Below are 40,512 nucleotides of genomic sequence, written 5' to 3'. Positions count from 1 at the left end.
CGCACCCGCCCCGGGCGGCGAGGAGAACAAGAAGGTCATCCTCTGGAACAACCCCCAGTGAGGCAGCGGTGGCCCGCCCCCCCAGGCCGCGGCTCCCCCCGGCAAAAGGAGGTTGCAATGAGCCGTTACACCATCACCGTCACTGGCACCGTCACCGTCACCGGACAGGTCCGCTCGGATCCAGACGCTGTCATCGGCTACGACCCACCGCTTCGCACCTACTTCCTGCACGCGTTCCCGCACGAAGAAACCGACGAGCCCGCGCTCTGGCTTGGCACCCGCGATCGCGCGTTCGAAGCGCTTGAGGATCTTCGCCATGCAGCCATCTCACAAGGCTACGACTTCATGGAGCTGTCGGCCGATGTCGCGGCGAAACTCATCGCAGACAAGGCGGCTATGGCTGATCGGGCGCCGCCTCAATGAGCCCGACTGGGCGAACGGGTCCCAAAGGCCCGGCGACGGATCGCTCCGGCGCCGGGCTTTTCTTATGCAGAGTGGCTGGAGACCAATGTCTATCAGCCAGTGCGGCCGGTCGACGGCGAAACGGAAGGGAGTGCCTGGCCGAGATTTCCAGGATTGCGGAATTGAGAACCGCCAAGCCCGCTATAATCGATAGGCGGCGGACCTGATTTCCGCCAGACTGGCGCCGATCCAGTGTCAGCTGGGCGCGTCGTCGTTCTGGCCTATGGCGCGGCAGCGCAGCGCGCAGGAGCGATTTCAATGCCTCCAGGAGAGCGACTGGACTCGGCTCCTGCTCCTCGACGAAACCTTGTCCACGGCGTATTGGCTGTGCTCCTTTCTGGGTCTCGTCATGGCCTTTACAACCCCTGGTGCAGCAATTCGCCGCTATCGATCATGCGCAGGTTCATATCGCCAGGCGTCTTGATGAGCAGTTGGGCGTAAAGGGCTCGCAGGTCACGCGGCTCGGTGCAGGCCAGCCAGGCGCGAAGCTTGTAGAGACCGGGCTGAAGGTCGGCGCCGAAGATGAAGGAGACGCTTTTTTGCTCCCGGGCAGGCATTTGGATTTCGCCGTGCTGGGAGCCGATCGAGCGATCTTCAAGCCAGAGCGAGGCAATGCAGCCGGCATTGGCAAAGACGTTGGATCCGGTGGTGGCGCGGTACTCCACGGCGAGCTGCGTGCGGCCGGGCTCTGCAATCTTCAGCCAGCCCTGTAGTTCGACTGAGGTGAGGCCGGTGTAGAGCACACCGTTGCGTGACTGTTCACTGAGGGGAATGGCGCCGCCGATATAGATAAAGCTGCCGACGCTGTCGGCTGGGATCTCTGGAAGATTGTCTTTTTTGGCTGGCGCGACGCGGGCGATGGCGAGCGCGCCCCGCTGGTAAGCTTGGCTCGCACCATCTTCGGAGGAAGCCTGCTTCGCGCCATCGTTGCCAGTGGCGGGCAGGCTGTCGTTGCTCTTTGCCGACGCGCCCCCCTGTCCGGTGATGCCGAGATGCTCGATCAGCGAATCGAGTTTCCGCTCGATGCGGTCCAACTGCTTCTGGGTTTCTGGCTGCCGGTCTTGCGCCAGGGCGAAGCCGGGGCCCTCACCGAAAATCAATGCTGCGATCGCAATGCCGAGCGCCAGCCCGCCCACACTTTTTCTTTGCATCATGGTGATGATCCTTCCATCGGCACGGTTCCAAAATTGTCGTGCGGCGCTGGTGCCAGTTTTATCCCTTGCAGCGGCCGGCCTGGAGCGACAGCGGGCGTTTCCTCGGGCGCCGGCTCCAAGGTTCCAAGGGGGTGGGGCGGCTCCGTCGTCTGCGCGGCCGAAGACGCATTGCCCTGTTCGAAATTATCACGACCCATCGGCGGGGTGCTGGCGTTCTTTCCAGCGTCGGTGGGGCGATCGTCGCGCTGGCCGCCGACATCCTGACCGATACTGACAGCCAGAAAGATCAAAGCCAGGACAGCGGCGATCGTGGCATAGCGGAACAGCGGATCGCGCCGGAACAGGGCGGGAACAAGTTTGAGCCAGCGTAGAAGCGTGGCTCGCACAGATGAGAAGAGCGTCTCATCCGTCATGTGGTTGACCCCTGCCGCTCGTATGTCGCCATCGCCGTCTCAATGTCTTCGGGTCCTATGGTCATGATGGCGTCGCGGCCGGCATTTCCGACACCCTTTGTCGCGAGGCGCATGGCCTGCGCCTCGCGCGTGCCTTCCCAAAGCGTGCGGATCGCGCGCGCATTGCCAAAATGGTCTCCACCTTCCGCCTCCATGCAGTCGCAGGCAAGGTTGACCCGGTCCTCGGCGGCGTCGTCGAGCACAAAGCCTTCGCGGTCGGCGAGGTTGCGAAAAATCCCCGCCAGCTCTTCAGCCGAATAGTCCTCGAACATGATTGTCCTGGTGAATCGGGAGCGCAGGCCGGGATTTGAATCCAGGAAGCGGCGCATTTCGCCAGTGTAGCCGGCGGCGATGACACACAATCGATCTCGATGGTCCTCCATCAGCTTCAGCAGCGTGTCGATCGCCTCGCGACCAAAATCGTTAGCGCCCTCAGCAGGTGCAAGGCTGTAGGCTTCGTCAATGAACAGGACGCCATCAAATGCTGCCTCGATCACGTCGCGTGTTTTGATCGCCGTCTGACCCACGTAACCGGCAACGAGCTGGCTGCGGTCGACCTCAACGACATGGCCGGATCTGAGCAGGCCGAGGGCTGCAAGAATCTCGCCCATGAGACGCGCCGCCGTGGTTTTCCCGGTCCCGGGATTGCCGAGGAAGATCAGATGCAGGCTTGGGGGGGCGGCGTTGATGCCGTGGCGCCGACGTTCCTGCTCGGCCTGCAACACGGCTATCAGTTTCCTGACCTCCGCCTTGACGGAGCGCCATCCGGTAACGGCGTCGAGTTCGGCCAGCACCTCATCGAGCGGCCGATGTTTTGACGTCCGGATGGGAAGAGCGGATTTGGTTTCAACGTCTCGCCGATCGTTCCCCTGCAAAAATTTCCGCGATGCCGGCAGGCCATATTTGTCGGCATGCGCCAGCCGCCAGCCCATGACGGTCATCGCGACGAGGAGGATGACGCAGGAATAGGCTTCCAGCAGCGCAAGCACGACGATCAGAACGGCAAGGCCAAGGATGATCGGGACCAGAACGCGCTGCATCTCTTGCTCAACCTGACTGGCTTTGGGGCGCGAAACGGTTGCTCTCGACGCGTGCGACCATTTCGGACCGGCGGAAATAAATCGCGCGGCCGCAGCGCAGTGGTTGTCTGCCCTGGACGAAAACAAACTGCTCGTCGGCCCGGGCGTCGGCAAGGATTTCGGAGACGGTCGCCAATCGCCGGCCGCGTTCGGATCTCTGTTCCGAAGCGCCGGTCGAGGCGGTGCCGATCTCGAGCGGTCGTGCGCTTTTTCCCCGGTTTTTTGTCTCGGAGCTCAGCACGACGCCATGTTCGCCGAGCGTTTCGGAGACGGCGCGAGCCTGTTCAGAGTGAGCCGATCGCCGCGTAGGATCGCCAGGAAGCGCTTTCGAACCAGGCGCTCTTGCCGCCGTCGCCCCACTGCTCCCTGAGCTGCCCTTCGGACTGATAGAGCATGACCAGCGTGATGCCGTATTTGCGGCCGGCATCGCGGGCGCGGGCCAGGGATGTCATGTAGCCAAGACGTGCGACCTCATCGAGCAGGAAGACGACGCGTCCGCCGGGCAACACACCATCGGCCTCATAGACGGCATTGAGCAATGATCCGACAACAACACGGGCGAACGCCGGCGTCGATTCCAGCACCTTCATCGGGATGTTGATAAAAAGGTCGAGATTGCCGGCAACCAGATCAGCAGTGCGAAAGCTGTTGCCCGACAGCAGTTTTGCATAGGCGGGGTTGGCGAGCCATTCGGTCTGCTCGCTCATGTTGCCGTAGACGCCGGAGAAGGTCTCGGCGACCAGTCCCATCAACTGGCCGGCGAGATGGCGGGCGCGATGCGAGGAGGAGTGTTCAAATATGCGCGCCAGCTCGTCCCGCATTTTTTGCTCCGGCAAGGCGAGCCGTTGCGCCAGTGTGACAAGATTGCGTTTGTCGTCGGACAGATTTTTATCGAAAACGATGTCGGAAAGCAGGGTCTCGACGATGGCCTTGCCACGGCCCTCGAAAAAGGCCTTGCCGGAGACGCCGTGCGGCGCATCACGGGTGGCGGTGTGTTTCTCGCCGCAGATCCAGTCGACGACCGAGCGGATGTCACCGTCGATGAGGGGCGAAGCTTTTGCCAGCCAGTCGAGCGCATTGAAGGCTCCGGTTCCCTTCATCGGATCGATTGATATGGCGCGCCGGCCCATGGCCGTGCGCGCGCCGGTCAGCATCGGCGCCAACTCGGAGGAGGGATCGAGGGTGACGATCGGGCCGCGCCAGGTGAGCAGCGTCGGCACGCAGACGGACACAGTTTTGTAGGCGCCAGAGCCGGCGAAGACGAGACCATGGGTGCCGCCCCAAGAGAGGTCGAAGGTGAGCAGAGGTGCCTTGCCACCCTTGCCCCAGGTTTTTCGATCGCGCGAATCGAACTTTTGTCTGCGCCGCGCCGGCGCATCCTGGTCAACGCGGTAGGCTTCGCCGATGACGATGCCGCCGAGATCTTTTGTGCCCGGCGACCTGTTGGCACCACCAAACAGATTTTGCGCTTCACGAATGTCCATCCAGTCGGCGTGGCCAAAGATGTCGGAAGCGGCGCGTTCGATCGGCGCAACGGAGTGTGGGCGCAACGACCCGCCCATCAGGATTTTTGTTCCGGCAACGCTGGCGAGAAACCCGACGGCACCGGCATAGAAGACGCTCATGTCCGCCGCGTTCAAAATGGCGGACCAGGGATAGGCCGGCCGCAGGTCGAGCAGCCGTGTCGCTTGCGGCCAGACAGTGAAAACCGTTGCGGCGGCCATGCCCAACACGCCGGCGATGGCAGTGAGGGGCAGCACAATGCCGGATCGGCGCAGCAGGAGAGCCGCCGCCATTGTGATGGCCGGACCGAGCAGGGCGATCGATGGCCATGCCGCATAACCAAGTCTGTAGATCACTGATGCCGGCGACAGACCAGTCCGATACCAGTCGAGCAAGGCGTCGCCCCACAGGGCATGCGCGTAGCGCCAGGCGGGATACCAGATGACGAGCGGCAGGATGGCGATGAGCGCTTTGAACGCAGTCTTGACGAGATCGTAGGAGAGCCGTCCAATCACTTTTTGGCCCCTCCGCGTCGGCGCTATGAGCGTTCAGACTTTTTGCCGCGATCCGGCTCCCGATCGGACTCCGCCGTGGAATGAACGCGCCGCACGCTGCCGTGTTGCTCGGCGGCAAGTGTCGCGACAGCATCGTGATCCGCCAGCCCCTCCCAGTGCTGCAGAACCTTGTTCCAGCGCAGGCCGGCGCCGCGCAGGCGGGTCGCGAATGGGGGCGGCAGCGGAGCAGGGAAGGTGAGGGTCAACGGTTCGTTTGTTGCGCCATTGCCGATCGTTTCCCCAGCGAGCGCGGTTTTACCAGCCTTGATCCACTCGGTAACTTTTGCCTTGTCGCCCGCGACAACGGCAAGCGACAACAGCCCGCCATAAAGCGCGGCTTCCTCCAGGTCCAATAATCCGGCGCGTTCGACGAGGGTTCCGGCTTCGATGAGGCGGCGGGTGCGCTGCTTGCGTTCGTCCGCCTTGAGTTTTGCTTCCTGCTCGGCGAGTTTTGCGCGCTGCTGCTCCAGGCGGTTCATGCGTTCGGCAAGCGAGGTGCGGGCCATGGCGAGAATCTCCGCTTTTTCTCCCTCCGCCAAGCCCAAGCGGACTTTGCCAGCCGAGGCGCGTCTCTTCAACCCCCTTTTGTATATGCCGGCGAATGCAACCAAGGCCCCCGGCGTTTTCTGCCGGCTGCGGATTCTGCCACATCGCCTAAGGTCTGTCGACGGACGATTGCAGACGCAATATGCATTCTTCGAATGCTTGCTTGCGCCAGATCATCGGTGATGGCATCCTGTGGCAATGGCTATCGCTTTCGCCCGTGCCCGCTACATCTCCCGCTCGGACGGCGGCAGTGCGGTGCGCTCGGCCGCCTATAACGGCCGCGAGGCGATCAAGGGGCAACGCACCGGCGAGGTGTTTTACTTCAAGCACCGCGAGGCGCCGGAGCATCACGAGGTGCTGTTGCCGGAAGGCGCACCGTCAGAGCTGGGGTCGAGCGATGCGCTGTGGAACGCGGCCGAGGCCATGGAAAAACGCAAGGACGCGCAGCTGGCGCGCGAGCTCGTGCTGGCCCTGCCGGCCAATGAAGAGCTTGGCCATGACGACCGGGTGGAGCTGGCAAGGTCGTTTGCGCAGGAACATTTTGTCTCGAAGGGGCTGGCGGTGCAGCTCGATGTCCATGCGCCGCATGGGGCGGAGAGCGAGGGCGAGCGGGCCAATTACCATGCGCATTTGTTGATCACGACGCGGCGTCTTGGGGAGGAGGGGTTTGCCGCAAAAAAAGCGCGCGATCTCGATCCCGTCATCAAGCGGGGCGGGGGGCGGGCCATTGTCGCTGAGGGTGAGGCCTGGGGACAATTGTGGCGCGATCATCAGAACCGCTATTTTGCCGAACAGGGGCTTTCGATCCGCGTCGATGCGACGAGCGCGGTGCCGCAGGAGCATATCGGCCCGATCCGCATGCGCACGCCGGGTGCGGAGGCCAATGTGCGGGCCGAGCATATCAGGCGAGCCAATGAAGAAGCCGCGCGCGATCCGGACCATGTGCTCGCTGTTCTGACGCGCAACCAGGCGAGCTTTTCCGAGTACGATCTCGACCGGCATCTGAAAAGGCACATTCGCGATGAGGGCGAACGGGCGGATGTGAAGGGCAAGGTGCTCGGGCGTGACGATGTGCTGGCGCTGCATGACCGGGAGACAGGCGAGAGTGCAGGACGCTGGACAACGCGGGCGGTGCGCGACCAGGAGATTTTGGCGCTTGCCGATGGTCGGCGCGTGGCCGGAGGGTCACATCGCGATGTCGGGGCAAGGGCGCGCGAGCGGCTCGTATCCGTGCAGGAACTGCGCGCGGATCAGTTGGCCGCGTTCGATCATGCGACGGAGTCCGGCGGGCTAAAGATAATCGAAGGCCGGGCCGGGACCGGAAAGAGTTTTGCCCTTGGCTCCATTCGCGAGGCGCATGAGGCGGCGGGTTATCGGGTTGTCGGACTGGCGCCGACAAACGCCGTGGCGCAGACGATGAAGGAGGACGGTTTTGCGCGCTCGTCGACCGTTCATGCCGAACTGTTCCGGCTGAAGAATGGCCGTGTGCAGTGGGACCATCGCACGCTGGTTGTTGTCGACGAGGCGGCGATGACGGACGCCAAGGTGACCGGCGAGGTGTTACGCGAAGCGCGGCTGTCGGGCGCCAAGGTTGTGCTGGCAGGCGACGACCGGCAACTCGGCTCGATCGAGCGCGGCGGGCTGTTCACGGAACTGAAGAAAGAACACGGCTCGGCCGAGATCACGCAGGTGACACGCCAGAAGGTGGATTGGCAAAAAGAGGCGGCGCGCGATCTGTCGGGCGGGCGCTTCGAGCAAGCCTTGCGGGCCTTCGCGCGAAACAAATCGGTGGTGTGGACGTCGAAGCAGGACGAATTGCGAGAAAAACTGGTCGAACGGTGGGCCAAGGCTGCTGCCTCCAATCCGACGGCATCGCGGTTCGTGTTCGCCTATACCAACAAGGATGTCGACGCGCTGAACAAGGATCTGCGCGCGGTTCGTCGCGAGCGTGGTGAGCTCGGTGAGGACTTTGTGTTTACCACCAAGCACGGGGAGGCCGCGTTCGCGGTCGGCGACCGGGTGCAGTTCACGGATACGCTGAAGGGCGCCGGCATCTACAACGGCAATGCCGGCGTGATCACCAGCATTGACCGCAACTTTGGCCGCATAGGTGTCGTGCTCGATGCGGCGGCAGGCCGGGAAGGGCGGAAGGTCGAATGGTATGCATCGGAGTTTTCTGGATTCCGGCACGGCTATGCCGGCACGATCTACAAAGGCCAGGGCAAGACGATCGACCATACCTATCTCATGCACACGCATCACTGGCGTGCCGCCTCGAGCTATGTTGCGCTGACGAGGCAGCGTGAGAGCGCGACAATCTTCGTGGCGACCCAGACTGCGCGGGATTTGCGGCAGCTCGCCCGCCAGATCGGCCGCAACGAGATCAAGGCGGCGTCAGTGGCTTATGCAACACGCGACGAGCTCAGCGCGGAACAACGGGCGAAGTTGGACGAGGGACGGGCGACGGAGAACGCTCGGACAGTGTTGCATGTTGGGCAAGCTCAGGATGACCGGGAACCAGAGGAGCAGCGGATGGCTTCAGTTGTCGAAGAGGCACGCGCGGGCATGCGTCAGGCAGATCCGCGCACACCGGAAATGCAGTCCGGCGCGATTGCCAAGGACGCGGAGAGCCAGCGTCGGCCTGAGCATCGAGGCGCGACGCCTGAGCCCGTCGTGGCGCAGAAGTCAAAAAAGGCAGGAGGCAGCTATCGCCGCGGGCCAGCTGATGATCGGGTCGTGGCGAGCAAAACCGAAAATCGGCAGGCCGTTCCAGGTGCCAGAAATGAAGAGGGGTCGCCCAGCACCACCCCCGACCGGCCAGCGGACCTCAGGGTGCTGATAGCTGCATTCCAGGATGTGGCTGCTGGTGGCGTGCGCCGCGACAGCTTTGGGCGATCGATCGACGAAGAAAGCATCGCCGCTGCTGTCAGTCGCGATGCGGATGTACAGCGCGAGCGCGAGGCTCGCTCAATCTATCTGCAGACCGCCTACCGTGATCCGAAATCCGCGGCGCGGCGTCTCGACGAAATCATTGCGCGAGACGGCCCGACAAGTGCTGCACAACGGATATCGGTTGATGCAGCACTGCTTGGCGAACTGCGGGGCAGGGAAGGGTTCTTCGCCGGCGCTAAGGCTCGTGAGGAGCGGGAAGCAGCTCTTAGAGCAACCGCAGCGATCGGTCCGAACATTGTCCGGACTGCCGAGTTCGAGAACCGGGCCGAGCAATACTATCGCACCGAGGTCGAAAAGCAGCTCAAGGCTGACGCGGTGGAGGTAAGGGATGTTTCGGATCGGGCGAAAGCCGCGCTCGGAAAAATTGCAATGGCCAAGGATGATCGCGAGCGAGCCGAAGCCTTCAAGGCGGTGTCAGCCGATCAGGAGGTCAGTCGGGAGATCGCCACATTCAGGAAATCGATTGAAGCCCGTTTCGGTGAAGACGGCGCTCGCGAAATCGCTCGTGCGACAGCATCGGGCAAACCGTTTGAACATCCGTCCGCACCGAAATCCGAGCAGGGCAGGTTGGGTGAGGCCGCGGCTCTCTATTCTGCAGTCCGATCTGGTGAAGTCGCGTCCAGGCGACAGGCCGAAACTGAGCGTCTTTCAGCGCGAGAATCCAAGTCGACACGGCTGAAGCAGTAGGGAAAAGGGCTGCTATGAAAGCGGCGCGGGGGCCGGCTGTCGTTTTCATTCAGCGCGGAGCCTTGATGCCCCCCATCTGCGGACGCTGCAATCGGCCCGCTAGCCATTGCGAAGCGTGAGCGCGCCGAGAGGACAGGTACCGGCCTGATCCGCAGGCAGCCAGGTGTCGCCCACAGCATCAAACTGATCATCGAGCCAAATCAACTGCCGTCACTTCGGGCCTACCCAACCAAACCTCTGTGCAGAGGTACTGGTGCCCCTGTAGAGGGTCGCGCGATGCTCCTTCAGGAGCCGGGCGACCTCGACCGCGCTCAATATCGTCGTTGATGAGCCGTCGCGCATGGGCGAGCTCGTCGGCCGATAGGGCAGGGGAGAGACCGAACCGCATCCGACGCGCCCTCGCCCCGATCCGGCGCGGAGACATCAAATAGCTCAAACCTCGCTAAAGTCGTAGCGAAACCCCCGGACCTCCCAAAGCTCTGACAGGGTCGGGGTTTCTTTCAAAAAACGAAGAACCTTCCGAGCCGCGATCAAATTGTAGGGGAACATTCCAATTGATGAGTGCCCACAATTCAGCCGCACGACCTCAGGCGGAAGATTGCACTTCGCCAGCAACTTAATGAGACGCTCAGAGCCTTCTGGGCGCGCAACCGTATCGTCCTTACCGAGCAAGAACATCAAATCCAGACGAGGACGTGTAAGGCCGAAAAGATGCTTCTCTAGATCGATGAGACCCCAAGCGGTTCTTAGCCCTTCCAGTGACATGGACGGTTCAATACGACCACGTAAGGCCGTCATGGTCTCCGCAGTCCAGACGAGATCAGCTGGGCTTCCCGGCGATACCATGAGAACCGCCTTATCAACCTTCTGCTCTTGGGCAGCAACGAGACCCGCAATCGTGCCACCCAAACACATCCCCACAACCGAGATTTTCTGATACCCCTGATCATAAAGCCAACGAACAATCTTACGGCCATCTAAGACAGCCTGTCTCATCGACTGGACGGTGCGCCCTAAATTCGCGTTGAAAAGTTTCTCCTCAGAATAGTCATTCGAAGCCCGCCCAAAATGATACGGAAGTGTAGCTTCAATAACCGTTATGCCCTTTCGAGCGAAGTATTTTGAAAATGCCGGATACCGACTCCGAGCATACCAATGATGAAACACAACAATCGCATGTTGTTTCAATCCACTGTCGGCAACAACGCATTCGAACGCATTGTTCGTCCGGTCTTCAGTTGAAATATCAGATTGGAATATAACACGATCCGCTTCTTCCCTTAACGGAACAGCTGGCAATATAGGTGCGAAAAACGCCTCGCCCTTGGAAATTTCATTGAAGACCAGTTCGTCAGAACCATCTTGAGAAAATGGAACCGCCTTATCATGAATACGCCTCTGTCGTTCTAATGATCTCAGAACGTGCTTGCGATCATAACGGCGCGCTAGATAACGGAACATTTTCTCTCCTTTCTTGCAGGTCGGAAACCTATCATCATAAAACCAATGCTGAAGTCCCGCCGTACTTCATTCACTCGACAAAGGCGGCTGGACATCCCTCCACACTGTTTAGCGCCCGATAAAGGGTTGCTCGATGCACCTTCAGGAGCCGTGCAATCTCAGTCACTGGCTTGTCTTGGGCGATGAGCTGACGGGCGTGCGTGACCTGGTCGGCCGATAGGGCAGGGGAAGGACCGAACCGCACTCCACGTGCCCTGGCCGCGATCCTGCCGGCGCTGGTGCGCTCCACGATCAAGGATCGCTCGAAATCCGCAACGCCGGCGAACACGGTCAACACCATGCGGCCGGCCGGCGTCGTCGTGTCGGCCCATGGCTCGGCCAAAGATCGCAAGCCGGCCTCGGCCTCCCTGATCCGCTCGGCAATGTCGAGAAGGTCGCGCGTCGATCGGGCGAGGCGGTCTAGCCTGGTGACCGTCACCACGTCGCCGGGGCGCAAATGGTCGAGGAGCTTCACAAGCTCGGGCCGATCTCGCTTTGCCCCGGAAACCTTTTCCTCAAAGAGGCGAATGCAGCCGGCCGCGCCAAGCGCCGCGTGCTGCTGGTCGAGGTCCTGGCCCTGGGTGGAGACCCGGGCATAGCCAATCATCATCGTGGCGGGTTTCCTCGCAAGTTATGTCGCAAGGACAATTATCACTTGCGACAAAGACATGCGACACAAAAACCCCCTGACTTTCAGGGGACGACCGATCTGTCGCAGCTTTTAGGAATTATGCGACGCAGCAACGATCTGCCGAAGAAGCTGCGCGAAATGGGCCGATATGGTCCGACCTGGAACGCCGGCCTTCGGGGTTGCGGAAGAGTTCAGAGTCTCCCGTTGAGTCGTGTCAGGCGGTGAGGTGGTGCTAAGTAGCATAGATCTGTCTAACTGAAGCTTATAGGGGGAGTGCCTACTGTAACAGTTGAGAGATTTCCGGTAGGTTATCGTGAGTAAGACGGTCGATTTTTACCATGAATACTTTGAATAATTGAAAAAAAATAAATTGTAAATGGCGAAAGTTGCATAATCTATCTTATGGAACTGTCGCAAATTCGTCTGCCCAGCGGTTTCTCTGCGACCGGCGCTCGACATATAAGGCCACAACAGCGGCGTCCAAGACGTCCGGCGGAAATCGTCGCGCCAGACGCCATCCTCGCTGAATGGGCACACATTGAGAAGCGGTTGGGCGGCAGCGGCGGCACCATAGAGGCAAAATGCAACTTCCCGCTGATCCAAAGCGAGAACGACCTAATCCTCGTCGACATCGGCGGGGCGGTAAATTCCAGCCAACGGAGGGACAACTGGAAACCGCACTTTCGGCCGCAGGACACAACCCTGCCGCCGTCACCAAGGTGCTGCTCACCCACGCGCATCCAGATCATCTGTGGGGCATGCTAGGTTCCACGGGCAAGCTGCGCTTTCCGAATGCCACCTACTACATCGGCGCAGCGGAGTGGGACTTCTGGATGACCCCGGACTACGCGTCCTCCATGCTCGAAGTGCTACATCCGTTCGCACAAGGCTCGCAACGGGATCTTTCCGCGATCCGCGAGCGTGTAATGACCGTGAAGGATAAGGACGAAGTCTTACCGGGTATTCATGCGATAGCCACGCCGGGACATACTCCCGGACATTTCTCCTATGCGCTTACCGGATCTGAGACGCTTGTCGTGACCGGAGACGTCGTTACCAACGAGATCGTTTCGTTCGAGCATCCGGCCTGGCGCTTCGGCAATGACACCGACAAGCAAGCCGCTATCGCCAGTCGCCAACGCTTTGTCGACCGGTCGGCGACAGATCGCTTCCGGCTCCTTGGCTACCATTTCGCCTATCCTGGCCTTGGCGCGGTCGAGAGAATCGGCAGTGCATTTCGTTTTGTCGCGAATGCGCAATGAAGGCGATCAACTTTCGGAAGGCTCCTGAAGTCCTGGCGCTTACATCGTCGTTCCCGAAGGTCTGCATTCCGGCGTGTAACCAAACGTCGGCAACTAGCGCTCCTTGTCCTGCTGGTGCAAGCGTTTCCCCACCCCCGCACCGTACTGCGGTCGGATTCAGGCATCTTGCCGGAACTCACGATAATCGTCATCCTTGCCAGCCCGACGGCCAGCGTTCCGACCGGTCGTCACGGAGTGCCCGCCCTTGCAAGAAGACGACGCCGGAAACGCATTCCAAGAGGCGATCCTCGCTTCGGTGGTTCGCTCATCGCTCGACTGCGTGATCGTCACGGACGAAGCCGGATTGGTTGTGGAATTCAATCCGGCGGCCGAGGAGACCTTCGGCTATTCGCGCGCTGAAGCGGTCGGCAGACAGATCTCGGAGCTCATCGTCCCGCCGCATCTGCGCAAGGCGCACGCAGACGGGCTTGCGGCCTATCTTGCGGGTGGCGTCCCGCGGTTGCTCGGGCGTCGTACAGAGCAGACTGCCATGCGAGCGAACGGCACCGAGTTTCCGGTGGAACTCACGATCACCGAAGCCCGGAGCGGCAAACGTCGTTTCTTCACGGCGAGCTTGCGCGACCTGTCGCAGCGCCACGCTGCCGACGCCGCTCTGCGTGCCAGCGAAGCCCGATTGGCGGCGTTCATGAAGCATGCTCCCGTAGGCATGTACCTGAAGGATACCGACGGGCGCTATCTGATCGCCAATCCCGAAATGGGAAAGGTCTTCGGCCGGCCGGCCGAGAGCGCAATCGGATTAAGCGCGGCCGACATTTTCGGGCCCCAGGAAGCCGCGATGATCGCGGAAAACGATCGCCGCGTCCTGGAATCAGGACAGGCGATTGCAATTGAGGAATTCCTAAGCAACGCGGCCGACTATGCCTGGAGCCTTGTCGTCCGCTTTCCCGTTCTGGGAGCCGATCAGCAGCAGGCGCGCATCGGCGGCTTCGATATCGACATAACCGAGCAGAAGCGCGCAGCCGAGCGCCTGCAGCAAAGCGAGCGGCGCTTCCGAGACCTCACTCACTATCATCCGGTTCCGGTCGTTTTCATAGACTCGCGAACGAGGCAGCTGATTAACGCCAATCCCGCCTTCCGCGAGATCATGGGCATAGGCCCGGAGGACGAGGACAGCTTGCGGCAGCACCGCTGGTTCGCCACACGGGAAGACTATCGGCGCCTCAAAGCGCTGTCACGTCAGCAGCCGCGCGCCGACGGCGTGGAGGCTCAACTTCGGCGTCTGGACGGCTCCATGTTTCCCGTGTCGCTGAGTTGGCGCCACATCGAGATGGACGACCGACCGGTGATCGTCGGCAGCATTCTTGATCTCACCGCAACCAAGGCGGCTGAAGCCGAACTGGCGCGGTCGCGCGAGGCATTGGCTCAGAGCGAGCGCCTCAACGCACTTGGTTCGCTGCTTGCCGGCGTTTCGCACGAACTCAACAACCCCTTGGCGGTCGTCGTCGCGCAGGCCCAGTTGCTGGAAGAATTTCTAGGCGGAACCGCCCACGCACAGCGGGCCGGCAAGATCAGACTCGCCGCCGAGCGCTGCGCGCGCATCGTGAAGACCTTCCTGGCAATGGCGCGACAACGCCAGCCGGAGCGCCGCAGTATCGACGTCAACGATCTGATCCGCGCAGTTCTCGACATCGCCGGCTACGGTTTGCGCACGGCAGGCATCGAGGTGCAATGCCGGCTCGCCGAGGGCCTGCCGCCTCTGGAAGTCGACCCTGACCAGATGCATCAGGTGTTCTACAACCTGATCGTCAACGCGCAACACGCCCTGCAGGAGATACCGGCACCGCGGCGGATCGAGATCGAAACGTCGCTTGAAGGCAATGACCTCCAGATCGTGATCGCCGACAATGGCCCCGGTGTGCCCGCCGAGATCCGGAATCGCGTTTTCGATCCGTTTTTTACCACCAAGGCTCAGGGTGCGGGCACCGGGATCGGGCTCGCTTTCTCGCTCAGCGTGGTGCAGTCGCACAATGGACGGCTGGCCCTGCTTGACCGTGCGGACGGCGCGCATTTCCGGTTGCTGTTGCCGGTGGAGGCCTGCACTTCGTCAGATTCAGTCGAAGGTGTTGCGGCGCACTCGGTCGCGGGCATCGGTTGCACCGCCCTTGTGGTCGATGACGAGCGGGAGGTTGGGGAAACGATGGCAGAACTACTAGAGGCTGAAGGTTTTGCCGTCAGGATCGTCGAGGACGGCGCCGGCGCCAAGGCAGCGCTGATGAGTGCTGTTTTCGATGTGATCTTTTGCGATCTGCGGATGCCGAACATCGACGGCCCCGCCTTGTTCGATTGGGCCTGTCAGGCAATCCCGGGCATAGCGGAGCGATTCGTTTTCGTTACCGGCGACACGCTCGGCGGCGCTGCGGCGCGCTTCCTTGAACGGGCCGGTCGACCAGTTGTCGAGAAGCCGTTTTCGCGCGATTCTATCCGCCGGGCACTAAGCTCGTTGGCAGACGTTCCGCGCTAGCCAACGACCCTCTTTGCGCGCTGGCGCCTTCGGACAACACCGCAGCGTCAGCGAACACGCATCGCAGTCCAGCTTGCTCGCGCAATACCGCATAAAACCTTTTTCTTCGACACTGCGTTGGCGCATGGGCTCGGATTATATCGCGATGGAGCGTCCTACGTCTCAATCGGGTCGATTCAAGCCGTAGCGCGAAGCTCAGGTTTGGAGAAGCGCCGGGAATGGCAGCTCCTGGCGCTACCCGGGCGGCGGGCGATTCAGCTGCTCTGAAGGCCGAGGTGAGCGTCAAAGGGCCGACTCGGGTCAGTGCTTGCCTTAGAAGTCCTCCGAACGAAGGGCAGAGAAGGGTCGGAACGTTGCCATTCGTCTCATCGATGGGAACGAGCAAGTGGCGCCATTTGCTGACCTCCGCGCTACAAGCGCGGAAAGTCGGGTTTGGGGCCGTCACCAGTCATGGGTTTCGGCTTTCGGGAGGAGGAAATCTCAGCCAAGCCCCTTTTCGAAATCGTTCTATCGAGTGAGGTTATCCTCTCACTTGATATCGATCCCCAGGTCTCATCCACGACGCTTCGAGTCATTGCAAATCCGGCACCACTTCATAGGTCCAAACTCGAAACGCCTTCAGGACGTGCGGGCCGAAGGAATTGATGAGCGGTATGTCGGCCGCATCTCGGCCGCGTGCGACTACTATCCTGCCGATCCGCGGCGTGTTGTTGCGCGGATCGAAGGTATGCCATTCGCCATCGAGGAATACCTCTATCCAAGCGCTGAAGTCCATCGGATCGACGACCGGGACGCCGATGTCACCGAGATGACCGTTGATGTAGCGGGCGGGGATGTTAAGGCAGCGGCAAAAGGTCACCGCGAGATGCGCGAAGTCGCGACAGACGCCGATGCGTTCGTTGAATGCCTCGAAAGCTGTCCGGGTCGACCGGGCCTGCATGTAGTCGAAGCGTATGTGGTTGTGGACGAAGTCGCAGATCGCCTGCACGCGACCCCACCCGGGCGGGATCGTGCCGAACAGGTCCCACGCAATCTGGCTGAGACGGTCGGTTTCGCAATAGCGGCTGCCCATGAGGTAGACGAGACAGTCGTCCGGCAATTCCGCCACCGCGAGTTCCCGTGCGTTGGGCAGCACCCTGTCCAACTTGCCGTCATCCTCGATCGTCGCATCGCCCCACATCGTCAGGTCGCCGGCCGGCGCGACCAGCCGGCGACATCGGTTGCCGAAGAGATCGCGGTAGGTCGATACCGGAACGTCGGGGGCGGTGAATGTCGTTTCTGGAACCCTGATGTCGGCCGCACGATCTTCGTGGACCGACAGGAGACATACCAATGCGGTCGGCTGCTGGCAGGTCAGCGTGATTTCATAGCCATAGCGGATCAGCATGAGGATACTCGCTCCTGATCCGACTACCGGAAATCGGCGGCCGTTAAAATATAGAATTCGCGACGTCGGTGAGAATAAGCCTTGCGCGCTGCGTCGTAGATGGACGTGCGCATTGAATCGAACGCGGCGAGGCACTTCGCCTCCGATGGCGCTGTCCCACGTAACTCCGCGCCCGATTTCTCCAGTGCAGCGGCCTCCACCAGGAATCGCACTTGGGACATGCCGTCATGGCCGCTGAAGCGGACGACGTTCTGCTCATCATCGAAGCTGCGGCTCGGGTTTGGAAAGGACAGTGTCATGACCGGCATCCCATCGCTTCGCCCGACGCATCCCGGGCGAGTGCCGGCAGGCTGATGGGCTGTTTGCGGCATTCGGCGTTGCGAATATTGAGAGACATCATCCTGCTTGTGGCCTGTGACCTGTCTAGGCCAGTCAAGTCATCGTTGCCGACACGCGCCGTAACGCCCGTGAAGACATGATAGACCGTCCAGGACCTATCCGCTTCGATACGACGACCGTATTGATGGTCCGTGAAATCATTGCCCGGTGCGCCGCCCTCATTTTCCCAGATGGCGATCGCGACACTATTGCGTCGCAGCTCGGTTTGATTGTTTTGACCGTTCATGATTGTTGCCTTTCGTCATTGGCCGCTTCAGCGTTAGTGACGCCAGAATAGAGTGTCGCGCCGTTGGCGTCGGTGATCGTCATGGCGTCTGGTCGCTGCGGCATGTCGAGGGTTTGCGAAAGCAGCCGCGCAATCTCGATCGCGTCACTGGTATTCACCGCTTCCTTCGTTTCGCGGCCGACGACGGCATGAGCGTCGTCCGCGTTTCGGGTGCGGTAGAATTCGATCACGATCTTCATCACTGACCGGACCCGTTCCGAACGAGCGCCATGGCTGTCAGCTCTTGCCCTTGCCACGTGGGGCATTGGCCTCGGCCTGCTTACTCTGCGCGCCGAATGCGCCTTCAGGTTTCGGCGGTGCTTTCACCTGTTTCGGCTTTCTGATCTCGCGGCTGCTGCGTTTCTGTCCCTTGGCCATTGCCGAACGTCCTTTTTATGAGTGTTGCGCCATCCGGTTGATCCGGGCCTAGCGGCTCCAAGCGGTCTTGGGTCGCAACCCGTTCATGGCGCTCGTCGTCATTGCGAAGGCGGTATTGAAACGAGTTGTCGCGCGGAGGTAGCGTTGCGGTGATCCGGTATATATCCCCAAGCTTGGGCGACGTTTGGAACCCGCCCTTCAGCCGGACGCACTGCCCAATCGAAAAAAGATGTTTTGCAGCGTCGCGCGGGGTTGCACGGCGGGATGGTGCCATCATGATTGTTCAAGGTCCTTTGCGAGGGCGGCTTCCAGGTCCGCTGGATTGATCGGCACCATCTGCTGCGTCGGAGCCTGCGTGGCGACCGCCGGCAGGTGCATGAAAGCGCCGACTCGTCGCCAGGCAAGCCGGGAGGTGCCCTCTACCAGCTCCTCGTCGTGGTCGACGCGGTAGTCTCCCGCCGGTTGCGGCGCGTCAAAACCCGGCAAGCGGAAATCCGATGAAAAGTGAACGACAGTTTGCCTGGTGCGGCTGGTCATATTGCAGGCCTCCGCAGGAGCACGCGGATGCGCCTCCTGCATCATTCCCGCTCGAACCGGACGACCCCGATGCTGCCAGTACATCCGTGGTCAGCGCCAGGGTCCAATCCAGATCGAACAGAGCGAAGTGCGCGCCGGATCGGCGGTATGCATTCACTGTCGAGATTCGGGGTGTATGGCGGGTCTAGGTCTCTGACACCGCGAAAGCCAATCGGCCAAAATCAACGCACTCTATATATGCTCCTCAATCGAGCTGCGAACAAGGCGCGAGCACTTTTAAATTTGGGTACTTTCGCGTAACGGCAAAAGGAGAGGCTAAGCCAACTACCTTTACACGGAAATAATTAGACAGCCACCAATTTATATTTTCCTGTTTCCAGGCTATCAGGTTTTATTTTTGGCACTCCTATCATTCGAGTGCCAAAGGGCCTAATACAAAGGCGCGGCCCACCTATGCGCCGGCCGCAGAAAGAATCCCAATGAAATTCCGGCCACTTCACGACCGCGTCGTCATCCGACGCGCCGAAGGCGATATCAAATCCAAGGGCGGGATCATCATTCCCGACAATGCCAAGGAAAAGCCGCAGGAAGGCGAGGTGATTGCCGTCGGTCCGGGCTCGCGCGACGAAAGCGGCAAGCTGATCCCTCTCGACGTGAGGGCTGGCGACGCCGTCATGTTCGGCAAATGGTCGGGAACCGAGGTCAAGATCGACGGCGAAGATCTCCTTATCATGAAGGAGACCGACATCATGGGCATCATCGACAAGGCCAAAGCGGCCAAGAAAGCTGCCTGACCGAGCGATTTTCCCGCTCTCCTCATTTCAAGACTGAACTGGACGAAAAATCATGTCTGCCAAGGAAATCAAATTCGCAACCGACGCTCGTGACCGCATGCTGCGCGGGGTCGAAATCCTGAACAACGCCGTCAAGGTAACGCTCGGTCCCAAGGGCCGCAATGTCATCATCGACAAGGCCTATGGCCCGCCGCGCATCACCAAGGACGGCGTCACCGTCGCCAAGGAGATCGAGCTTTCCGACAAGTTCGAGAATATGGGCGCGCAAATGGTGCGCGAAGTGGCCTCGAAGACCAATGACCTGGCCGGGGACGCACCACGACCGCAACTGTGCTTGCCGCCTCCATTCTTCGCGAAGGTGCAAAGCTTGTTGCCGCCGGCATGAACCCGATGGATTTGAAGCGCGGCATCGACCTTGCCGTAGCCGCCGTCGTGAAGGACATCCAGGCCCGGTCCAAAAAGGTGAAATCATCGGAGGAGATCGCCCAAGTCGGCACGATTGCCGCCAATGGCGACGCGTCCGTCGGTGCGATGATCGCCGAGGCGATGAAGAAGGTTGGCAATGAAGGTGTAATCACAGTCGAGGAAGCCAAGACGGCCGAGACTGAACTCGAGGTGGTCGAGGGCATGCAGTTCGATCGCGGCTATCTCTCTCCCTACTTCGTTACCAACCCAGAGAAGATGCGCGTGGAACTGGAGGATCCGTACATACTCCTGCACGAGAAGAAACTCGGCAATCTGCAGGCCATGCTGCCGATCCTCGAGGCCGTGGTGCAGAGCGGCAAGCCGCTGCTGATCCTCTCCGAGGACGTCGAAGGCGAAGCGCTGGCGACCTTGGTCGTCAACAAGCTGCGCGGCGGCCTGAAGGTCGCGGCGGTCAAAGCCCCAGGCTTCGGCGACCGCCGCAAGGCTATGCTGGAAGACATCGCCGTTCTGACGCAAGGACAGCTGATCTCGGAAGATCTCGGCATCAAACTCGAAAATGTCACCATCGACATGCTCGGCCGAGCCAAGCGCGTAGTCATCGAAAAGGACACGACGACGGTGATCGACGGCTCCGGCGAAAAGCAGGCGATCGCCGGCCGCATCCAGCAGATCAAAGCGCAGATCGAGGAGACCACCTCGGACTACGACAAGGAGAAGCTGCAGGAGCGGCTGGCGAAGCTTGCCGGCGGTGTTGCCGTCATTCGCGTCGGCGGCGCGACCGAGACCGAAGTCAAGGAAAAGAAGGATCGCATCGATGATGCGCTGAACGCCACCCGCGCCGCTGTGGAAGAGGGCATCGTGGCAGGCGGCGGCGTAGCGCTTCTTCGTGCCACGGCAACCTTGGCCGGGCTTACCGGAACCAATGCCGACGTGACGGCGGGTATTTCGATTGTCTTGAAAGCACTCGAAGCACCGATCCGGCAGATCGCCGAGAACGCTGGCTTTGAAGGTTCGGTCGTCGTCGGCAAGTTGGCCGGCGGCAAGAACCCCAGCGAGGGATTTGATGCCCAGACCGAAACCTATGTCGACATGATCAAGGCCGGCATCATCGATCCCGCCAAGGTTGTCCGCACCGCTCTGCAGGACGCGGGCTCCATCGCCGCGCTTCTGATTACCGCCGAAGCCATGATTGCGGATGTTCCGCCGAAGGATGCAGCCGCTGCGGGCAATGGCGGCGGCATGGGTGGAATGGGACACTAAGCAGCGGCTGAATGCCCGGCCGCTGGCGGCCGGGCGCAATCCAGAACAACACTCAAGGAGGAGAACTTACATGGCCATGCAGACCAATACCAAGCAATCGCTCGCCCAGCGCTGGGAAGCCTATCAGCCATCCAAATCGGCGCTCGTCTGGGCGTGCGCTGCGACGGCTGTCGCAACGATGATCGTCGGCTTCAGCTGGGGCGGGTGGGTCACGGGCGGCACGTCGCTAGCACAGGCAAAGGCCGCCGGCGACTCGGCGCGCAGCGAATTGGCCTCAGTCATCTGCATCGACAAGTTCAATGCGTCTCCGGATAAGTCGGCGCAACTCACCGCATTGAACGCAATCTCCGACAGCTACAAGCGGCGGCTGTTCGTGGAGGCAGGAGGCTGGGCGACGATGCCTGGTCAGACGTCTCCCGACAGGCGCGCCGCCGAAGGCTGCGCTGCAGCACTCGCAGCCTAAGCCACGCAAATGTAATCGTCTTCGGACGTCTTCGCGTCAAACCAGGAACACGATAATGATCTCTTTTGTGAAAAAGACGGACACGACGCCGACGAGCAGGGAAGTCGAAGACAATCGCTTCGAGCAGATCCGCAAGGAGGCCGCGGAACGGCACCGGAAGGCGGATACGGACGGCACCCGTCGCCGTGCTCGCTCGACGGCCGAGGACAACCGGCTTATCTGAGGCGAGCTGGAGCGGCATCGTACAAAATAAGACATGAAACAGGCCGACCTAAGTGTAGTTCGGTCGCCATGGCGCTGTATTATTTCGACGTGCGCGACAATGACCGGCTCTTTCCCGACGATGAGGGGACAAGGCTTGCTGGAAGCCTCAATGCTGCTCGTGCGAAGGCTTTCGCGGCCCTGGCGGACTATGTGAGAGAAATCGCACCACCCGACCGCCGCTGCTGCCTTGCAATCGAGGTTCGCGACGAACACAGCCAACCAATCTTGAAGGCGACAATGACCTTCGAGATCGAGTTATCAGGCCGGCAAATATAGGCGTATGTCAGTTTTATTGCGTCCACGCGATGTAGCGATCGGGCCTACCTCACTAGAACGCCCGGTGCCTTTCAGCGAAATATTCGACCACAACAACTGGCGATGCTCTCTCGAAGTACACATCGCATGCGCCACTGGCAATCTGAGATGCCGGATCGAACGACCTGGGCAGCAGAATGAGAAAACCAGTATCCCGTGCCTTTGGCATCCGGGGACCTCAAACAACCCCACCAAGGCAGTCGCAGCAGGCCACTCGGCTCGCTGGAGCGCCCCGATAAAAGAGTATCTGACGTCGTCGGACCGAACCGCGATGGTCGGGTTTCTGATCAACATTATGGGTTTTAGTTATTATCCTCATCGTGTTCTTCGGATAAACTGCCGACAACCCTGCCGTTTTGAAGTCGATTTCGTCCAAATCTCGGACTCCACTCGCTCCAAATCTAAAGTTGAGAGCGGCCCACAAGGAAACAACACATGTCGGACGCTATCCTTCCGAAGCAGAAGATGCCCAAGCTGGTCGTCGTCATGGCGTTCGACCCTGATGACGACGGCGTGCTTCAGGTTGTATTCGGCCCAGCCGAGCAGCAGAGCGAGGAGCGTGCAATTCGGACAGCGAAGGCGCTGGCACCCAAGCATGCCGGCGTCATCGCCTGGTCGCGAGAAGCCAATCCGGCGCTCGGCGAGTATGGCGAGCCTTCGACCTTGTTCGTCAGCGGAGATGTGCCTGCCATGGAATGAGCGGCGGGATGGTCGGGAACGTCACCCACGCCAGGCTGCTTAGGCGATCGGTGCGGAAGTGCAGCGATGGCACCGATTTTGCGATTCCGATCAAAAACAATCTCGCTGTCATGGGAGGCACATTCTCGAACATGCAGCGGCCAAGCGTTGTGTATTGATGGATTGGGGTTAGGCCGGCATGAAACGAACGATGTACGCAATCGTATGCGTGGCTTTGATCGCTGCGGGCTCGGCGTTGCTCTTTTCGATGTCTCTCGACCCCCCGAATGAACCGTTTGCGGCTAGCAAGTTACAGGACGGCTAAATCTTGGACGCACTCCCGAACTGGCTAGCAATAGCGAGGCAAGATAACCGCAGCCGCTGCGGAACATCCGCACTAGCCAAACGAAGCGCGGGCGAGGCGGTTGGACCTATGGCGGCATTTGACCTGACATGGCACAATGACCGGTGGTCTGTATGCCAATTTCGGGAACCGGCTTGATGATTCCCAGCACGCTCCAAGCCCCTGACCTCCCGGCAAATGTTCTCGAATTTGACGATGACGCGCTGTTGGACATCGTGCAGCGGCATACGGCCCGGTACTTCTGGGAAGGCGCACATCCCATTAGCGGCCTTGCCCGTGATCGACAGAAGACCACCGGTGCTCCGGCCAACGATCTCGTGGCGATCGGCGGCTCTGGCTTCGGCATCATGGCCATCATCGTTGCGGTTGAACGCGGATGGATCGATCGCACGGCGGCGTTAAGCCGATTACAGGGAATGCTGGATTTTCTGGAAAGCTCGCCGCGCTATCAGGGCGTGTTTCCTCATTTCATCAACGGCCGCACTGGTGCGACAATTCCATTCCGTCGCAAGGACGACGGCGCTGATCTGGTCGAAACCACTTTCCTGTTTCAAGGCCTGATTTGCGCCCGCGAGTATTTCGCCGGGATGGCAACCGAGGAGGCGCGCCTTCGCCAGAGCGTAGACGAGCTATTGTCACAGGCCGAATGGAACTGGTTCACGCGCGGGGCTCGGCAACTCATGTGGCACTGGAGCCCCAACCACGGCTGGGCGATGGACAGCCCGATCAGGGGTTGGAACGAATGCCTGCTCACTTTCGTGCTGGCGGCGGGATCAGCGCGCCACTCCATTGATCCGGGCATCTATCACGAAGGCTTTGCTGGTGGACCCGACTTTCGAAACGGGCGCGACCATTACGGGATCGCCCTGCCGTTGGGAATGAATTCTGGTGGTCCGCTCTTCTTTTCGCACTATTCCTTCTGCGGGCTCGATCCGCGAGGCCTAAGCGACCGATATGCCGACTACTGGCAACAGAACCTCTGTCATACGCAGATCAATTATCGGCATTGCGTTCGCAATCCCCATAAACATTTGGGATACAGCCCTGACTGCTGGGGTTTGACCGCGAGCCATGGGCCGCGGGGATACATCGCGAGTGCACCTGACAGGGACTTTGGCGTAATCGCTCCGTCCGCTGCCCTGTCGAGTTTCCCTTATGCCCCGGCCGAAGCGATGCGCGCACTGCGTGGTTTCCTGACCAAGCCTCTAATCCGCATATGGGGCCGGTTCGGCTTTGTCGACGCGTTTTGCGAAGGTCGCAACTGGTACTCCCGAACCTATCTGGCGATCAATCAGGGGCCAATAATCGCTATGATAGAAAACCACCGTACAGGGCTTTTGTGGAGATTGTTCATGGGCGCGCCGGAAGTGCGCTGGGGCTTGGCGAGGCTGGGCTTCTCCACCCAGCATCTGGACAGCATCAACGTCCGCTCAGGGGGTCAAGAGCTGCCGCGGATTTAGTCCATGGGGATGGATCCTTCCCTGAACGATCGCCTGGCAGGTCCACGCGGTTCGCGATGCGCTTGCGCGCCGCCTCGTAGCTCCGGCGCGGAGTGCCAAATGTCAGGGGTAGTCGCGAGATAGTCTAAGCGTTGAGCCTAAACGTTACCATGTAGTCCCAAAGACCATTGCATAGATAGCGGTTCCAATAAACAACACGGTCGACATTCTCATGAATAGCTGAAATGAAAAATAATCTCTCATCGCGGCCTCCTTTGTTTTGTTAATTTTTCTTGGCCAACGTTTGACCATATCACATATGAATGCGCGCTGGTAATTTATTTCCAGAGTTTCTAGAGGAGGTCTCGATCAAGCAGCTGACCGTTTGCAGCCGCAGGTCGAAGTCGGTTTCGTAGATCGCCTGGTTGATTGCCTCTCGCTTCGACGATAGTCGCTGGCCCTTTAATTTTGGGCTGGATCGCACCGTCAGCGCGTGGTGGGCGTCCATGACAGCGTGAGCGTGGTGACACCGGAGGGCACTCCCTATCCGGATCGACCGCGATCTTCTCACGCGAATGGTCGAATCCCGCGGCTGGGCCGGACGACATCGGGCGTTAGCTGCTTTCTGTTTATAGCGTAACATCCGCTACAATCGCGCTCGGCCGAGGCTGCTGCTGTCGCCTACCCTCCCTATTATGCAGCGCGGGCTACCGACCAGCGTCTGTTCTTTGTCGTACTGCCGACATTGGCGTATCGGCCGCCGAAGGTCGCCTCAGGGTCAGATCGCGTCATGCGACGCTCCCAACTGGATGACGGCAAAGGGTCGAACTCGGTCGTTCAGAGTGATTGGGTTTTGGCGGCTAGAGCGGCCCGGCATGAGGTGGTCCGGACTGTGAACGAGGGGTGTCGGCAGAGCGCGTCTCATAGGGGGCCCACAAGCCAGTGCCACCCCCCGCCGACAAACCCCGGCGGGCGGGTGCCTCGGGGACACGATGGTAGATTGCCAATGCGTTCGCGCGTGTGGCCTTAAGTCGCAAACTATTGGCTTCAGAAGCAGGACGTCGGGCTTCATTGACGGTGCTACCAACACCATATGGTGATCCATAGCCCTCCAAAACGAGACAAGCTCGCCCCGACGGGTCGCACTGCGGCCGTCAGCCGGCAATTGCCATGAACTAGGAAACCATCATGCCTGAAAATATCAGATTAACTTCGAGAGATGTCCCCCTCATTCAGCTAGGCCTCTATCAGTGCCGCTTCCCGGTGAGCGAAGACCCGTCAGTACCCGGCGGTTATCGTTTTTGTGCTGGGCCAACTTCGCCGGATCGCGTCTACTGCGATCACCACCACAATATTGTGACCGCCGTGGACCCTCGTCGAGCCCGTTCGGGTCTTCACCTCGCTCAACGACGCGCCGCGTAAATCTGGCTGGCGGCGGCCTCCCGGCCAGGCGCTATGCGCTCCAAGGCCTTGGCTACGACCATTCCGTCGGCTCGGTCTGGCCCATCCTCCCTTATGCCGTCTTCGCCGATGTATCCCCCGTCGCCCGATTGAGAACGACGACTTCTCGCCGAAGCGATCGCTTCGGAATGCCGTCGTAGTCCGACCAGAAGCTCCGTGTGCTTTTGTAGAGGTCGAGGGTCCAATCCAACGTCTCCGACGGTGATCGTGACCAGGTCGCAACCCCGCAACTTGCTGTCGATCGCGAGATTGAACAGTCAATCTGGTATGCGGTGGGCATGTCGAGGGATGGATGAGTAGCAGTCAACAACGGGCGCCGATTGGCCCGTGCCGAAAAGTCCTGCCAATGCTGCTGCTTCCGCTTCGATGTCGAGCATGCGATATTGATACCTGTCTCAAGCGCGCCGCGAAAGTGGTGTCCGCTTTGGGTCATTCCTTCGCCTCCAGCAGGATTCGGTACTCGGGCGGCGCCTTCAGCAAGGAGTCGATAGCGCCACTTGCCAACCTCAGCACCTCTAAGCGCGAACGTCTGGTGTGATGCCCGATGCGCGAGTTCGTAGGGCATCTCGCTGTTACATCGCGGTGACAAAAGCACGCCACGGTGGCATCAACCGGTTACGCAGGGCAGGAAATATCTCCGGCCTTCTGGGAGTGGCGTGTCAGCGTCTCTACAGGCTGCGTGGGCGTGTCGTCGCTTGGCTGTTAGCGCGGCGACTGGAACGCTCCACGCCTCGCAAGCGGGATAGCGAAATCTCGTGAAGGCAAGGTCGAGCTGCGTTCTGAATCGTCGACGGGCGGCGACTGGGAGAGATGGATACCATGCACACGGGGAGTCAGGAAGTTGGCAGGACATGGACGCGGGGCGGCCCGCGTGCAGGCGCTTGGCTGAGTGGTGCAATGGCCACGCAGCGCCACCTCGCAGCGATCCTGGCTTGCGACGTGGTCGGCTATTCGCGCCTGACGGAGCGGGACGAGCGCGGCACGCTCGAGCGGCTGAAGATCTACCGCAAGGACCTCCTCGAACCGCTGGTCTCTGAGCACCGGGGTCGGATCGTCAAGCTCACCGGCGACGGCATGTTGTGTGAGTTCGCGAGCGTCGTCAACGCGGTGGCCTCGGCGATGGCGATCCAGCAGGCCCTGGCAGAACACGAGGCGGAGATGCCCGAGGAAGAGCGGATTCGCTTGCGCATCGGCGTCAATCTCGGCGACGTGGTCTGCGAGGACGACGGCGACCTCTACGGCGACGGGGTCAACATCGCCGCCCGCCTCGAAAGCATCGCCGATCCCGGCACCGTGGTCGTCTCGGGCACCGCGTACGACCACCTTCAGGGCAAGCTCGACTGCGGCTTCACGCCGCTCGGCAACCTGCGCCTCAAGAACATCGAGCGGCCTGTGCGCGCCTACCGCGTCGAGAGCGACGCCAGCGCCTCGGTGGCTGCACCGCCTCCCTTGCCCGAGAAACCCTCGATCGCGGTTCTGCCTTTCACAAACATGAGCGGCGATCCCGACCAGGAATACTTCGCCGACGGGCTGGTGGAGGACATCATCACGGGATTGAGCCGGGTGAACTCCTTCTTCGTGATCGCCCGCAACTCGTCGTTCACCTACAAGGGCCGGGCGGTTGACCTGCGCCAGGTCGGGCGCGAGCTGGGCGTCCGCTACGTGCTAGAAGGCAGCATCCGCAGAGCAGGATCGCGGGTGCGCATCAGTGGGCAGTTGGTGGACGCGATCAGCGGGCATCATGTCTGGACCAACCGCTTCGAGGGCGACGTGAGCGACATCTTCGACCTGCAGGACAAAGTGACCGAGAGCGTCGTCGGCGCAGTCGAACCGAGCATCCGGCTGCAAGAGATCAAACAGGCGCGCATGAAGCCGACCGAGTACATCAGCGCCTACGACCTCTACCTTCGCGCGCTGCCGCGCTTCTACAGCATGACGCGCGAAGGCTTTGCCGACGTGCGCCGGCTCACCAACGAGGCGCTCAGCATCGACCCTGGCTTCATCCTGGCGAAGGCACTCGGCGCCTATATCCGCAGCCTATCCGTGAGCCAGTGCTGGCACGAGCCGGACGATACCCGAGTCGCCGCGCGCATGGCGCGCGAGGTACTGGCGGAAGCGCGCGACGACCCCACGAGCCTACGCTTCGCCGCGCAGGTGCTCGCCTACAGCGCGAAGGACTACGAGGTGGCGCTGGGCGCGATCGAGCGATCCCTGATGCTCAACCCCAATTCGGCGCAGGGCCATACGGGCAGCGGCTGGGTGAACGCACATTCCAGCCGCCCGCTCGTCGCCATCGAGCACTTTCACAGGGCAATGCGGCTGAGCCCGGTCGACCCCGAAAAGGGCATCGCGCTCTCCGGCATCGGGATGAGCTACCTGATGCTCGAGCGCTACGAGGAAGCGCTGGCATGGGGAGAACGTGCGCTGCACGAGATGCCTAACTACGGCTCCTCGCACCGGGTGGTGATCATGGCGCTGATCAAACTCAACCGGCTGGACGAAGCGCAGGCGGCGGCGCGGCGGCTTATGAAGGCGTTCCCGACCTACACGCTCACCCTGCAGAGACAGATCAACCCGTGGCTGGACGAGGTGTTCGCCGAGCGTTACGTCGAGGCGCTGGGCATCTCCGGCGTGCCGGAGTGATCGTCGCGGTTGCAATGCCCGGCGAGGCGACGTTCCCTTGACCCCTTCGCTTCTGGAAGGACAGTTCTCTGGCCGGCTTGTCTGAGGACTGAGCGCGTAGAGCAGCCGTGAACAGCCGGCAAGCTCTCTGTTGGGTTCGCGTCGAACTTCCGGTTTCCACCCCACTGCGACATTCCGACAAAGGCGCTCGTCTCTCCCTTTAGGAGAGCATGACTTTTCCCGCCACCGGCGCTAGCTGCTGCCGTGGTCCCTCACGACTTGGCTGAGGTAGAGCACTGGCCAGGCGCAGCTGGTCGGGGTTGCGCAGCCTGGTCGGGTGCGGTTGAGTTCAAGGGCAAATCCGGCAACGACAACCAGCCGTCGTGACCGACGGCGCCGCGCCTGCTTCCACAGGGCGGCGGCCGCCAGCCGGGATAGTGTGCCGAAGGTTCTGCAAAAAGTTTTGGAGAGAGAACGGGGCTTGCTCTGAGGGGCGAGCGGCCATGGCACGGTGGTGACGTTGCGATCACCGATTCCCGTGGAAGGGGAAGTGCCATGACCAATCGAGACGTTAGACTGAGCAGAGGCGAGTTGAAAGCGTTGCTGTTGTCGGATGAGGACGGCTTTCGCCAGGCATTGCAGAGTGTCGTGCAGGAGGTTCTTGAAGCCGAGATGACGGAGGCGATCGGGGCCGAGAAAGGCGAGCGGACGGCGGAGCGGACGAGTTACCGGTCCGGCTATTACGAGCGCAAGCTGGTGACGCGGGTCGGGGTGCTGGAGCTTCGCGTTCCGCAGGATCGGGCTGGCCGGTTCTCGACGGAGTTGTTTGAGCGCTACCAGCGTTCGGAGAAGGCATTGGTGTCGGCGCTGGTCGAGATGTACGTGCAGGGCGTCTCGACCCGCAAGGTGAAGGCGGTGACGGAGGAATTGTGCGGCCACTCTTTCTCGGCCTCGACGGTGAGCGAGGCGACGATGCGGCTGGATGAGGCGCTCAAGGCGTTCTTCACGCGGCGGCTCGAGGAAAGCTATCCGTATCTCATTTTGGACGCGCGCTACGAGCGGGCTCGCGAGGCGGGCGTGATCGCCAGCCAGGCGGTGCTGGTGGCGATCGGCGTGGATTGGGAGGGCCGGCGCCAGGTTCTGGGCGTGGAGCTGGCCAACCGGGAGAGCCATTCGAGCTGGCGCGAGTTCGTGACGGGGCTCAGGAATCGCGGGCTCGCCGGCGTCGAGTTCGTCGTCTCCGACGACCATCCGGGGCTCAGGGCGGCAATCCGCGAAGTGCTGCCCGAAGCGGTCTGGCAGCGCTGCTACGTGCACTTCCTCAGAAACGCGCTCGACTACGTGCCGCGCAAGGTCGACGACGATTGCCTGATGGAGCTCAGATGGTTCTACGACCGGCGCGACCTTGCCGAGGTCAAACGCGACCTGGCGCAGTGGATCGCCAAATGGCAGGCCAAATACCCGAAGCTGGTCAACTGGGTGGAAGATAACATCGAGGAGACGCTGAGCTTCTATCGGCTGCCGCTAGCTCACCACAAGCACATGAAGTCGACGAACATGCTGGAGCGGCTGAACCAGGAGATCAAGCGGCGCACCCTGGTCGTTCGCATCTTCTCCAACCCGCGGAGCTGCCTGCGGCTGGTTCGGGCATTGGCGGTGGAGATCCACGAGAACTGGCTCGAGGCGACCCGCTACCTCAACATGGATCATCTGCGCGAGCACAAGAAGGAGAGCCTGAGGGCCTTGGCCGCCTGAGCACCGTCATGTGTCCGCCGCTCCGCTAAACACGGGGGCTGCGCGGCGGACACGCCGACGTCACCGCAATGCCACGCCATTTTGCAGAACTTGACGCACACAACTCCAGCCCAGCCGGGTCAGGGTTAGTAGTGAAAAGAGGGGGGAAAGGGCGGCTCTGCCCCCTCTCCCCTGCAAGGGGAAAATCGGTCTCCCCGTCCTTCCTCCGCGCGGCCAGGGCCGCGCTCTGTGCAGGATCGACGCGGATCCACATACGCGGATCGGCGCCGACCCCCGGCTTCGCCTTCGGGCGGGTGATCCCCGTCCGATTTGTCGTCTTGCCCCCTCTCCGCCGCTGTTCCGCACGAGCTCGGGAGCAGGAGCGGGGCTCCTGCCCCTTCGGGCAGGATTTCGCTTCGCGGGAAAAAGGGAAATCAGGAGAAAGCATCATGACCGAGACCATAACCATTTCATTGAACAAGCTGGACGTAGACCCGAAGAACGTCCGCAAAACCTATAGCGCCGAGGGTATCGCGGCGCTGGCAGCGAGCAACAGGGCCGATGGCTACAGGCTGCTGCAAAACCTTGTCGTCAGGAAGGGCGACAAGAAGGGCCGCTGTTTCGTGAGCGCTGGCGGGCGACGCCGCGCAGCACTCAATCTGCTGGCCGAGAAGGGAGAGATCGCGAAGGATTCCCCGTTGAATGCAAGGAGCGAGCGGGAGGGGACGCGAAGGCGACCAGTCTTGCCGAAAACGTCTTGCGCGAGGACATGCACTCGGTCGACCAGTACGAGGCGTTCCGCGATCTGGCGGACGAAGGCAAGTCGGTCCCCGACATTGCCGCACGGTTCGGCGCGGCCGAAACGATTGTGCGCCGCTGCCTTGCCCTTGGTCGCGTGTCGCCGCGCCTCTTGGAAGCCTACCGCAACGAGGACATGACCTTTGAGCAGCTTTCGGCCTTCACGATCAGCGACGATCACGAGGCGCAGGAACGGGTGTGGAATGAACTGCCGGCGTGGAACCGTTACGCGCAAAACATTCGTTCCGCGCTTGCTGGCGGGGCGTTCGGGCAAGCGACAAGAGGGTCAAATTTCCTGGGTGGGCTGGACGCCTACGAGGCGGCAGGCGGGAGCGTCAGGCGCGATCTGTTCGATGACAAGGAAGGCGGTTTCGCCGTCGATGTCGTGAAGCTGGACGCCCTTGTCGCAGCCAAGCTTGAAAGCGCTGCCAAGGCAGTGAAGGCGGAAGGCTGGAGATGGGTCGAGATCATGCGAAGCGACGGTCGACTGCCTTGTATCTCGCGTTAGACTTCGTCATAGCGAGCTTATCTCGATGCGGATCATGCCGCACATTGCCGATGATGCGGAAACCCCAGCAATAGCCAAGCTGACAAGGCTAGGGCTGGGGAGTTTTTTCGCTCGGGCCGATGTTGATGGCGGCGCTGCGGGGCACAAGGCCGAGCGTGGCGATGGGACCCCCCCGTCGCGGCTGTCTGCACCTTCCATTAGGCCGTTTCGAGCCGGCTGAACCGAACCGGGATGAGTTTCCGGGTCCCGAGCTGCCCTGCCGCATCCTTGTCGATGACAGTCAGAAACTGTGCTTCTTCAGATCCCAAAGGCAGAACCAGGCGTCCCCCCGGCTTGAGTTGCTTCAGTAAAGCCGGGGGGGTCTGCTCAGCCGCCGCCGTGACCAGGATCTTGTCGAATGGGGCGTGCTCGGGCCAGCCACGAGACCCGTCTCCGACACGAATGCCGACATTGGCTAAGCCGAGGCCCTGCAGGAGAGCCTTCGCATGGATTGCGAATTCCTCGATGATTTCGACGCTCCAAACTTGCCCGGCGAGCTCCGCAAGAATTGCGGTTTGATAGCCCAGGCCGGTGCCGATCTCGAGCACCGCCTCGTGCGGTTGCGGCGCAAGGAGATCGGTCATGAGAGCGACGATGAACGGCTGCGAGACGGTTTTATCGAAGCCGATCGGCAGGGGCATGTCCTGGTAGGCATAAGCTGCAACCGAGGCTGGAACGAAGAGATGCCGCGGCACTCGCCGCATCGCTGCCATCACCCGCTCATCGAGCGCCGCCTTGCCGAGTTCTTCGCTTGCAAGGTCGGTATGGATTGCAATCATCTCGACCATGTGCCTGCGTAGGATCGCCAGATGCTCTTCGTTCATTGGCTTCATGACAGTCGGGCTTTTCCTCAACCAGGCTTGATGCCACAGTAGTCTTATATCCCGTTCAGTCACAGAAACGCCCGCCATCGTTTCCAGTTGCGGGTGCCCAACGGCAAGTGGAGGTGATTTGGGCGTTGCGTTTTGGTCGTTATCGACCACGGCGCGTTCGCAGAAACGAACTCAGACGAACGCACGACTGTTGAGGTGAGGGAAGATGCCGAGTGCAGCCCTCATCGGCAAGCGTTTCGATGAATTCGCCATCCGTTCCAGGCGGAACGCGGGCAACAATGCTTGAGGTGCGCCTCACAATATTGGAAAGCACCCTTCGCGCCTTGCCCGGGCCGATGTTGCGCTGCATGTGCTGGTAGACGGCCAGCAGCAGGACGATATCGTACTTCGGCAGAAGGATATTGCCGAGGCGGCGGCTGCCAAGGTTTAGGCGATCGAACCGGGCATGTACCGGGGAGCCGCTCAACAACATCTTTGCAGTCTCGATATGAGGTTTGGCAATGTCGATCCCATGGATCGAACTCGGTCTTAGCTTAGATATCTCATAGGCGACAACACCCATATTGCAGCCAATATCGAGAATTTCCTTGTCGGCACAAAGTGGCAAGCGAGCCGAACAGCCAGTCGCTAATGCCCTTGAGGTCGTGGTCCCGCCAAGGTGGACCGGGCCGAACCTCGTTGCGGACAGAAAGACTCTCGGCGAGCACGCCGTCGAATGTCATCGCCGAGAGCTGGTTTTGCCAACGTCGAAGACGGCGATATTCGCGCCGTCCGCCTCCTGCCCGTCATGCATTGGGTCAGATCAGACCGTATTGGCGAGCCTTGTTGCGCAGGAAAGGCAAGCCATTGCCCATCACTTCGGCCTCGTCCTTCGCGACCGGCCGCCAGACGGAGAGGCCATAGGAGACTTCCGGCGGCATGTTGATGAAGCTTTCCATGGCAAGTCCGCCCTTGAAGCCGATCGCCGCGAGCGTTGCGTAGATCTCGTCCCAGGGGCAGTTGCCGGTGCCCGGGGTGCCGCGATCGCTCTCTGACAAGTGAATGTATTTCAGGTGCTCACGAGCGGCCAGAATACCATTGGCGGCCCCCTTCTCCTCGATGTTCATGTGATAGGTGTCGAGATGGACAAAGATGTTGTCGGCGCCGACTTTCTCGAGCATCCAGACGGCCTGCGCGCCGGTATTTATCAGGTGGTTCTCGTAGCGGTTCACCGCCTCGATTCCGAGCTCTATGCCGCGCGTCTTGGCGTGCTTGGCGGCGACGGTCAGCACATGCGCGATGTTGTCGTATTCCTTGTCGGTGGGTGGCACGCCGGTGCGTTCACCGATACCACCGAAAATTACACCGGAAAGCGCCAGAGCGCCCATCTCTGCAGTCTTGTCGATGGCCACTTTGAGATGTTCGATGGCGGCATCCGGCCGCACCGAGGCCCAGGCCCGCTCCGGCAAGCCAAGCGAGCAAACAGCTGGAAGATTGTGCTTTTCGAGCAAGGCGCGCGTATGCGCGGCATCGACCGCCGGCGCGTTCAGAAGCGCGATCTCGATAAAGTCCATGCCGTATTTGACGGAAGCGGCGATCGCCTTCTCTGCGCCCGCCCGGTCCCAGTTCATCGTCCACATCGAGGTGTGGACCCCAAAACCATGCATCTAACTCACCCTTTGTTTGTGTTTAGGAACTTTAGGCGCCCAGCAAGCCAGCGCAGGATCATCACGGTGATCATCAAAATGCCCCAGACCGCCGTCGCCAGATGCTGGTTGGCGCCCATCAGATTGAGTCCCGAGGACAGAAGCTGGAGCACCACGAGCGCGACGAAGACAGGGATCACGCGACCGAAGCCGCCGAACGGATTGACCCCGCCAAGAAAGCAGGCAAGCACAGTGATCAGCAGGTAGGACTCGCCGTGGCCGACACGCACCGAATTGAAGCGCGCCAGCATGATGATACCGGCGACCGCGCACATCGCACCGGACAGTGTGTAGACCAGAACCTGCACCTTGCGCGTATTAATGCCGGAGTAGCGCGTGGCCTCGATGTTGGAGCCGATCATATAGGTGTTGAAGCCTAGCTTCATGCGTGTCAGCAGGAGCTGCCAGATCAGCACACAGGTGATGAAAATGAGCAACGGAACCGGGATACCGAGAATCGAACCGTAGCCGATCGGCGCCAGGAAGCTGGGAAAGCCGGACACGTCGCCGCCATGCGTCAGGAACTCACCGAGACCGCGCAGGAAAATCATCATCGACAGCGAGACCAGGATCGGGTGAGCCTTGGTGTTGGCGATAACGAGCCCCATGATCAGTCCACTAAGTGCTCCGACCGCAAGGGCAACGATCGCGCCAAGGACAAAGGCACCAATGCCCGCGTCGACGCCGCCCTGGCTTTGAAGGATCCAAGCGAGCGTCAGCCCGGCGATGTTGGCCGTGAAGGTGATGGCCAGGTTCAGGCCGCCGGTCAGGATCGGGAGCAGCATGGCGAGTGTGAGCAGGCCGAGCTCCGGCAGCTGGTAGGCGACGGAGCCAAAAGTGGCCCGGGAAAGGAAGTTCGGTGCGGCAATGCCGAACACGATCATGACCACCACGAACGCAGCAAGCGGACCTGTCAGTTCGGGGCCAAGCAAGTTGCGGACGCGTTCAATCACAGCCGTCATGAAGGCACCCGCCGGCTTTTCAGGAACGGCAGCAGGCGTTCGATGCTGGTGTTCGACAGGGTGATGGCGGTCAGGATGATGGTGCCGACGATCATCTTGAACGCGAAAGGCGACACGCCCATCAAATTAAGTCCGTTCTGGGTGATCGAGACCAACAGAACGCCAAGAATGCAGCCGAGCACGCTGCCTTTGCCGCCGCCAAGCCGCGCACCGCCAAGGACTACGGCTGCCAGGACGTCGAGTTCGCGCCCATACAGGGCGTTAGGCACGACTTCCTGCGCGTAGTGCGCTTGGACGAGACCGGCGATGCCTGCCATCAGGCCAAGCCAGCCGAAGGCGATAAACTGCATGGCACCAACATTGATGCCGAAGCGGCGCGCGCCTTCGGGATTGTCGCCAAAAGCGTAGAGTTGGCGACCAGTGGTCGTGCGCGTGATCAACGCCCAGGTAGCGAATACGCATATGGCCATAATGAGCACGGGTAGGGTTATCTCCGCCCAGGTGCCGTCAGCCATCTCGCGCTCGAACAGCACCACGCGGTTGGTGAGCCAGTCCGGCAGATTGTAGATCGAAACGCCGCCTGTGAAGAACATCAGCAAGCCGAAGAAAATGTTGAAGGTCGAAATCGTGGCGACGATCGAGATGATCCTGAACCTGTGGATCAGGAAAGCATTGATGCAGCCCAACGCGACGCCCAATGCGCCAGCGATGGTGAGGCCGACAATCCAATTCCCGCCGCCGATCCAGCCAAGGACGATTGCCGTCAGATATTGTACGACGGAGGCAGCAACCGCGAAGGAGATGTCAATGCCGCCGGCAATCAGCACGACGAGCAGACCGACGGCGAAGATGATGTTGACCGAACTTGTGTTCAGGAGGTCAAACGCATTACCGAGGGTGAAGAACCGGTCTGTCGCAAACGACAGGAAGGCGCAGATGACCGCGATGACGGCGAGCAAAGCCAGCTCCGTTGCATGAGAGCGGACAAACCTACGCATAGACCGCCTCTTCGATCGCCTGGAGGGACGTGGCGCCGGGGACATATTCGCCGACAACGCGCCCCTGAGCCATGTGCAGCACACGGTCCGCGTTGAAATAGACTTCCGGTACCTCGTCCGAGATCAGGATAATCGACAGGCCGCTGTCGGCCAGCTTGGAAACGATATCGAATATGCCGGCACGCGCGCCAACATCAACACCGACCGTCGGTCCGTCGAGGATCAGCAGTTTCGGTTGAGTCGCCAGCCATTTTGCAATGGCGACACGTTGCTGATTTCCCCCCGACAGGGTCGAAACCGCGTCTTCCTGCATTCCGATCCTAACGCCGAGATCCCTTATCCAGCTACTGACCAGGGACCATTTGCGATCGCTCGAAATGAAACCGCCCGAAAGAACCTTGTCCAGCGAGGCAATGACCATATTGTCGGCAATTGATTGGGGCTGAATGAGGCCGAGCGACAGCCGGTCTTCCGAAAGATAGGCGACGCCGGCGGCGATCGCGTCACGGTTGGAACCGAAGCGAACGGGCCTGCCATCCAGCACAACAGAGCCGGACCTCGGCTTGCGCATGCCGAACAAGGTCAACGCCAGCTCGGTGCGCCCTGCCCCAAGCAGCCCGGTGACGCCGAGCGTCTCGCCGCGCCGGACCGTCAATGACACATCCTCGAATTCACCGGGCCGCGACAGCCCTTTAACCTCAAGCACGACCGGGCTCGTGCTCAAATCGCGATGCAGGACGGAATAGTCGAAGGTCTTGCCGGTCATCAGCTCTGTGATGCGCGATTGGGTCAGACCTTTGGTCGGATAGACGCCAACCAAGGCGCCGTCGCGCAGCACCGTCACACGGCTGGAGATTTCGAGAACCTCCGCCAAGCGATGACTGACGAACACAACGGCAACGCCCGACGCCGACAGATTGCGCACAATGTCCAGCAGATAGTCGGTTTCAGATTGGGTGAGCGAGGCCGTCGGCTCGTCCATGAAGACAAGCTTCGCTTCGCCGACGAGCGCGCGCGCTATAGCTACGATCTGCCGCTGTGCGATTGGAAAATTGTGGAGTGCGAGATCGACATCGAGGGTAACACCAAGACGTTCCAAGGCGTTGGTCGCGACACGCCGCATTTCGGCATAGTTCACCAGTCGCGGCCAGCGGCCGATGACAGTCTGGAACGCGATGTTCTCGGCGACGGTCATCTCGGGGAACAGGGCGAGGTCCTGCCAGATGACCTGAATTCCGCCGGCCTGCGCCGTCACCGGTGACATATGGGCGTAGCTCTGGCCGTCATAGTCGATCTCGGCGCCGGCCTCGGGCTTGTACACGCCAGTGATGACCTTGATCAGCGTGCTCTTGCCTGAACCGTTCTCGCCGGCGAGGCAATGCACCTCGCCCGGCAGAACCTCGAAGCTGACATTCTTCAGCGCCTTGACGCCGCCAAACGTCATGTTGACATTTCGGAGCGATAGCAGCGGCCGTGACGCGGAGCCATCGGGTGCCTGATCAGCCATCGAGTTGAACCTGGATCTAATCGCGTTGACACATCCTCAGCCGGGCCGGCTCGAGGCCAGCCCGGCTGCCACAGCCTTGCGAGGCTTTACAGGCCCATCGCCGCAAGGCCGTCGACAGTGTCCTTGTTGATCGGGACCAGCTGATCGACGATGATGTTATGGTTTTCGAAGTCGGGCTTGACTGTCCCTAGCCCTTCGATCGTATCGCCATCCTTGACTTCTTTGCCCTTCATGAGCTGGTCGGCCAGCGTGACGAAAACCTCACCCGCCTGCTTCGGATTCCACATGAAGCCGCCGGAGATCGCGTCGCTCTTGATGAGCTTCTGGCCCTGCCCCGGCGAGAATGGGCCGAGCACGAATATCTGGCCCACCTTCCGGCGCTCTTCGATTGCGCGGCCAGCTCCGATCGGGCCTTGGCTGCCGAAGGCAAGGAAGCCTTTCAAGCCGGGATTGGCGGAAATCAGGTCAAGTGCCGTGCTGCGGCTCTTGTCCACATCCTCGGCGACGCCATAACGATCGCCGACAAGCTTCATGTCCGGATGGTTCTTCTTCAGATACGCGATTGCCGCATCGGCCCAGGCATTGTGCAGCGGCACCGTCAGCGAACCAACGAAGACTGCATATTCACCTTTGCCGCCCATCTTATCCGCCAAGAGCTTGGCATGAGCCTCACCGAAGCCGGTCGCGGACGCGAGTTCGAAATCCCAGTCGGCGCCCTTCTGGCCAGGCGATTCATGCGTGATGACGATGATGCCGGCGTCCTTGGCCTTCTTCAGGACAGGTTCAAGCACTTTCGCATCATTCGGCACGACCCCTATGACCTTCACGCCCTGTGCGATCAGATCCTCGATGGCGCGAACCTGCAGTGCCGGATCGGCACTGGTCGGGCCAACCATGAATGCGTCGACGCCGAGCTTCTGGCCGCGCTCCTTGATCCCCGCCTCCATTGCGTTGAACCAGGGAATGCCGCCAATCTTGACGACGACGCCGACTTTGCCGGCCTGCTGTGCCATGGCAGCGATTGATCCGCCAAGCATAAGGGTCGCGGCGAGCGCCGCGATCATGAACTTTTTCATCTGTACTCCTCCCATAACGTTCCGAACGGGAACACACCTCCGCCATCGATTTGTGCTTGCACAATCGATGGTGCATTAACTATTGTGCATCAAGACGCGCTCGTCAAGCGAGATATTGCACCAGCGGGATATTGCTCTAAACAGACGCTCCGGAGGGCCAGATGCATCAGCAGGTCAAGAAGAAGGCGACGATCTATGACCTGTCCGTGCTATCGGGCAGTTCGCCGTCGACCGTGAGCGCGGTGCTGAACGGCACTTGGCGCAAGCGCCGCATCAAGGAAAGTACGGCGGAAACAATTCTCAGCCTCGCCGAACGCCACCAGTACACCACCAATCTGCAGGCGCGAGGCTTGCGACGGTCGCGATCGGGCCTGGTCGGCCTGATGCTGCCCATCCACGACAATCGCTACTTCTCCTCCATGGCGCAGACATTTGAGGGACATGTGCGCAGCCGCGGTCAATGCCCGGTCGTGGTCAGTGCCAGCCGCGACCCGGAAGAGGAACGCCGGACCGCGGAGACGCTGATTTCCTACTCAATCGACCAGCTCTTCATTGTCGGCGCCACCGATCCGGACGGCGTGCACGAGGTCTGCGAGGCGGCGGGACTGAGGCATGTCAACATCGACCTACCAGGAGCAAAGGCGCATTCGGTGATCAGCGACAATTATGAGGGCGCGCGGATGCTGACGGAGGCAATCATCCGCCAGTTCGGCAATGATGACCCCCTGCGGCCGGACGAGCTGTTTCTGTTTGGCGGCCGCAACGACCACGCAAGCCGCGAACGCATCGCCGCTTTCCATGCGACCAAAAAGGCACTGTTGGGCGCCGACCCTGATGACGGAGTACAGTCCTCCGGCTATTCGCCCGACATAACATTGCGTGCCTTCGAGGCATTTTGCCAACGCCATGGCAAGCTGCCGCGCGCATTGTTAATCAATTCGTCGATCAATATGGAGGGTCTGCTGCGTTTCATGGCGGGCCGGCCGGCGGAGATGTTTAGCGAGCTTGTCGTCGGTTGCTACGACTATGACCCATTCGCCTCTTTCCTGCCCTTCCCCGTAATCATGGTGCGGCAGAATTTTGAGGCGATGATTGCGAAGGCGTTCGAACTGATCGATCAACCCCCGGCGGCACCGCAGATTTTCTTGATTGCGCCCGAGTTGATCCAGCCCAGGTCTGCTCTGAAAGGGCCGCTGGATACGTTGAAGGATATAGCGTGAAGCCCCGAAAACCCGTCTTTGCACAGCTCCCCTCACCCGGGTATCAACGCGCGCGCTGCTATGCGTGTTATCTTCGACGCGATCCGGGTCAAGATCAGGGAGGAGGGCTTTAATTCCAGCAGGAATTTCCCTCTGAAAGCAACGCCGCTCGCCGATCGAGCTTTTCAGGGCCGAGATGTTTGAACCAGCGGGACGCGCCATTTCGCGACACTTCCCGGCACTTCACGAAACCTGACCTTTTGCGCTACGGCTTGAGTCGACGCCATTACAGTCATTCACAGAACTGACGGGAGCATCGTGCATTCCGCTATCACGCTGTCAGCGGTTCAGGCGGCGGAAACATCTGCTGGAACCGGGCCAGGGCTTCAGCGTCGCCAGCGACGTGGACGGTTCCTTCCTTGATTGCCTGAGCTGCCGTGACCTCACGGAGGAATATCCGGTTGAGCGCTTCCGCATTCATCGTGAACACCGCAGCCGGGGCGTTGGCGCTGCCCTCGCTTGTTGCGCAGGTTTCGCCATCCACCCAAACTAGTCGCCCTGAAGCCGCCCTGCACGGGAGGTCTCGTTGCCACTTGATGGTTCCATTTGGAAGATGGCAGAGACAGGCCCATTCTCTTCCCAAGGTTTCAAATGGCCGTTAGTGCAGTGACAGACTTTGCCCACATGGGAGGTGATGATGGGTCGAGATTTCTCGAAATCGAGCATTTCAGGGAGTCACCGATCAACGATTGGTCAGGAAAATCGCTTCCTCGTCGTCGCGCTGCCTGCCGCCAAGTGCTGCAGCCGCGCTGGCAATG

Annotated in this window: 36 protein-coding genes and 2 pseudogenes; 16 read left to right on the top strand and 22 right to left on the bottom strand. The window is 60.8% G+C overall.

The features are described from left to right. The first annotated feature begins 117 nt into the window (after window positions 1-117). Window positions 118-423 carry a hypothetical protein gene (locus tag NKJ55_RS30545; protein WP_352453125.1) on the top strand — a complete coding sequence of 102 codons (306 nt, stop codon included), beginning with the start codon at window positions 118-120 and terminating at the stop codon, window positions 421-423. A gap of 395 nt (window positions 424-818) precedes the next feature. Here the strand turns inward: NKJ55_RS30545 and NKJ55_RS30540 are convergent, their stop codons facing one another. Genes NKJ55_RS30540 through NKJ55_RS30515 form a run of 6 tightly spaced genes read right to left on the bottom strand, consistent with a single transcriptional unit; the run spans window position 819 to window position 5,710 of the window. Beyond that, entirely contained in the window at window positions 819-1,616 is a 798-nt protein-coding gene (locus tag NKJ55_RS30540; protein WP_352453124.1) for a hypothetical protein, read from the bottom strand. Continuing rightward, complete coding sequence (locus tag NKJ55_RS30535) at window positions 1,613-2,029, bottom strand: hypothetical protein (RefSeq protein ID WP_352453123.1); 417 nt, start codon at window positions 2,027-2,029, stop codon at window positions 1,613-1,615. Before NKJ55_RS30535 ends, NKJ55_RS30540 begins: the two co-directional genes overlap by 4 nt. After that, complete coding sequence (locus NKJ55_RS30530; RefSeq protein WP_352453122.1) at window positions 2,026-3,108, bottom strand: AAA family ATPase; 1,083 nt, start codon at window positions 3,106-3,108, stop codon at window positions 2,026-2,028. The genes NKJ55_RS30535 and NKJ55_RS30530 overlap by 4 nt, the downstream gene beginning before the upstream one ends. Before the next feature lie 7 nt (window positions 3,109-3,115). Further along, window positions 3,116-3,388 (bottom strand): type IV secretory system conjugative DNA transfer family protein, encoded by a 273-nt coding sequence (locus NKJ55_RS30525; protein WP_352453121.1) that lies wholly within the window; start codon window positions 3,386-3,388, stop codon window positions 3,116-3,118. Between the two features lie 43 nt (window positions 3,389-3,431). Then, on the bottom strand, window positions 3,432-5,165 hold the full coding sequence (locus tag NKJ55_RS30520) for a type IV secretory system conjugative DNA transfer family protein (protein ID WP_352453119.1): 1,734 nt from the start codon (window positions 5,163-5,165) through the stop codon (window positions 3,432-3,434). 23 nt (window positions 5,166-5,188) lie between these two features. Continuing rightward, the gene (locus NKJ55_RS30515) at window positions 5,189-5,710 is read right to left on the bottom strand and encodes a conjugal transfer protein TraD (protein ID WP_352453118.1); all 522 of its coding nucleotides are present in this window, start codon (window positions 5,708-5,710) and stop codon (window positions 5,189-5,191) included. Between the two features lie 238 nt (window positions 5,711-5,948). On the opposite strand from NKJ55_RS30515, the gene NKJ55_RS30510 reads away from it, so the two are divergent. Next, complete coding sequence (locus NKJ55_RS30510) at window positions 5,949-9,389, top strand: AAA family ATPase (protein WP_352453117.1); 3,441 nt, start codon at window positions 5,949-5,951, stop codon at window positions 9,387-9,389. Window positions 9,390-9,821: 432 nt separating this feature from the next. On the opposite strand, the gene NKJ55_RS30505 is transcribed toward NKJ55_RS30510, so the two are convergent. Together NKJ55_RS30505 and NKJ55_RS30500 are read right to left on the bottom strand one after the other, a co-directional pair. Further along, entirely contained in the window at window positions 9,822-10,850 is a 1,029-nt protein-coding gene (locus tag NKJ55_RS30505) for an alpha/beta hydrolase family protein (protein ID WP_352453116.1), read from the bottom strand. 70 nt (window positions 10,851-10,920) lie between these two features. Next, complete coding sequence (locus NKJ55_RS30500; protein ID WP_352453115.1) at window positions 10,921-11,499, bottom strand: recombinase family protein; 579 nt, start codon at window positions 11,497-11,499, stop codon at window positions 10,921-10,923. Window positions 11,500-12,101: 602 nt separating this feature from the next. Here NKJ55_RS30500 and NKJ55_RS30495 point away from each other — a divergent pair. Together NKJ55_RS30495 and NKJ55_RS30490 are read left to right on the top strand one after the other, a co-directional pair. Next, window positions 12,102-12,782 (top strand): MBL fold metallo-hydrolase, encoded by a 681-nt coding sequence (locus NKJ55_RS30495; protein WP_352453114.1) that lies wholly within the window; start codon window positions 12,102-12,104, stop codon window positions 12,780-12,782. A gap of 244 nt (window positions 12,783-13,026) precedes the next feature. Then, on the top strand, window positions 13,027-15,303 hold the full coding sequence (locus NKJ55_RS30490; RefSeq protein ID WP_502904533.1) for a hybrid sensor histidine kinase/response regulator: 2,277 nt from the start codon (window positions 13,027-13,029) through the stop codon (window positions 15,301-15,303). A gap of 571 nt (window positions 15,304-15,874) precedes the next feature. Here NKJ55_RS30490 and NKJ55_RS30485 read toward each other — a convergent pair. The 6 genes from NKJ55_RS30485 to NKJ55_RS30460 all read right to left on the bottom strand — a co-directional run bounded on the left by NKJ55_RS30485 (window position 15,875) and on the right by NKJ55_RS30460 (window position 18,269). Then, entirely contained in the window at window positions 15,875-16,690 is an 816-nt protein-coding gene (locus tag NKJ55_RS30485; protein ID WP_352453112.1) for a transglutaminase-like domain-containing protein, read from the bottom strand. Window positions 16,691-16,713: 23 nt separating this feature from the next. Then, window positions 16,714-16,989 carry a DUF1488 family protein gene (locus NKJ55_RS30480; protein WP_352453111.1) on the bottom strand — a complete coding sequence of 92 codons (276 nt, stop codon included), beginning with the start codon at window positions 16,987-16,989 and terminating at the stop codon, window positions 16,714-16,716. After that, window positions 16,986-17,315, bottom strand: coding sequence for a hypothetical protein (locus tag NKJ55_RS30475; RefSeq protein WP_352453110.1), 330 nt, complete (start codon window positions 17,313-17,315; stop codon window positions 16,986-16,988). The genes NKJ55_RS30480 and NKJ55_RS30475 overlap by 4 nt, the downstream gene beginning before the upstream one ends. Then, on the bottom strand, window positions 17,312-17,554 hold the full coding sequence (locus tag NKJ55_RS30470) for a hypothetical protein (protein ID WP_352453109.1): 243 nt from the start codon (window positions 17,552-17,554) through the stop codon (window positions 17,312-17,314). The genes NKJ55_RS30475 and NKJ55_RS30470 overlap by 4 nt, the downstream gene beginning before the upstream one ends. A gap of 104 nt (window positions 17,555-17,658) precedes the next feature. Next, window positions 17,659-18,009, bottom strand: a complete 351-nt coding sequence (locus tag NKJ55_RS30465) for a hypothetical protein (RefSeq protein ID WP_352453108.1) — start codon at window positions 18,007-18,009, stop codon at window positions 17,659-17,661. After that, window positions 18,006-18,269: a hypothetical protein gene (locus NKJ55_RS30460; RefSeq protein ID WP_352453107.1), complete on the bottom strand. Its 264-nt coding sequence runs from the start codon at window positions 18,267-18,269 to the stop codon at window positions 18,006-18,008. Before NKJ55_RS30460 ends, NKJ55_RS30465 begins: the two co-directional genes overlap by 4 nt. 479 nt (window positions 18,270-18,748) lie before the next feature. On the opposite strand from NKJ55_RS30460, the gene NKJ55_RS30455 reads away from it, so the two are divergent. From NKJ55_RS30455 to NKJ55_RS30400, 11 genes and pseudogenes are all read left to right on the top strand, one after another. Next, window positions 18,749-19,063, top strand: coding sequence for a co-chaperone GroES (locus tag NKJ55_RS30455; protein WP_352453106.1), 315 nt, complete (start codon window positions 18,749-18,751; stop codon window positions 19,061-19,063). Window positions 19,064-19,115: 52 nt separating this feature from the next. Beyond that, a pseudogene (gene groL / locus NKJ55_RS30450) lies at window positions 19,116-20,749 on the top strand (chaperonin GroEL). 70 nt (window positions 20,750-20,819) lie between these two features. After that, complete coding sequence (locus NKJ55_RS30445; protein ID WP_352453105.1) at window positions 20,820-21,212, top strand: hypothetical protein; 393 nt, start codon at window positions 20,820-20,822, stop codon at window positions 21,210-21,212. A gap of 55 nt (window positions 21,213-21,267) precedes the next feature. Continuing rightward, window positions 21,268-21,435 carry a hypothetical protein gene (locus tag NKJ55_RS30440; protein WP_352453104.1) on the top strand — a complete coding sequence of 56 codons (168 nt, stop codon included), beginning with the start codon at window positions 21,268-21,270 and terminating at the stop codon, window positions 21,433-21,435. A gap of 68 nt (window positions 21,436-21,503) precedes the next feature. Beyond that, a complete protein-coding gene (locus tag NKJ55_RS35690) occupies window positions 21,504-21,752 on the top strand; it encodes a DUF6894 family protein (protein ID WP_502894985.1) in 249 nt (82 codons plus the stop codon). 474 nt (window positions 21,753-22,226) lie between these two features. Next, on the top strand, window positions 22,227-22,490 hold the full coding sequence (locus tag NKJ55_RS30435; RefSeq protein WP_352453103.1) for a hypothetical protein: 264 nt from the start codon (window positions 22,227-22,229) through the stop codon (window positions 22,488-22,490). A gap of 480 nt (window positions 22,491-22,970) precedes the next feature. Beyond that, complete coding sequence (locus tag NKJ55_RS30430) at window positions 22,971-24,293, top strand: glucoamylase family protein (RefSeq protein WP_352453102.1); 1,323 nt, start codon at window positions 22,971-22,973, stop codon at window positions 24,291-24,293. 2,337 nt (window positions 24,294-26,630) lie between these two features. Next, complete coding sequence (locus NKJ55_RS30415; protein WP_352453100.1) at window positions 26,631-28,376, top strand: adenylate/guanylate cyclase domain-containing protein; 1,746 nt, start codon at window positions 26,631-26,633, stop codon at window positions 28,374-28,376. A gap of 534 nt (window positions 28,377-28,910) precedes the next feature. Further along, entirely contained in the window at window positions 28,911-30,110 is a 1,200-nt protein-coding gene (locus NKJ55_RS30410; protein WP_352453099.1) for an IS256 family transposase, read from the top strand. A 68-nt stretch (window positions 30,111-30,178) separates the two neighbouring features. After that, window positions 30,179-30,700, top strand: a pseudogene (locus NKJ55_RS30405) (hypothetical protein); the annotation flags it as partial. A gap of 146 nt (window positions 30,701-30,846) precedes the next feature. Further along, window positions 30,847-31,395: a ParB/RepB/Spo0J family partition protein gene (locus NKJ55_RS30400; RefSeq protein WP_352453126.1), complete on the top strand. Its 549-nt coding sequence runs from the start codon at window positions 30,847-30,849 to the stop codon at window positions 31,393-31,395. Window positions 31,396-31,592: 197 nt separating this feature from the next. Here the strand turns inward: NKJ55_RS30400 and NKJ55_RS30395 are convergent, their stop codons facing one another. The 7 genes from NKJ55_RS30395 to NKJ55_RS30365 all read right to left on the bottom strand — a co-directional run bounded on the left by NKJ55_RS30395 (window position 31,593) and on the right by NKJ55_RS30365 (window position 38,495). Then, entirely contained in the window at window positions 31,593-32,267 is a 675-nt protein-coding gene (locus tag NKJ55_RS30395; RefSeq protein WP_352453098.1) for a protein-L-isoaspartate(D-aspartate) O-methyltransferase, read from the bottom strand. Window positions 32,268-32,406: 139 nt separating this feature from the next. Then, window positions 32,407-32,874: a class I SAM-dependent methyltransferase gene (locus NKJ55_RS30390; protein WP_352453097.1), complete on the bottom strand. Its 468-nt coding sequence runs from the start codon at window positions 32,872-32,874 to the stop codon at window positions 32,407-32,409. Window positions 32,875-33,064: 190 nt separating this feature from the next. Further along, the gene (locus NKJ55_RS30385) at window positions 33,065-33,913 is read right to left on the bottom strand and encodes a sugar phosphate isomerase/epimerase family protein (RefSeq protein WP_352453096.1); all 849 of its coding nucleotides are present in this window, start codon (window positions 33,911-33,913) and stop codon (window positions 33,065-33,067) included. Between the two features lie 5 nt (window positions 33,914-33,918). After that, on the bottom strand, window positions 33,919-34,914 hold the full coding sequence (locus NKJ55_RS30380) for an ABC transporter permease (RefSeq protein WP_352453095.1): 996 nt from the start codon (window positions 34,912-34,914) through the stop codon (window positions 33,919-33,921). Continuing rightward, a complete protein-coding gene (locus NKJ55_RS30375; protein WP_352453094.1) occupies window positions 34,911-35,912 on the bottom strand; it encodes an ABC transporter permease in 1,002 nt (333 codons plus the stop codon). Before NKJ55_RS30375 ends, NKJ55_RS30380 begins: the two co-directional genes overlap by 4 nt. Then, window positions 35,905-37,419, bottom strand: a complete 1,515-nt coding sequence (locus tag NKJ55_RS30370; protein WP_352453093.1) for a sugar ABC transporter ATP-binding protein — start codon at window positions 37,417-37,419, stop codon at window positions 35,905-35,907. The genes NKJ55_RS30375 and NKJ55_RS30370 overlap by 8 nt, the downstream gene beginning before the upstream one ends. Window positions 37,420-37,505: 86 nt before the next feature. Next, window positions 37,506-38,495 (bottom strand): autoinducer 2 ABC transporter substrate-binding protein, encoded by a 990-nt coding sequence (locus NKJ55_RS30365; protein ID WP_352453092.1) that lies wholly within the window; start codon window positions 38,493-38,495, stop codon window positions 37,506-37,508. A 161-nt stretch (window positions 38,496-38,656) separates the two neighbouring features. Between NKJ55_RS30365 and NKJ55_RS30360 the strand changes: the two genes are divergently transcribed. Next, entirely contained in the window at window positions 38,657-39,715 is a 1,059-nt protein-coding gene (locus tag NKJ55_RS30360) for a LacI family DNA-binding transcriptional regulator (protein WP_352453091.1), read from the top strand. Between the two features lie 310 nt (window positions 39,716-40,025). Here NKJ55_RS30360 and NKJ55_RS30355 read toward each other — a convergent pair whose 3' ends face one another. Continuing rightward, the gene (locus tag NKJ55_RS30355; protein WP_352453090.1) at window positions 40,026-40,238 is read right to left on the bottom strand and encodes an alkyl sulfatase C-terminal domain-containing protein; all 213 of its coding nucleotides are present in this window, start codon (window positions 40,236-40,238) and stop codon (window positions 40,026-40,028) included. Window positions 40,239-40,512: the final 274 nt, after the last annotated feature.

The sequence above is a fragment of the Mesorhizobium sp. M0106 genome, from assembly GCF_040322715.1.
GTDB lineage: Bacteria > Pseudomonadota > Alphaproteobacteria > Rhizobiales > Rhizobiaceae > Mesorhizobium.
The sequence above is the reverse complement of the archived record's forward strand: the minus strand, read 5'-3'. Positions and strand labels throughout refer to the sequence as shown.

What these genes read in the sequence shown, in the direction of transcription:
- NKJ55_RS30465 (WP_352453108.1), bottom strand. Translation starts at nt 18,009, where the DNA reads ATGATGGCACCATCCCGCCGTGCAACCCCGCGCGACGCTGCAAAACAT.
- NKJ55_RS30515 (WP_352453118.1), bottom strand. Translation starts at nt 5,710, where the DNA reads ATGGCCCGCACCTCGCTTGCCGAACGCATGAACCGCCTGGAGCAGCAG.
- NKJ55_RS30380 (WP_352453095.1), bottom strand. Translation starts at nt 34,914, where the DNA reads ATGACGGCTGTGATTGAACGCGTCCGCAACTTGCTTGGCCCCGAACTG.
- NKJ55_RS30535 (WP_352453123.1), bottom strand. Translation starts at nt 2,029, where the DNA reads ATGACGGATGAGACGCTCTTCTCATCTGTGCGAGCCACGCTTCTACGC.
- NKJ55_RS30495 (WP_352453114.1), top strand. Translation starts at nt 12,102, where the DNA reads ATGCAACTTCCCGCTGATCCAAAGCGAGAACGACCTAATCCTCGTCGA.
- NKJ55_RS30545 (WP_352453125.1), top strand. Translation starts at nt 118, where the DNA reads ATGAGCCGTTACACCATCACCGTCACTGGCACCGTCACCGTCACCGGA.
- NKJ55_RS30470 (WP_352453109.1), bottom strand. Translation starts at nt 17,554, where the DNA reads ATGAAGATCGTGATCGAATTCTACCGCACCCGAAACGCGGACGACGCT.
- NKJ55_RS30500 (WP_352453115.1), bottom strand. Translation starts at nt 11,499, where the DNA reads ATGATGATTGGCTATGCCCGGGTCTCCACCCAGGGCCAGGACCTCGAC.
- NKJ55_RS30480 (WP_352453111.1), bottom strand. Translation starts at nt 16,989, where the DNA reads ATGACACTGTCCTTTCCAAACCCGAGCCGCAGCTTCGATGATGAGCAG.
- NKJ55_RS30440 (WP_352453104.1), top strand. Translation starts at nt 21,268, where the DNA reads ATGATCTCTTTTGTGAAAAAGACGGACACGACGCCGACGAGCAGGGAA.
- NKJ55_RS30415 (WP_352453100.1), top strand. Translation starts at nt 26,631, where the DNA reads ATGGCCACGCAGCGCCACCTCGCAGCGATCCTGGCTTGCGACGTGGTC.
- NKJ55_RS30455 (WP_352453106.1), top strand. Translation starts at nt 18,749, where the DNA reads ATGAAATTCCGGCCACTTCACGACCGCGTCGTCATCCGACGCGCCGAA.
- NKJ55_RS30510 (WP_352453117.1), top strand. Translation starts at nt 5,949, where the DNA reads ATGGCTATCGCTTTCGCCCGTGCCCGCTACATCTCCCGCTCGGACGGC.
- NKJ55_RS30430 (WP_352453102.1), top strand. Translation starts at nt 22,971, where the DNA reads ATGATTCCCAGCACGCTCCAAGCCCCTGACCTCCCGGCAAATGTTCTC.
- NKJ55_RS30360 (WP_352453091.1), top strand. Translation starts at nt 38,657, where the DNA reads ATGCATCAGCAGGTCAAGAAGAAGGCGACGATCTATGACCTGTCCGTG.
- NKJ55_RS35690 (WP_502894985.1), top strand. Translation starts at nt 21,504, where the DNA reads ATGGCGCTGTATTATTTCGACGTGCGCGACAATGACCGGCTCTTTCCC.
- NKJ55_RS30410 (WP_352453099.1), top strand. Translation starts at nt 28,911, where the DNA reads ATGACCAATCGAGACGTTAGACTGAGCAGAGGCGAGTTGAAAGCGTTG.
- NKJ55_RS30385 (WP_352453096.1), bottom strand. Translation starts at nt 33,913, where the DNA reads ATGCATGGTTTTGGGGTCCACACCTCGATGTGGACGATGAACTGGGAC.
- NKJ55_RS30445 (WP_352453105.1), top strand. Translation starts at nt 20,820, where the DNA reads ATGGCCATGCAGACCAATACCAAGCAATCGCTCGCCCAGCGCTGGGAA.
- NKJ55_RS30540 (WP_352453124.1), bottom strand. Translation starts at nt 1,616, where the DNA reads ATGATGCAAAGAAAAAGTGTGGGCGGGCTGGCGCTCGGCATTGCGATC.
- NKJ55_RS30435 (WP_352453103.1), top strand. Translation starts at nt 22,227, where the DNA reads ATGTCGGACGCTATCCTTCCGAAGCAGAAGATGCCCAAGCTGGTCGTC.
- NKJ55_RS30370 (WP_352453093.1), bottom strand. Translation starts at nt 37,419, where the DNA reads ATGGCTGATCAGGCACCCGATGGCTCCGCGTCACGGCCGCTGCTATCG.
- NKJ55_RS30395 (WP_352453098.1), bottom strand. Translation starts at nt 32,267, where the DNA reads ATGAAGCCAATGAACGAAGAGCATCTGGCGATCCTACGCAGGCACATG.
- NKJ55_RS30375 (WP_352453094.1), bottom strand. Translation starts at nt 35,912, where the DNA reads ATGCGTAGGTTTGTCCGCTCTCATGCAACGGAGCTGGCTTTGCTCGCC.
- NKJ55_RS30365 (WP_352453092.1), bottom strand. Translation starts at nt 38,495, where the DNA reads ATGAAAAAGTTCATGATCGCGGCGCTCGCCGCGACCCTTATGCTTGGC.
- NKJ55_RS30460 (WP_352453107.1), bottom strand. Translation starts at nt 18,269, where the DNA reads ATGACCAGCCGCACCAGGCAAACTGTCGTTCACTTTTCATCGGATTTC.
- NKJ55_RS30530 (WP_352453122.1), bottom strand. Translation starts at nt 3,108, where the DNA reads ATGCAGCGCGTTCTGGTCCCGATCATCCTTGGCCTTGCCGTTCTGATC.
- NKJ55_RS30485 (WP_352453112.1), bottom strand. Translation starts at nt 16,690, where the DNA reads ATGCTGATCCGCTATGGCTATGAAATCACGCTGACCTGCCAGCAGCCG.
- NKJ55_RS30475 (WP_352453110.1), bottom strand. Translation starts at nt 17,315, where the DNA reads ATGAACGGTCAAAACAATCAAACCGAGCTGCGACGCAATAGTGTCGCG.
- NKJ55_RS30505 (WP_352453116.1), bottom strand. Translation starts at nt 10,850, where the DNA reads ATGTTCCGTTATCTAGCGCGCCGTTATGATCGCAAGCACGTTCTGAGA.